Consider the following 55,716-nt stretch of genomic DNA (forward strand, 5'->3'; position numbering starts at 1 on the left):
CAGCTACGAGTTGCTCGTCCCCGACAACCGCGGGACCGGCACGTCGAGCGAACCGGACGGCCCGTACACGATCGCCGAGATGGCCGCCGATCTCGACGCGGTCCTCGCCGACGCCGGCGCTGATACAGCCCACCTCGTGGGCGCGGAGATGGGCGGGATGATCGCGCTCCAGTACGCACTGGCGTACGATCGGGCCGACTCGCTGACGCTGATGGCGACGCACCCGGGCGGCCCGGACGCGACGCCGACACCCGAGTCCGTTCGCGAGCAGCTGTTCGACGCCCCGGAGGGACTCGACGAGAGGGAGCGTATCCGGCGACGGCTCCGGCCGGCGTTCAGCGACGCCTACCGCGAGCGCTATCCGGACGTCGTCGACCAGATCGCCGAGTGGCGCGCACAGAGCGACGCGTCCGAGCAGGCCCGTGCCTGGCAGGCCGCAGCCGTCGACGCCTTCGACGTGAGCGACCGACTTGGGGAGATCGAACTGCCGGTGCTCGTGATGTCTCCCACGGGCGATCGGATCGTCCCGCCGGAGAACGGCGAACTGCTGGCCGACCGCCTTCCGAACGCCGACCTGCTGACCTTCCGGAACGCGCCACATCTGTTCTTCATCGAGGAAGCGATCCAGGTGAACGAACACCTCGCGGTATTCCTCGAGGACGTACGGACGTAGTTCGGTATTTCGAAAAGATGTCCGGGCGTAGACACGCCTTGAAGACGTCCGGCCGTAGACACGGGCCTCTGGACAGATGCGACGCCCCGTCTGATCCACTACGCGGAACACATTGACGAGACACAAACGTAGAAGCCCCTGGGGTTCGGAGAGCCACCGATGGCTGTCGCGACAGCACTCCGACAGGGAGTTCGATCGCATACGCTCGGGGTCGCCGTGGCGATTACAGCGGTCGGCTACGCGCTCGTGATGAACGCCTTCGAGGGGTTCGTCCCGCTGTTCCCCTCGATCGGCGAGTCGACCGTCCGACTGTTCAGCAGCGTCATCGTCGTGATCAACGCCGCGACGCTGACCGCGCTGCTCGTGGGCGTCTACTACATCCGACAGCGCCGGATCGACCGCCACCGGGCCGCGATGGTGACCGCCGTCGCGCTAGAGCTCGGCTTCCTGGTGCTGTATCTCTGGAAAGTCGGTGGCGGCGGCGAGCTGTACATCCAGGCCAGTGGCCTGTTTCGGACGGCGTATCTGCTGATCCTGGCGGTCCACCTGATCTGCTCGGCACTTGCGGTCCCGCTCGTGGTCTATGCCGTCCTGCTGGGGCTGACCCGTTCGCCCGCGGAACTCGCCGAGACCGCACACGCTCGGGTCGGCCGCATCGCCGTTGGGGTCTGGTCGGTCAGCCTCGCGCTCGGGATCGTCACCAGTGCCATGCTCCGGATCGCCGGGTCGGAACTCGAAACGGTCGGGATGATTCTCGCGCTCTGGTAGTGGCTGCTGTACGTTCCTTCCGACCAATCGCACGCCGTGTAGCGTTCGGACTAGCGGAGATGGTCCAGGAGGAGGTCGGCGACGCGGCCGGGATACTCGTGGGGGACCCAGTGAGTCGCTTCGGGGAACCGTTCGAGCCGGCCGTCCGGGCAATAGACGAGGCTTTCCGCGGCCATCTCGGGGACCAGCGCCTGATCGTTGTCGCCCCAGAGGATCAGTGTCGGGGCCTGGACCTGTTCGCGCGGGACAGCCTCTCTGTATCGGAAGAGGGCCCGATACCAGTTGATCATCGCCGTGAGAGCACCGTTTCTGTCCCATGCGCGCCGATACCGATCGAAATCCATCTCGCTGAACGTCTCCGGCAGGGACCCGCTTCGCATCGTCTCTGTCATGAACCGGTATTCGTTCCGTCGTGATAGCCGTTCCGGCAGCCACGGCACCTGGAAGTAGAACATGTACCAGCTTTTCCGCAACTGCGTTAGGTTCGACGTCAGGTGTGCTTCGAACACTCTCGGGTGCGGCACGTTGATGATGCCGAGTCGGTCGACGACCTCGGGATATCGGAGCGCGACGTCCCAGGCGACGGCAGCCCCCCAGTCGTGTCCGACCACGTGGGCGGTCTCGCGGTCCTCGGTCGCGACGAGGTCGACGACGTCCCGGGAGAGTTCGCTGATCCGGTACGACCGGACGCCGGCGGGCTTGTCGCTGCGGTTGTACCCGCGCTGGTCGGGGACGAGTACCCGATACCCGGCGTCGACGAACTGCTTGACGTACCCGCGCCACTCGTACCAGAACTCCGGGAACCCGTGCAGGAGCACGACCAGCGGATCGTCCGTATCGCCGGCAGCGACGGTGTGCAGCGTGAGGCCGTTCACCTCGCGAAACGTGTGTTCGGCCGACGGGGCCCCGAGAACGGACGTGTCCACGACAGGTCGCTCCGTCATCGTTCACGGAAACGACATCTGTGGACGGAATAAAAACTCGGTTCGCGGAAATCTGTGACTTCGGGTCGGCGCTATCGATCCAGGTCGAGACTCAGGTGCTCGACCGGCGGGCTGTCGACGTCGAGATCGTATCGCGGCGCGGCGAGCGCGACGAGCACGTCTGTCAGGAACGACTCCTCATCGAGCACGGCCGCCACGTCCGACCGGCCGGGGAGATCAGTCGAGCGGAACATCTCTTCGATCTCCGGGACCGAGGCGACGCCCTTCTCGTCGAGGTCCGCCACCGCGTCCTGGACCGCGAGCCAGGTCCGGACGGTCGTGACGAGGTAGTCTCGCGCGCGCCCTTCGGGATTCGGCACGTCGACGATCGTCGAGAGGTACTTCGCCGCGCTGCTGTCGGCGATGTCGACCTCGTCGTCGAGCCACTCCTGGACGTCTTCGCGGGTCACGTCGACGTCCAGTTCTTCGACGGCCTGTTCGCAGATCTCGGCCTCTTCAGCGGCGACCTCGTGGAAGACGTTCCCGACGACGACGGCGTCCGCACCCGCATCGAGGACGGCGCGGGCGTTCTCGCGGTCGTCGAGACCACCGCCGTACCACAGCCGCGACCACCGGCGACCGTCGTCGATGGCTTCGAGGATCGCCTCGGCTTCCTCGCCGCCGAACGTCCCGGAGTATTCGAGATAGATGAGTTCGCTCCCGAGATGGCGTTCGGCGGCCATCGCGCGCTGTTTGGCCGTCTTCGGATCGAGCAAGTCCTCGTCGGTGACGTTGCTCTCGCGGGCGGCTGCGCTGTCGGGATTCATAATGATGTACGCCTCGAAGACCGCTGCCTGTAGGAGCCAGGACGTTGCGAACGCCGCGAGTCGATCCTCGATGGTCTCGCCGGGCGAGATCGGGAGCTTCTCGGCGATCATCTCCGGTGCGAGGTCGGATTCGATGTACTCGACGCCCGCACCGAGCTGGCCGATCAACGCCTCGACGTCGCCGTTGAGTACCTCGGGGATAGCCAGAAACTCCGCCTTCGAATGGGTGTCAGTGGTGACCTGCTTGGGGCCGCTGGGCTCCTGGAACGCCGGCACCGGTCGGTCGGCGACGAGTTCGAGCGTCTCCTCGGTGTTCTGTCCGGTCACGTCCCGCGAGCCGCCAACCTCCAGCGCGCTCGTGTGCTGGAGATACAGCGGGAACAACAGCGGCACCTCCTTTTCGTCTTCGGGATCGATCTTGGTGATGTGTGTCCATGCGCTGGGCACCGGGTTCGTGTCTACGTCCAGCAGCGATCGACCAGCGATCCGTGCGAGCGTCGAATACCGCTCGACGCCCCGTGCGATGTCTTCGAGCCCCGTCATTACCCGTCCCGTGGGCGCGTTAGTATAAAAGCCTGGCAGATCGTCTTCCGAGAGACATCACTCTGTGCCCGGGAGAACGTGTGGGTCGCCCGATAAGTAGATGTATTCGGTCGCGATACCGGTCAGCGGCGACTCGGTCTCGGCGGCGTAAGCTCGGGCGAGATCGAGGTACTGCTCGGTCAGTTCCTGGACGCGACGGGCCGCCTCGCGGTCGTCGTCGGCCAGCAGGTATTCGGCCGTCACCGGCGTGAGCTGCCCGTCTTCCACGTCGGCCCCGTAGTCGTCGACGTCGTCGAGCCAGATCTGGGCGGCGACAATCGCCAGCACGATCGAGCGTTTGAACGCCGTCTCTACGGGCAGTCCCACAGCACGGTACATCTCGATCATCGCGTCGTAGATCACGCCAACCCGGGCGTACTGCGTCCAGAGATACGGCAGCTCGTCCTCCTCACCGGTGAACACGTCGGTGTCGGCGTCGAACGGCGCGTCGCGGTACTCCGATTTGATGGCCACGATCGCGTCGTCGTCGCCCTCGCGGGCGCGCTCGTAGAGGTCTCGGAAATGTGGGTCGTGATCCTGGTGCGTCTCGGAGAGTTCGACGGCCCACTCGTAGACCTCGGCGCAGTCGTCCGGGAGTTCCACCAGGTGGTCTTCCAGGTCGGCCTGGAGTGTCTCCTGGGCGATCCGTGCGACGCGGGCTCGCCCCTCGCGGTCGACGTCGAGCGAGACCTCGAAATCCTCGTATTCGGCGTCGTTGACGGCGTCGCGCATGTCACCGTCGAGCAACGCTTCGATCACGATCCGCGTCAGATACTCCGCCCGGTCGACCATCGCCCGGGGATCGGCGGGTTCGTCCGCCCACTCGGCCGGATCCGCCGGCGCGCGATAGCTATCGTCGCCGACAGCGTTTTCGACCCGGCTGGCCCAGGTACTGCCCGCGACCGGGTCGGTCCCGTCGGCGCGACGCTGGGCGCGCCGGTAGAGATAGCCCAGCGTCAACTCGGCGGGCAACAGCAGCTTGGTGTCGTACTCGAACGTCACCGATTCGACGTCGAACTCCCTTGCGAGTGCCGACTCGACGAGCGTGAACACGTCCTCGACCATCGCCTCGGTCCGGTCGTCGACCGTCGATTTCAGTCGCACGCTCGCGAGGTCGAACGCGCCGGTGTGGCTGTAGTAGCCGAAGACGGCTCGCACGGCCGTCGGCAGGGTCGAACGGCGGGCGAGCCAGCCCGAAGTCGCGCGAAGTGGTCCTGTCATAGGTGGGGCGATCGCGTTGGGGACACTCCTCCCGGCCCGATAAAGACGCTTGTCCTTTCGTCCAGTATGCCTAGACATGGACCAGCTGAGCGCGTTGCTCGCGAGCCGGGAGCGCGACGTGATCGTCGGCTGGACCGCCGTCGCCGTGCTCGCGCTGACGGCCGTCGAGACACTTCTCGACGGGGCGTTCAACTGGACGTTCATCGCGCTCGTCGTCGCTGTGGTGGTTTTGACTCCCGCCATCGTTTTCCGCGATCGACGGGCGATGCCGCCCTGGGAACTGATCGTGCTCGTGCTTGCGCCGATCCTCTGGCAAGCGCTGCTGGGCCAGACGTTCCGGACGGAGATTCCCGCGTACCTGGCCGTGGCTGCGCTCGCGCTGCTTGTCATCACCGAACTACATCAGTTCACGTCGGTCCGGATGAACCGCCCGTTCGCGATCGTGCTGGTCGTGCTGACGACGCTTGCGGTTGCCGGCGTGTGGAACGCCCTCCAGTGGGCCGCGGACGTGTTCTTCGAGACGACGTTCGTGCTCGACGGGCGCAGCCAGGACGCGATCAACGCCGACGTGATGTTCGAGTTCGTCTCCGCCGGCTGTGCCGGGATCGGCGCGGGCGTGCTGTTCGACCTGTTCGTTCGGTCGTGGGACGACGACCTGTCCGACCGAACGTACGTCCCACCGGACCCGAAAGGTGATCCGACGGCTGGAGACGATCTCGCATCCGGAACACGTGACGCGCCCGACTCGCGAACGTTGCGCGATCGGGTTTCGATCAGCCCGCGCCGACAGCGCCAGGCCAGCCGTGGTATGCAACTGCTGCTCGTCGTAATCCTGCTTGGAGGGCTGTACGCACGCGATCTGGCGGTGATTGCCAACGCAGCAGTCATGCTCGCGATCACGTTCGTCCCGGCAATCCTGCGGCGCGAATACGACCTCGCGATGGACGCCGGGCTGGTCCTCTGGATCACCGCCGCAGTGTCCCTGCACGCGCTGGGCTCGACCGGACTCTACTCTCAGATCCCGCTGTTCGACCGTTTCACACACGCGCTATCGGCCACGGTCGTCGCCGCTGGCGGCTACGCCGTCTTCCGGGCGATCCACGTCTACGTCGAGCGCGTCTATATCCCGCCGAAGCTGATGGCTGCGTTCATCCTGCTGTTCGTGTTCGCCGCCGGCGTCGTCTGGGAGATTCTCGAATTCGCACTCGATCGGAGCGCCGCTGCACTGGGGATCCAGGCCGTGCTCATCCAGTACGGGATCGACGATACGATCGGCGACCTCCTGTTCAACGCGCTCGGCGCGCTCGTCGTCACGATCTGGGGAACGGTCTACCTGACCGATCTCTCGGAGTCGGTCGCCGACCGGGCCGTGGCGTGGTTCGGAACGGACGGCCACCCGAAGTGATCGGTCTTCCTGACATAACTGGTATTGCCCTTCGGTACGCGCCAGAAACCATGAAGCGATGGCAGCGTCGGGCGGCACAGACCGTCGCCGCGGTCGCCGTGCTGGTCGTGCTCGCCTCGATCGTCTATCACTACACGCTGGTCGCCATCGAGGGGCGGGCACCCTCGTACTTTCAGTCAACCCAGGTCGTCGTCGAGATCTTCACCGGGACGGGCTTCGGATCGGACTCGCCCTGGGAGACTCCTTTTGCGAACCTGCTGGTCATCGTGCTCGATCTCTCGACGTTCCTGCTGCTGTTCGTCGTCCTGCCGTACGTCTTTCAGCCGATCCTGGAGGAGCGACTGACGCCGACGCCGCCCCGGACGACGGAGAGCACCGAGCACGTCGTCATCGCTGGCGATCAGACCGCCCAGACCGATCGACTGCTCGAGGAGTTCCGGGCCAGGGGCGTCCCGTACGTGCTCGTCGTGGCGGACGCAGACGTTGCACTCGACCGGGATGACAGCGGCGTCAGCGTCGTGCACGGCGATCCGACGACGGCGGACGCGCTCGATCGGGCGAACGTCGACGAGGCGAGAGCGGCGATCGTCAACACGGCCAGTGAGGACGTGGCCAACTGCGTCCTGGCGATTCGGGAACTGACGACAGACACGCAGGTCGTCGCGCAGGTCAGGGACCCGTCGCTGCGCAATCCCCTCCAGTACGCTGGCGCGGACACGATTCTCATGCCGCGTCGGCTGCTGGCCAACCGGCTGGCCGGCCGGGTCCGGTCACTGTTCGATCCCCGGATCAGCGACGTGCTGTCGATCTCTTCGGAGTTCGCTATCGTCGAGACGACGATCACCGAGGACAACCCGTTCTGTGGCTTGACGCTCGAAGCGGCCGGGCTCGACGACGAGTCCGACGTGACCGCGATCGGTCTCTGGGACGACGGCGAGTTCGTCGCTGCTCCACCGACCGACACAGTGCTCGAAGAGAACGCGTCGGTTCTAGTGGCTGGCCCGGAAGAGCGACTGAAGGACTTGGAGACGCGCCTGCCGGACGCCCCGTCGACCGACGGTCGAGTCGTCATCGCCGGGGCCGGGGAGGTCGGATCGACCGTCCGGAGGCGGCTCGAAGACGCCGGCATCGATTGCACGCTCGTCGATCTCGTCGATCGCGAGGGCATCGATGTCCAGGGGGACGCGACCGACGAGCGCGTGCTGCGCGAGGTAAATCTCGAAGACGCGTCCGTATACGTGGTCGCGATCGGCGACAACGCCGAGGCGATCCTCTCGATCCTGCTGGCTCGCAACCTGGCACGCGACATCGAGATCGTCGCGCGCGTCAACGACTCGGACGTCCAGTCGAAGGCACGCCGGGCCGGGGCGAACTACGTGCTCAGCCTGCCCGACATCAGCGCCCGGCTGATCGCGATGAACGTGCTCCGGGAGGACCTCCTCTCGTACGATCGGCAGGTCCAGATCCTCCGGATCGACGGGGATCGGCTCGCGGGCCTGACGCTTCGCGAGACGCCGATCAGCACGACCGACGCCGTCCTCGTCGCCGTCGAACGAGACGGACAGCTCCTGACCGACTTCGATCCCGACTTCGAGATCGACCCCGACGACCGGTTGCTGATCGCCGGCAGCGACGACGCGCTCGACGCGTTTGCGACGGCGATGCCGTGATGATCCCGGTCGGGAAGGCAACTGGCGAGAGTCGATCTGCGCATACGGTCGATCCGGAATTGACTTACAGCGACCGGACCGAAAGCCGCGTATGACCGATTCAGACGCCGCCATCGAGCAGTTCCTGGACGCCGTTGACGCCGCGTTCGAAGAGTACGACCAGGGATACGCCGACGCCGACGCGACGCTGCGGGTCGTCCGTACGCACGTCGACGACCTTCGGGACGCCGTCGACTCCTGACCGTGCCCGTCTGCGACGACCGTCGGGACGCTGTCGACTCCTGGACCCGCTGTTGTGCCCCGTCGTGGCGGCCACGCAGTCACGGATTCAGCCAGGCGAGCCAGCCGTTGGGGGTCGACGTCCCGGACCCGCGCGACCCCCGTCTGCCGTAGAGCACCACGCCGTCGTCGACTGTCGTGAGTCCGTTCGCCAGGACCGTTCCGTCGTCTCGCGAGTCCGGATAGTAGCCGGCCCATCGCATGGATCCGTCCGGCTCGGTCGCCGCCAGCCACGTGCGATCGCCGGTGTGGCCGACGAGTACCGGTCCCCCGGCGTCGACGACCCACCCGACGGAGAGGTTCTTCGGCCCGTCGCTGTAGTTGGGGTCGAACACGCGCGTCCACTTGATTTCTCCTTCCGGCCCCAGCGACAGGAGCACGAGATGGTTGTCACCCAGTCCGAAGTGCACCGTCCGGGCGACAGCGTAAGTTCCGGTCGATCCGGAGACGACGGACGCCACGCTGTAGGACTCGTCGTCGAACGTCACCGTTCGCCGCCAGGTTTCGGTCCCGTCGCCACCGTATCTGACGAACCACGTCTCGTCGTCTTTGTCGCCGCCAGCCAGGACACCGTCACTGACGGGTGTGACCGCACTGAATCGATAGTCGGTCCCCGTTTCCCCGACGGTTCGCTCCCAGGGAATCGTGCCGTCGAGATCGAACCGGCGACAGACCGCCGTCGAGTTCGAGTCGTCCCCGCCCCTGTGCACTCCCGCGGCTAGCAGCGAGTCGCCGTCGACAGTGACCGTCGAGTACGTGAGTCCGCTGTCGGCGTCGACTTCGAAGTCGGTCCCGGAGACACCCCGGAGCCACGAGGTCCACGATTCCTGCCACCATCCTTCGACGACGATCGTCGCCTCGCCGACCCGTTCCACGGACTGTACGTCGTTCGACGGGAGCGATTCGAGCGTCCGATCGGACGCCCGCTCTCCCCCCGGACCGATCGTCACGAGTTGGGGTGCTTCGAGAGCACCCTCCGATCGCTCGTACAGCAGCGCCGTCAGCCCGGTCGGCCGCTCGGCGACGTCGACAACCCCCTGCTCTCGCTCCGATTCGTCGGTCCGCTCGCGTTCGAACTGCGGCGGGTCGGCCGCGTCGTCGGGGACGGCCTCGAAACCCAGCGGTTCGGGAGCGGCGGAGGGGGACGCCGTCCCGCCGCCGGGACTGCCGAGACAGCCGGCCAGGAGCCCGCCCCCGGCAACTGTAAGGAACGCTCGTCTGGAGGGTGTGTGCATGCACATTAGTACCAACAATGCGAAAATAAATTTTGGGCCTATATGGGGCAGTTACGGTTCGAACCAGGCGAGCCAGGGCGTCTCCTCCTGATGGGTGCCGGTGCTGCCGTACAGCGAGAGTCGCCCGTCGGCCGCCGCGAGCCCGAGCGATCTGACGATCCGATCCCCGCGGGATTCGGGGTAGTAACCGGCCCACCGCATGGATCCGTCCGGCTCGGTCGCGGCCAGCCAGACCCGATCGCCGGTGTGGCCGACGAGTACCGGCCCGCCAGCGTCGACGAACTCGCCACCGTACAGCTCCATCGGTCCCTCCGTGTACTCCTCGAAGTTCGGATCGAAGACGCGCGCCCATTCGACGGATCCCTCGGCACCGAGCGAAAGCAACATCAGGTGGTTGTTGCCCTGTGCGAACTGGTTCGTCTGGGCTACCGCGTACGTGCCTGTCGGTCCGGCAGTGAGCTGTCTGACGATGTAGGCTTCTTTGCCGTGGGTGATCGTTCGTCGCCAGGATTCCTCGCCGTCGGCGTAGGAGACGAGCCATATATCGCCGCCGTTCGATCCGCCTGCAAGCACGCCCTCGGAAGTAGTCGTGACCGACCAGAACCGTCGATCCGTTCCCGCTTCCTCGTCGGTCTGCTCCCACGTAATCGACCCGCCAGGGCCGATTCGGTGACAGACGGCACCCAGATCACCCGAACTGCCCTCGTACCAGAGCGTCCCCGCTCCGAGGAGTGAGTCACCGTCGACGGTCACTCCGGCGTAGACGGTCCGCCAGTCGGCATCGAACGCGAACTCGGAGTCGACACCGCGGAACCACGACGCTTCCCGGTCGTCCTGTTCTCGTCGTCCGCCCACGACGAGTCGCTCTCCAGGCTGTTCCAGATGCCAGACCCTGTTCGACGGGACCGCGTCCAGCGTCCGAGAACCGACCACCTCTCCGTTCGGCGAGAGTTCCCTCAGTTCGGGCGTCTCGTAGCCGTCCTGCGAACGGCCGTACACGAGCGTCGTCCATCCACTCTGCCGGTCGACGACATCGATAATTCCCCGGGCGACGTCCGATTCGTAGACCCGTTCCCCCTGGAAGGAGGGCGGGTCGGCCACGTCGTTGGGGACGGCCTCGAAGCCCAGCGGATCGGGGCCCTCGAAAGGATACTCCGTCTCTGAGTCGCCCGATTCTCGTCGACCCGGAGCGGCCAGACACCCCGCAGAGAGGATGCTGCCGGCCGCCGCGACGAACGCGCGACGCGAGGACCGTGTCATAGTGTGATATATGTGCACATGTTTCTTAGTATCTATGGTGGTGGAGGGCCAGACTCGCAGTCACTACCAGAGCCAGCCATCCGGAAACACGCTTCTTAAACAGTCTCGACCGTTAAGACGGTCCAATGAGCCAGGAACGGACCGAGGGCGATCTCCGCAATACCGGCCTCTCTCTCAAACACGACCGCGAGTGGGACTACGAACTCGACCGCATCGTCTCGGAAGTCAAAGAGCGCGGCGCGACCTCTGTCGGGCTACAGTTCCCCGAGGGGCTCAAGCGCCGCGGCCCCGCCGTCGTCGACGACCTCCGGTCGGAGCTTCCAGACGACGTGAGCGTACTGCTGTCGGGGGAACACTGCTACGGTGCCTGTGATCTGGACACCGACCTCATGCGTCGGACGGACGTGTTCGTCCACTTCGGCCACTCCCCGATGAAAGAGTCCGAGAAGATCATCTACGTTCCGCTGTTCTCGAACGTGGACGTCTTCCCCATCATGGAGCAAGCGTTCGATGAGAAACTCGATCCGCCGGGAGAAGACGAGGACGTCGGTCTCGTGACGACCGCCCAGCACATGAACAAGTTCGACGAGATGCGCGAGTGGCTCGAAGATCGGGGGTACACGGTCCACACGCGCCGGGGCGACGAGCGCCTGACTCACGAGGGGCAGGTCCTGGGCTGTAACTACGCCAGCGCGGACGTCGACGCCGACCAGATCCTGTACGTCGGCGGCGGGAAGTTCCACCCGCTGGGACTGGCGATGGAACACCCCGAGAAGACGGTCGTCATCGCCGACCCGGTGAACAACTCGCTCGATCTGGCCGACTCCGAGCAGTTCATGAAACAGCGCTACGCAGCCGTTCACAGGGCGATGGACGCCGACACGTGGGGAGTCATCTTCTCGACGAAGATCGGGCAGGGCCGCTGGGAGACGGCACAGGAAATCGTCGAGAGCAACGACGACGCCTACATGATCACGATGGACGAGGTCACGCCCGACCGACTGACGAACTTCGGGCTCGACGCCTACGTCAACACGGCCTGCCCCCGGATCACGACCGACGACGGCCCGCAGTTCAAACAGCCGATCCTCACCCCTCAGGAGTACCGGATCGCCGTCGGCGACGAGTCTCTCGAAGACCTGGAGTTCGACACGTTCCACGGCACCTGGTAATACTTCCGGCGATACGCCCGGAACGATATTCGTCGGGGTGAATGGATATTGATCGTCCACATGACGCGAAACTGGGCAGTGCGAGCCGTGTGAGACGAGACCGAACGGTTCCAGCAGTATCCCGCTGTCTCATAGTGACCCCGTCCAATCTTTCACGCGATACTGTCGGCGATACCGGCGGCACCGGGAATCCGGGGGTTCTTGCCCTGAAAGGTCCGGACAAGCAGGTAGACCCAGGTGGCAACCGCGGCCACCCAGACGGTCAAGCTCGCGAGCGCGAGGGTCATCGACAGGAAGCCGAAAGCCAGCCCACCACGATCGCTCATGAACAGCCCGCTCTGGAAGAAACTGAGAACGAACGTGGCGATAGTGTATCCACCGAAAATTACGATACTCTGGCTGGCGTGGAACCGAACGTGGTCGTTGTCGGATTCGAGGAAATAGAAGACGATCCCGGTGAGCCAGCCTAACGCGTAGGCGAGAGCCGCTGCGACGTTCTCCTCGAGGCCCGTGCTCGTGACGTGATCTGGTTCGGAGGTCGCCTCGGGTCGGACAGCCGGTGTTGAATCCATGTGTCTCACTCCCACCTCGCGCGGATCTCGTTGTGCTCCAGCAGGACCGCAATGTCATCCAGCGTGACGTCGGAATTCGCGACATAGGGGAGCCAGCCGGTCGCGGTCGCGGTGGGGACAAGGACATTCTGCCAATCGTAGTAGCCCTGCTCCTGGGTGAAATCGACCATATACGCACTCTCGCCCTCTTCGGGCGGGTCACCGACGATTTCGAAATCCCGATCTGATAAGTAATTAAACAGAACATTCTTGCGTTCGAGCTGGATTCCTGCGGCCAACACGTCGATGTGATCGTGATTCGGCGGAGCTACGTCGACATTTGCCGTCGAGTTCTCCGCAGCCACCGTCAAAATGAGCCACTGGCTCGACCCCGCCGGGGTTGGTCGTATCGAATATTCACCCTCGTACGGGTTACCCGCACCCCCGTACTCGTGGATAGTTACATCGAGGGTATCTTGTAACGAGGCTTGCATGGAGACGTCGAGTCCATCGTAATACGAGATCGCTTCGCCGAGGGAGGCCTGTGGCGGTGCGACCGCGAGTTCCCATTCGGTGAGGATGTCGGAGAACTGATCCACATCAGCGACGGCGAAGGTAATGTCACCGGTGGCCGGCGGGATAATGTCGAAGGTCTTCGTCTCCGACTGACCGGTCGGGATGTCCCAGACGACGTTCGTTCCCTGGACGCGCGTCCAGCCGGGATCTATGTTTGTTTCCCACCAGATTTCAGAACTTGTCTGGATCGGTTCGTTTCCGGCTTCCATCGTGACGTCCAGGGAGTAATCGACACCCCATTCGAGTGCTGCCGTGGACGGTTCGACAGTGACGGAGAACTCTCCTTCCCCCGCCGTGTCGGTACCGTCACTGGTTTCTCGAGTGGTTCCGGTCTCCGTTGTCTGTACATCGGAATCGTTCGAGCCGCAACCGGCGAGAAACGTTAGCCCAGCTACTGTTCCGGTTGCGACGAAGGTTCTGCGTCTCATACATTCATACTATGATTTATCAGAGAATGGTTATTTAGTAGCTACCCGCAGGGAACCATGGAGAACGGTAATCTTACTACCAACCCTACAGGTACGATAAATCGCGGCGCAGGATACACCATCTGTATCGGTCACAATGGTACTGATAGAGACTGGGCAGGTCAATAGCGTCCGTATCAGATGGGCGCTCTCTGTCTCGCACGCCAGTGTCAAATGGTATGTATTCCGTTACGTGAGGCGGTACGAACTCACACGCCGGTCCCTAGTAGAGCTGATACCGTCGGCGGTGTCACTCTGGGATTCTCCGCCCCGTCGAGCGCTGTGATTCCCGGCAGAGATTACCACAGAGCATACGACAGAATTTTCAATGCACGGCGTGTATTGGAAGTGATGGTCACGAAGAGTGCGCTCGCCCAGCAGCTGGGCGTCGTCGCCGGGTTTGACGACCCGCGAGCGCCCTTAGAGCAGTATCGCACGCCGCCGGAAGTCGCCGCCAGTCTGATCCACACGGCGGATCTACAGGGCGACATCGAGGACCGGACGGTGATCGACCTCGGCTGTGGGACGGGGATGCTCGCGCTGGCGGCCGCGTTGCGCGGTCCGCGCCGAGTCGTGGGTCTGGATCTCGATCCGGCCCCGCTGGCGACGGCCCGGGAGAACGAGCGCCGCGTCGGGACGGCCAGTTCAGTCGAGTGGATCCGTGCCGACGCCACGCGCCCGCCGCTGTCGATCGAGGACGCGACGGTCGTGATGAACCCGCCCTTCGGCGCACAGGCCGGCAACGAGCACGCCGACCGCGCGTTTCTGGAGACGACCGCCGAGATCGCCGCCGTCTCCTATTCGATCCACAACCAGGGGAGCCGCGATTTCGTCGAGTCGTTCGCCGCGGACAACGGCGGGGAAGTCACCCACGCGTTCGCGGTCGAACTCGACCTGCCCCGGCAGTTCGACTTCCACGAGGCAGAGACCGAGACGATCGACGCCGAGGCGTTCCGGATCGAGTGGATCTCCTCGGACGGCCGATCTAGCCAGTCGTCCGACTAGTCTCGCCGGGTCGGCGGCACCTTCTTGTTCGCGACCCGGACGCGCGTGCCGTCGTAACTCGCGTAGAGGTTTCTGCCCTCGCGCTCGAACCGGATCTCGCCGACGGTCGTGTTCGCCCCCGACTCGGGGAGAGTCGCGACGCCGAGCGTTTCGTTGGCGCGGTCGACCACGACCTCGAAGTCCGTGCCGGCCGGCCGTAGCGTGATCGATCGGTTCGCGATGATCGCCTCGGCTGTCGCCGGGTCGGAAGCGAACGCCAGCCGGGCCGGTTCGTCCGGTGGGTGCAGCCGCACGCGATACGTCTCGCTGCCGCCGACCACCGACCAGCCCGTACGCGTGACGCCGACCGTCTCGCGCCAGCCGACGCCGCCGACGGTGACCCGCGCGTATCCGTTCGACGCCAGGCGTGATTTCGAGGCCGCGAGTTGCCAGACGTTGCGACGCTCGCTGTAGACGATCACGCCGCTGGAATCGACCGAGGTCACCTGCTGGAGACCCGGGATGTCGACCACCGAATACAGCTGGTTCGTGACGTTCTCGGAGTAGCCGACCTGATAGTCCCGCACCTCGACGGGGTCGTTCGGTAGCTCGGTCGATTCGACCGTCTGGAGGTGGGTCACGACGCCGACGAGCGAGAGCGAGAGCACGATCATCACGAGCACGCCGGCGGCGGCCTGTCCGCGGGACGGTGCCTCCTCGGCGAGCCGCTCCGGAATCCGGGATGGCCACGGAATCGACGGACGGGACGGCCAGATCGCCGCGCCGACGACGGCCGCCGCCAGCAGGAAGACGAAGGCCACGCCGACGCCACGAAAGAGGGCGTACCGGCCGTTGCCGAGCGGGGCGTACGCCAGCCACAGCCGCTGGACCAGTCCGAACAGCACTGCCGCGAACCAGATCCGGGCCGCTCGCGGCCGCTCCTCGCGCCGTCGCCACAGGACGATCCCGAGCAATACGCCGATCAGGAAGCCGAGCAGGTGTCCGGTCACCGAGATGTCGGCGAACCAGACGTCGACGTGTCGGACGCTGGGCGAGTACGTCGCCACCGGGCTCGTGAAGGCGCTGTAGAGGTCGCGCAGCACGTCAGTCAACAGGAGGCCGACGACGGTCGTCAGCGGCCGCACGACGAGCGCGAACCCTGCGAGCGCGTAGACGACGCCGGAGAAGCCGATGATCGGCCCCGGCACGAACGCCGAGGTCGCGATCCCGACGAGGACGACCGCGCCGACGAAACCCAGCGGGCGGACGTACGGGCTCTGCCGGGACGCGTACTCGATCTGGACGCCGCGGCCCGGTCGAAAGTGGCTGTAGCCGTACTCGGCAATCGAGCCGAACACGGCGAGCGCGATGAGGTTGCCGAGGAGATGCGAGAACCCCCCGTGGCTGAATGGGGCTGTGAGAACCCCCAGCGGGTACTCGTAGGACCAGGCGACGAACGCGTAGGTGACCGGCTGGCGCGGGTCGAAGATGTCGCCGCTATATGCGCCCTGGATGATGAGGAACATCCCGAGCAGGAACGATCCAGTCAGGATCGTTCCCCAGGGGACGCCCAAAAGCAGTCGGGAACGGAGCCGACGCGTCCACCTCCCGCCTGGGTCGGCCAGCCGATAAGCGACCAGCGCGGAGAGGACGCCAACAGTCACCAGCAGGAGTTGCGTCGGCCACGGCGGCGCGTCGAGAACCGCGTCAAGCCCCGTCTGCAGGACCGTCGTCTCTCCCGGCCATCCGAACATACGCGGGACCTGGGAGTGCTGTCCGCTTATATCCCCGTGTGTCGGCACGGCGGGCGGGTAGACAGCGAGGGGCCTGCTCTATCAGAACAGGCCGACGCCGACCGCGTAGGGCCACTCGACGCTACCGAGTGCCAGAAACGCCAGCGCACCGCCCAGGAGCGCGACGTTCTTCAGGAAATTCGTCATCTCGCTCTGCTGCTGGTCCTCGGGGACCGCCCAGAAGTCGTGCATCGTCGGCGTCGCGACGAGCAGGAACACGGCAATCGCGCCCGCCGCGACGACGGGGAACGCACCGATAGCGATCCCGAGTCCGCCAGCGAGGAGCTGGAACCCCGTCGCGGGAACGAGCACTCCCGCCGCCGGGATCCCCTTCGCCTGACTGTAGCCGATCATGTCCTCGGCGTTCGTCAGGTGGTTCAGGCCCATGAACGTGAGTATGACGCCAAAGAGGACGCGAGCGAGCAGGAACGCCTCACCTGAACCTGTCAGCTCGAGGATCATCAGGCGACACCTCCCGAGGGCCGTCGGTTGACCGTCGATCCGGTTAGCAGTTGCATCGAGATAGTTGGTTTCATTGCAATACCTGGTTCGTACCCGAACCTATTTATCGATTCCCGGACATAGACGCCACCAGGTAACCACGATGTCATCGGAACTCACTGCTACGGACGAACAGCCCGGGCCGTGTCCGGTCATCAGAACGATCGAACAGATCGGCTCCGAGTGGCGACTGGTCGTCCTGCACGAGCTGCAGAACGGCGAGCGTCGGTTCAACGAACTCAAGCGGGCGACAGACGCCAGCGCGCGGACGCTCTCGCGGGTGCTCGACGACCTCCAGGAGCAAGGGTTCGTCACGCGCCGCCTCGAGGAGGACGCGCCCGTCGCCTCGTACTACCGGCTGACGGAGAAAGGTGAGTCGCTGTGTCCGGTGTTCGACGCCATCGAGTCGTGGGGCGAGGAATGGCTCGCCGATACCGGGGCCTGATCGCCCGTCGACACGTCGGATCGTGTCGGAGGTTTTTCAACGCTCGGGACCGTGAACTCCCCTGATGGGAGTACGGCCACCTGCGAACGACGACCTGAGCGAACCGGAATCGGTCGAGTTCGGGATCGCCGCGCTCGACGGAACGCTCTCGGAGGCGGACTTCTCGTTCCCGGTCGACCGGGAGACCGTCGTCGCGGAACTGGGCGATCAGTCGGTTCCGTACGACGCTGCAGGGCGCACGGTGCAACTCGCGAACGCACTCGACGAAGTCGATCGCGATCGGTTCGAGTCGAAACAAGAGTTGCTCGACGAACTCTATCCCGTCTTCGAGGACCTCCGGAGTTCGCCGCGAGGGCTGCTCAGTCAGTTGCGGTCGCTCGTCCCGTTCTGATCCGCCCCGTCGTCACGGGCGCGTTCGCCCTCGCTCGCGACCCGTTCGATGAAATGGAGCTGTTCGCGGTGGAGCGTCACGATCATGTCCGAGAGCACGCCGAAGATCAGCAGTTGCACGCCGAAGATGATCGCGAGCGTCGCCAGGACGGCGATGACCTCGTGTGAGACGTTGCGCGTGAACCACTCGACGGCGACGTACGCGCCGAGAACGATCCCGGCGAGCACTGACAGGCCGCCGATACTCCCGAAATAGAACAGCGGGTTGTTGGTTTTCGCCATGCGATAGAGCGTCAACAGGATGATCGCTCCGTCGCGGAAGGGGTTGAGGTTCGTGTCGGCTTCCTCCGGTCGTCGCAGGTACGTTATCGGGACGACCTCTGTCGGGACGTTGTGTTTGACACACTCGACCGCCATTTCCGTCTCGATCCCGAACCCGTCGGCCGTCAGTGCGAACCGTCGAACTGACTCGGTCGTAAACGCCCGGTAGCCGCTGAGGATGTCGGCGAAGTCCCGCCCGTGGACGAACCGGAACGCGCTGTTGATCAGCCGGTTGCCGACCCTGTTGAGCCGGGACATCGCGCCCGCTTCCATGTCCGCGAACCGGTCCCCGATGACGTGTTCGGCCTCACCGTCGAGGAGCGGATCGAGCATCTCCGGTGCGTCCTCCGGGCGATAGGTCGCGTCGCCGTCGACCAGCAGGACGTACGGTTGCTCGATCAGCGAGATCGCTTCCCGGACTGCCTGTCCTTTACCCGAGCCGGTCTGCTGGCGCACCTCGGCGCCGTGTTCGCGGGCGATCTCGCGCGTTCCGTCGGTTGAGCCGCCGTCCATCACGAGAATGTGTTCGAAGCCTTGCTCGCGGAACCCGCCGACGACGTCGCCGATAGCCGCCGCTTCGTTGTAGGTCGGCACCAGCACACAGACGTCGCTCCACTCGCCCATCACTCTACTGTCCGCACAGACGTGCAAAAAGGTGTGTGATCTTGGCGGGACGCCGCGATCGATCAGTCGGCCCGCGGGAAATTGTTGATCGTCTCGCTCTCGAAGCCCTCCTCGTCGAACTCGTAGTCGGCTTCGAGGAATTCGACGAGCTGGCGGGTGTCCTCCATCGCGTTCTGCAGACAGGTCGAAGCGCCCGGAGAAGGCGTGATGTTGAAGATGATGCCGTGACCGCGGATCTTGGCCTCGCCCATGTCCAGCGATTTCGCGCTGGTGTCGACGATCTGGGGCCGGACGCCGCCGTAGCCTTTCGCGCGGTCGATGTCGTCGGCCTCGACGGTCGGGACGACCTTCTGGACGTGCGGCAGGAACGCCTCCTTGCCGACCTTCGGAACGTCATAGAAGAGGTTCTTGAGCACGAACGGGAACAGCACCCGGTCGGCGAGAATGTTCGCGTAGCTCAAAAAAGCCGCCGGGCTGAACCCGAACACGTCGAGGAAATCCGGGACCGTCGAGAGGCGACCGCGCTCCAGTGCCGGCACGAACTTCGCGGTCGGACCGAATCTGGTGATGTTCGGATCGTGGACGTCGGCGTCGCCGTGGACGGCCGCGAACGGCAGGCGCTTCATCTGGAGGGTGTAGACCTTCCCGTTCAGCAGCCCCTCCTCCGAAAGGAAGAAACTCCCCGCGACCGGGAGCAGTGCCATGTCGTCGCCGTAGCCCATCTCCTTGGCGATCTGCAGGCTGTGCGAGCCTGCGGCGACGACCGTCGCGTCGGACGTGTAGGTTCCGTCGTTGGTCTCGACGGTGAATCCCTCCATCGTCTCGTCGATGTTGGTCACCTTCGTGCCGGTGTAGACGTCGACGTTGCCTTCCTCGCGGGCCTGCTCGACGAACGACTTCGATATCTCGCCGTAGTCGACGGTGTAGCCGTCGGGCGTGTGCAGCGCGAGCAGCTCGGTGTCGGGCTCGCGCCCCTCGACGACCTTCGGTTCGAGTTCGGCGATCCGCTCGCGGCCGACCGCGTCCAGCTTCGGATACAGGTCGCCGAATCCCTCCTCTTCGTACCGGTACCTGAGTTTCTCGACTTCCTCGTCGCCGACGGCAAGCACCATCTTCGAGCGCTTGCTGTGCATCTCCCGGTCCGGGTCGTGGTCTTCGAGATAGCCCGCGACCATCTCGGCACCGCGCTTGACCGATTCTGCCTTCTCCAGCGTGTAGTTCGTCTCGATGTCCCCGAAGTGCAGCGTCTGGGAGTTGTTCGTGACGTGGGAGTTGATCGCCGCGATCTCGTCCTCCTTCTCGATCAGCGCGACGCGCTCTACGTCTGTGAACTTCGAGATCGTATACAGCAGCGATGCGCCGCTGATGCCCCCGCCGACGACGATGATATCGTATTCTTGTTCCATGGTATCATCCGAAGTGACTCGGTGAGTGCCCTTCGTTAGCACAGGGGACCCGAGCACACTAAACCGCTACTATCTATGTAGTACATTGGGATTACTGAAAGCAGCCAGATTGCCTACAACTGGTCGCGCTGCAGTCGCTGTCGTCGTCGTTCGAACTCCTCGTCGGAGAGTTCGCCGCGGGCGTATCGTTCCCGTAGTGCAGCGAGTGCACCGTCCGTGCCGGATCGAGGGTCGGCTTCGGTCGAGTTGTTCGGCCGCGCGTATCCGGTGACCAGCGCGACGATCGCGCCGATGACCACGATCCACAGCAGTGGCCCGAGCCCGAACCAGCCGACGCCGCCGACGCCACCGCCCATCGCGCCGCCTCCGTGCTGGGCGGCGGCGGGCATCGTCAGCGCCGCCAGGACCGCGACCGTGCCGGCGACGGCTCCGATTGCGCGACCGGTTCGCGAGCGGAGTGCTAGCTCAGTCAATGACATCCCCCCGGACCGCCGCGGTATCGCCACTCGGAATCGTCCGTACCGTCCGTTCGGGGTTCATCGGAGTGAAGCGGGCTGTTCCCGTAACCGTCACTCGGGTAGTCGGTTCCGTTCACGGTCGATGCATTCGGGTAGTACGTCCCGTTCTCAGAGCCGTCGCCCGGGTAGTACGTTCCGTTTGCGTATGCTCCGTGATAGTGCGCAGAACCGTTTACGTATGCGCCTCCGTGATAGTACGACGCGTTTGCGGGCCGTTCGTCACCCGCTCCGTACGCCCAGCTGTGATGTGGACCGTGATGTGGGCCGTACTGGCCGCCGTATCGGGTCTCGTTCGCGTAATTTCTGTCACCCGCGTAGCTGCCGTCGGCCGGACCGTAGTGGCCGCCACCGTGTGGCCCATGATGGCCATCACGCGCCGGGGCGTAGGGGCCGACGTCGTCCGGTGCGTCGCCGCCCCAGACGTTCGTGTTCACCCAGTCTGTCCAGCCGTCCGTCGTCTCGTTCGTCCCGTGTGCGCTGACGGCCGGGACGAGCAGTGCAACACCGATCAGTGCGACCACCAGGAGCAGCCAGCGGTCGGTTCCGTCTGTCATCGTGTGATCTCCTCACCCCTTCCTATGGGGGTTACTGGGTTATCCCCGTGGGTCTAAACGAACGCTGCAAACCGTCCGAGAACGTTTATACTTCGATTAGAACGTTTTTCATTGCCAAGATCGTTCGTGGCGGCAGTTCTCCGGTGATCAGCCTTCGAGCCGATCTCCGAGGTCGTCGCCCGGATAGACTCGGTAGGTTCGGCCCTGCTTCTCCCGATAGAGCAGGCCGCGTTTTTCGAGTTCGGACACGGTCTGGCTCACCTTGCTCTTCGAGAAGTTCGATCGGTCCCGGAGTGCGATCTGGGTGATTCCCGGCGACTCGACGACCGGCTCGAGGATCCGGCGCTCGTCGTCCGGCAACAGATCCAGGACCTGGCGGGCTAACTGGTCAGTCTGGTCAGTTTCGGCCCTCGATCCCTCGTCGGCGGATCCAGCCTGCTCCGACTGGTCCGCGGTCGCGCGCTGCCCTGTCTCGTCGGACTCGTTCTCCGCTTCGGATGTGCGTGCCGCCCCTTCGGACGTGCTCGTACTACTCCCGCCCCCTGCCGTCTCGTCGATACCGGTAGTCGGTCGTCCGCCCACGTCCGCCTGCACCGTGTTGGCGGCCGGAGCAGCCGTGTCCGTGCGTCCACTGGTCTCGCCCCGCATGATCGCATAGATGCCGATCAACAGCGCGACCGCGAGTACCGTTCCGACGGCGTAGACGGTCGGGTCTGTGCCACCCATCGTGGACGATCCGTCCATCATCGAGCCACTCATGTGAGTCGTCTGGCGTTGCTGGATCGCCTGCCAGGTGAGCACGCCACCGCCGACGAGAACCGTCGCGACTGCGACCGCGACGATCCTGTCCGACGTCTGCTGGTCCATGGGCGTGGCTACACGATTGGGACTTCTAACGCTGTCGGCTCGGCACCGGCCGGAGCGACCGGAGACTCCTCTCGTAGGTCCACTCTACGTTTGTGATACCGCCGGTGGTGTCACGTCGGTTCGTTCGGCAAAAAGCTGCGTGCCCGTGTCGCCACTACTCCGCGTCGCCGGTCTCGATCGGGGCGCGGATCGTGTTGCCCCACTCCGTCCAGGAGCCGTCGTAGTTCTCGACGTCGTCGAAGCCGAGCAACTCGTGGAGCACGTACCACTCGATCGACGAGCGCTCGCCGACTCTGCAGTAGGTGATGACCGACTGGTCCTCTTCGATGCCGACCTCTTTGTACAGTGCCCGGAGCTCGTCGGGGCTCTTGAACGTGCCGTCGTCGTTCAGAACTGACGTCGTCGGGACGTTCTTCGCGCCGGGGATGTGACCGCCGCGCTGGGCAGTTTCCTGGAGCCCTTCGGGCGCGATGACTTCGCCGGTGAATTCCTCGGGCGAACGGACGTCGACCAGCGGCACGCCGGAGTCGATCGCCTGCTCGACGTCGGATCGGTACGCGCGGATGTTCTCGAACGGCCCCCGTGCGTTGTACTCCTGGGGCGTGAACTCCGGAACCTCCGTGGTTAGCGGGTAGTCGTTTTCGACCCAGTAGGTCTTCCCGCCGTCGACGATGCGAACGTCCTTGTGGCCGTAGTACTTGTACTCCCAGTAGCCGAACAGCGCGAACCAGTTCGGGACGCGCCCGCCACCGTAGAGGACGACCGTCGAGTCCTCGGTGATCCCCGCTTCACCGTTCAGCTTCTCGAAGGACTCCTTGTCCAGGATGTCCCGCGCCACCGGATCGCTGAGGTCTTCTTCCCAGTGGAAGAAGGTCGCACCCGGGATGTGCCCCTCTTCGTAGGGGGTGTACTCCGAGTCCGCGGTGACCGTCGGGTTGTTGATCTCGACGAGTCGATACTCCGGATCGTCCGCCTGGAACTCCTCGAGATGGTCTTCGACCCAATCCGCCGTAACGAGCGTATCCGCACCGTGGTCTGTCATACACGACTTCCTATGGCCGCCCTCTGCATAAACATATCATTAGTGTGTAACTTTGCCGTCGTTCGTGACGGCGCTTTCGCGGTGATACCGGCATACCGGGCCGAACGGTGCGATTTTCCCGGGAATTACCTGTCTCCTCTCGTCGCCGGTCGGGGTGAAAATCGCCGAGACTGAACTGAGTTCCGTTCTGGCGCCACCAACATATCAAAGATAGTACTGTATTTTCCGAGCCTGAGACGAAGGTCCTCTTTCAGAGCTGTTCGACGAGTGCCTCGTCTTCGGGGAGCACTCTGACCGGCGTGTTCGCGCCGGCGAACGACAGCGCCTGTTCGAGCTTCGACTCTTTTTGGGCGTGGATGGTCAGCAGCTCCGTCCCCTTCTGGATCCGCTCGCCCACCCGGCAGTCGAGACAGACGCCCGCACGGATGTCTTTTGGTGCACCGGCTCGCCTTGCGAGCTCGTTGACGCGCCGATTGTCGACGTGTGTCACCATGCCGTCGCGGTCTGCAGTGTACGCCGCAACGTGCTGTCCGGGGACGAGGTCGTCGACGCTCACGTCCGGATCGCCGCGCTGTGTGTCGACGATCTCCCGGAACTTCTCGACCGCGCGGCCGTCAGCGAGTATCTCCCTCGCCGACGCTTCGACGCCGGTCGCGTCGAGCAACATCTGTGCGAGGCGCTCGCTTTTGATTCGGAGGTCGTCCGGTCCATCACCCTCCAGAACCGCGAGCACGTCGCGCGCTTCGAGGACCGGTCCGACGCCACGCCCGACCGGTTGTTCTCCCCGCGTGATTGCACAGTCAATTTCCATCCCGAGGCCTTGACCGACCCGGTTGAAGTCCCTGGCTATCTCCCGCGCCTCGGACAGGGTCTCGACCTTCGCGCCTTCTCCGTATGGGATGTCAATGACGACGTGCGTCGACCCGGCGCTTTTCTTCTTCGACAGGACCGACGCGACGATCTGCCCCTTCGGGTCGATCGAGAGCGGCGTCTCGGCACGGATGATCTTGTCGTCCACCGGCGAGAGGTCGACCGATCCACCCCAGACCATACAGCCGTTCGTCCGGTCGACGATCTCCCGGATCTCTTCGAGCGTGAACTCCACGTCACAGAATACTTCCAGCGTGTCCGCCGTCCCGGCGGCGGAGGTCACCGCTCGCGAGGAGGTCTTCGGGATCGGTACCCCTGCGGCAGCCACGATGGCGACGACGATCGGGGTCACCCGATTGCCCGCCACGCCGCCGATCGAGTGTTTGTCCCCAATCGGGGCTTGCTCCCACTCAAGCGTCTCGCCCACGTCGACCATACACGACGTCAGGCTCTGCATCTCTTCACGTGACAGCCCGTTCGCGAACACGCCCGAGACGAAAGCGCTCAACTCGACGTCGTTCAGCCGGTCGCGTTCGATGTCCTCGACGATCGTTCGCAACTCCTCGATTTCCAGTTCCTCGCCGACGAGTTTCTCCCTGAGGTGGACGACTGATTCCGGTTTGTCCGCGACCACGACGTCGACGGGCCCGGTGACGTGGCCGAGTGGTCGCGTGACGCCGAGGACCCCTCTCGATACCAACTCGTCGGTCACCTCGACGATTCCCGTCGTCGTCCCGCCGTCGAACTGGATCCGGACCCGGTCGAGCGGATGGACGCCGATCTCGGATGCGTCAGCCGAGTTGAGCAGCACGGTCGGCGTTCGCGTTCCGATGTCGATCGGCTCTGCCGTGAGTCGCATACCGTAGATAGGTGCGGCCGGCACATCAGGTTGTGTCCTCTCGCGGGAGAGTCTTGCACGGACGACGAAACCGGAAGTGGCATTCTTTGCCGGTGACTACGACGAACGGATACGATGAAAGTCTGCGTGCCGAGCCTCGGCGAGGGGGGCCTCGACGACGACGTGTCCCAGCACTTCGGACGAGCGCCGACGTATACGGTCTACGACACCGAGACCGACACCGTCGACGTCTACGAAAACGACAGCGACCACCGCGGTGGCAGTGGATCGCCGCCACAGACGGTCGTCGAGACGGGTGCCGACGCGCTCGTCTGTAGCCACCTCGGACAGCGGGCGATCGAGAAGTTCCACGCGATGGAATTTCCCGTCTACTGTGGCGCGGACGGAACAGTCCGGGACGCGATCGAGCGTTTTCAGGACGACGGCCTCGAGCGAGCACGGCCCGGCAGCGACAATTGTGGAGGTGGCCACGGGCACGGTGACGGCGGGCACGGCCATGATTACGCCCACGAGCACGGCCATGACCACGAGAACGGGCACGACCACGACCCTGGCCACGAACACGATCACAATCACGGGCACGACCCTGGCCACGACCACGATGGCAACGATCACGGGCACGACCCTGGCCACGACCACGATGGCAACGATCACGGGCACGACCCTGGCCACGACCACGATGGCAACGATCACGGCCACGAACATACTCGTGGAGGCGGTCGATGACGCGCGTGACAATTCTCTCGGACAACGAGGTCAGCGGGTCGCGGCCGAAAGGGCTGCGGGCCGAGTGGGGCTTTGCCGCCGACGTCGGTGGACTGCTGTTCGACACCGGGCAGACTGGAATCGCCGCCGACAATGCCGGCAAGCTGGGGCTGGGTCCCTACGAGACGATCGTGTTGAGCCACGGCCATTACGATCACACGAAGGGGCTTCCGGCGTTCGTCGACGACGTCGAGGAGATCTACGTCCACCCGGACGCGTTCGAGCCGAAGTATCACGGCGAGGAGTCCATCGGCCTGCCGTACACCCCGGCGTGGCTCGAATCACACGCGGCGATCAATACGCACCGCGACCCCGTCGAAGTGGTCGACGGGATCTACGCACTCGGCGAGGTACCACGCCGTTATCCCGACAGCGCGACCGGCGAACTTCGGGAGCCTGACGGAACTGCCCGACCCGATCCGGTCCACGACGATCAGTCGATCGTCGTCGATGGCGAGGACGGCCTCGGGCTGGTCCTGGGTTGCTGTCACGCTGGACTCCGGAACACGATCGCTCACGCCGAGGACGTCTTCGATCGTCCCGTCCGGACCGTCCTCGGAGGAACCCACCTCCGATCGCCCGACCCCGATGAGCTCGATGAGGCCGTCGCCTGGGTCGGCGAACGCGTCGACCGGATCGCGCCCACACATTGCACCGGTCACGACGCCCGCCGGAAACTCGAAGCCGCGTTCGGCGAGGACTACGAGCGCGTCGGCGTCGGTTCGACGGTCGAACTATGATCGTGTTTCGAATACCAATTTGGTACTAGCAAAAGGATTATGCTCGCCGACAACCAATCGACACGTGATGGCACCCAAACACGAAACCGGTGGCCGAACGGGCAAGGGACGTGGATGCGGGCACCGGCGCGGCGGTCGCGGCGACGTATCCGGGGGCAAACGCCGCGAGCGCCGGCGCGAGCGCGTTCGCGACGAGGACGGACAGTTCGTCGAGAAGGCCGACAGGCAAGCGGTCCTGAGCGTCTTCGACGCCGTCGCCGGGCCGGTCGTCACGACGACGGACGTCTCGGACGTGCTCGGCGTGAGTACCGAGTCGGCTCGCCAGAAACTCAACGGACTCGTCGAGCAGGGGGATCTCCGACGACGCAAGACTGGTCGCACGGTCGTCTACTGGCAAGTCGAATGAACGGACAGGAGGGACAATGAGCGAGTATCCGCCAGCGATCGACACGGAACTGCCGGTCAGCCCCGGCGAAGGCCGGTACCTCTGTGGGCTGTTGTACCGCACGTTGCTGGACGAGCCGCCGATCGGCAACGGCGAGCTCGCGGAGTATCTCGGCGTCAGCGGTGCCAGCGTCTCCGAGATGATCGACGCCTTCGACGAGGCCGGGCTGGTCGAGTACGAGCCGTATCGCGGCGCAACGTTAACCGGCGACGGCGAGCGACTCGCTCGGGAGATTCTCTGGCGACGCTGTGTCGTCAACCGGTTCTTCGATCGGATCGGCGGCATCGATCTGGCGGCCGAACAGGCGTACCAGATCGGCTGTCTGCTGGGGGAGGCGGACGTCGAAGCGCTCGCGCGGCAGGTTGACCAGCCCTGCCGAACCCGGTGTCTGGCCGACAATGCCGAAGACTGCGCGGAACTGGCGGTCTGATCGTCGGCCCGCACCCGTTTGTACGCTTCTCGCGTCTCCTCGTTCCGACCGTTTGCGGTACTGGTTGCTCCTCTCGTGTCGCCGCAGCATTGTATTGTGCGACAGTCCAGCTATTGCAATCTTACAGTCGTGTGCACCTATCCTCGATTCGTGTGTGCCCTCGATACAGTTGTGTACGCCTGGTCCCGGGCCACTTCCTTTTTATATACCGCCTTCCGTTTCAATTTCGGTATGTTCTTTTCGTTTCTTCGCTCCTAGACTCTCAGATCCGTGTCATAACATATATGGTGACAATATCATAACTGAGGAGAAGCGATGCCCGGCCATCCTATCATTCATATAGAATCATGCAATAGATACAAGTGGTTCCAGTTGGACCTTCGATCCATGCCAGATTTGAACGGGCATGAAACGCGCTCGGACGCTCGTCCGGGCGGTGTCGCTCACGCTCCGATCAACGTGTCCGATGACAGTATACCAGAGTCACAGGACTCGTGCGATTCAGGCCAGAGAGCGGTGGATCACTGATGGTGGGGACGCTCACGCTAGCAGCTCTGGCGGCGACCCCGATCGCGGCGGCGTTCGCGCTGCTACTGTGGCTTCGCTGGTCGGCAGCACGGGCGATGGGTGTCGGCTGGCTCATCGCGACGGTCCTCGGACTGGCGTACTGGCAGATGGACCCCACGTGGTTGGTTGCGTCCGCGATCTACGGCGCGCTCGGGGCCATCGACATCATCCTGATCGTGTTCGGTGCGATCTTGCTGATGAACTATCTGGACATCAGCGGCGCGATTTCGACGATCCGGTGGCACTTCAGCGGGATCGCGACCGACAAGCGGATCCAGTTGCTGTTGATCGGCCTCGGATTCATCACGATCATCGAGGGTGTCGCCGGGTTTGGCACGCCGGGTGCCCTCGCCGCACCGCTGTTGATCGGTCTGGGGTTTCCGCCGCTGGGCGCGGCCGTGTTCGCGCTGTTCTTCAACGCGCCGAACCCGCAGTTCGGTGCCGCGGGGACGCCGATTCTCGGCGGCGTCAACGCCGTCATCGATGAGGGAAAGCTCGCGGAAGCGGCCGACCCGATCACGCAGGCCGAGTTCCAGGCGCTGGTCTCGGGCTACTCCGGTGTAGTCACCGGACTGACCTTCGCATTCTGGGGCGTGCTGGGGATCTTCCTGCTTGTGTACTGGTTCGGCAGCGAGCACGAGCGATCCATCCGCGGGGCGGCCCGCGCGACCGTGCCGGTTGCGCCGTTCGCGGTGGTGCTCGGCGTGGTTGCGGGGCTGACCCAGTGGTCGATCGCGTGGTTCGTCGGGACCGAACTCCCGTCGATTGTCGCCGGGTTCGTCGTGTTCGGGCTCGGACTCGCCATGGCCGATCGGGGGATCCTCGTCCCCGGGGAGACCTGGACGTTCCCGGAACGGGAATCCTGGTCAGACCTGTGGCTCGGTGGTCTGACGCTCGATAGCATCTCCGGAGACGAGCCAAAGAAGGAAATGCCCGTGCTGCTGGCCTGGGCACCGTACCTGCTCGTGGGTGTGGTACTGCTGGTCACGCGCTGGCCAACGCTGGATCTCGTCCCCGTGCTCCAGGAGTTCTCGGTCAGTATCCCGGTCGTGCTAGGCTACAGCGAGCTCGGATGGGAACTGCAGTACCTCTACTTGCCCGGCACGATGCCGTTCATTCCCGTTGCGATCCTGACGGGGCTGATCTACCGGATGAACGGCTCGGATACGGCGGAAGCCTGGCGCGAGTCGACCCGGCAGATCGCGCCGGCGGCACTGACGCTGGTGATCGTCGTCTCGTTGACCCAGATCATGATCCAGTCTGGCGAAGCGGCATACGTGAACGCCTCTCTCGGCATGATGGGCGCGCTCTCGCAAGCCGTCGCCTTCGGTGCCGGCGGGGCACTGCCGGCGGTCGCCCCCTGGATCGGCGCGCTCGGCGGGTTCGTCACGGGATCGAACACCGTCTCGGACATCCTGTTCGCCGCGCTGCAGTACGACGCCGCCGGCGAGGTCGGCATCTCCCGGTCGATCGTCGTCGCGCTCCAGAACGTCGGCGGCGGCATCGGGAACATGATCTCCGTCCAGAATATCGCCGCGATCTGTGGCGTGGTCGGGATCACCGGTCGCGAAGGCGACATCCTCCGCAAGACGGTCGTCCCCACGATCCTCTTTGCGCTGTTTGCCGGCGCTGTCGGAATGGTGCTGGTGTACGTCGTCGCTCCCGGGGCGTTCTAACTCGAACAGATAACCTCATCCAACACAATGTCACAGAAAACACATTCCGATGGCGTCGCGGATCCGGTCGTCGATTCCCGCGCCAATTACGATTATCAGAGTACAGCGGTCGACCAGGAACGTCTCGTCGCGGACCTTCGGGCCCGCGTCGACGGTGACGTCCGATTCGACACCTATAGCCGACAGCTGTTCGCGACGGACGCGAGCGCCTACGAGCAACTGCCGATCGGCGTCGTCTCGCCGACTTCGACGGCGGACGTCGTCGCGGTCGTGGAGTATTGCGCCAGCGAAGGGATCCCGATACTCCCGCGTGGCGGCGGGACGAGTCTCGCCGGCCAGGCGGTCAACGAAGCCGTCGTCCTGGATTTCAAACACTACATGGACGAGTTGCTCGAGGTCGATCCCGACGCGGCGACGGCGCGTGCCCAGCCGGGTGTCACGATCGCCCATCTCGATCAGGCGCTCGCACCGCACGACCTCAAGTTCGCCCCTGATCCGGCGTGGGGCGACAAGAGCGTTCTCGGCGGTGCGATCGGGAACAACACCACCGGAGCACACTCGCTGAAGTACGGCAAGACCGACGCCTACATCGAGGAATGTGAGGTCGTACTCGCCGACGGCACCAGAACGACGCTCGGGTGGACCGACGTCGACTCGCTCTCGGATCGTGCACGGGAGGCCGAACAGGACGGCTCTCCGATCGAGGCCCGGCTGTACGCCGAGGTCGAGCGGATCCTTACCGAGGACGCCGAGGAAATCGAGCAGCGCTACCCCGACCTGAAGCGCAACGTCTCGGGGTACAACCTCGACATGCTGATCGAAAACGCTCGTGATCGAGGCGAAGTCAACCTCGCACGGCTGCTGGCCGGCAGCGAGGGGACGCTCGCGATCGTCACCGAGGCGACCGTCTCGCTGGAACCGATTCCGAACGAGACGGCGGTCGTCCTGTTGACCTACGACGGTGTGATCCCGGCGATGCGCGACGTCGCTCCGATTCTCGAACACGATCCGTCCGCCGTTGAGGTGATGGACGACGTCTTCCTGGATCTGGCGCGGGACACGTCCGAGTTCTCGAACCTCGTCGCGACGCTGCCCGACGGGACCGATTCGACGCTGCTGGTCGAGTTTTACGCCGACACGGCCGAGCAAGCCAGAGAGAAGGTCGCCGACCTGCTCGCCGACCGGCTTCCCGGCCACGACGGGGCGGCCGACCAGCCTCCTGACGCCGGTGGCTCGGACGACGTCTACGCCAGCGACGCGCTGGAAGCCTACGACGACGAGCGACAGGCGAAGTTCTGGAAGATGCGAAAGGCCGGACTGCCGATCCTGCTCTCGCGTACGACCGACGAGAAACACTGGCCGTTCGTCGAGGACACGGCAGTCCCGCCCGAGAACCTGCCGGAGTACGTCGCCGGCATGCGGGAGATCTTCGACGAGCACGACACCTTCGCCGCGTACTACGCCCACGCCGGCCCCGGCGTGTTGCACATCCGGCCCCTGCTGAACCTCAAAGCGGACGACGGTGTCGAAACGATGCGGGAGATGGCCGATCAGATCACCGATCTGGTCATCGAACACGGCGGATCGGTCTCCGGCGAACACGGCGACGGACGGGCCCGCACGAAGTGGAACCGGAAACTCTACGGCGAGGAGCTCTGGGAGACGTTCCGGGACCTCAAGTCGGCGTTCGACCCCGATTGGTTGCTCAATCCCGGGAACGTCTGCGGGGACTTCGACCCCGGCGAGAACCTCCGGTACGACGCCTCTTACACCTTCGACGCCGACTTCGAACCCGTCCTGAACTGGGAGAACGACAACGGCTTCCAGGGGATGGTTGAACTCTGTCACGGCTGTGGCGGGTGTACCGGCCACCAGGACACCACCGGCGGCGTGATGTGTCCGACGTATCGCGCGGCCGACGAGGAGATCACGAGCACGCGCGGGCGGGCGAACATGCTCCGGTCGGCGATGAACGGGAACCTGCCCGAGGATCCCTTCGACGACGAATTCGTCCACGAGGTGATGGGTCTCTGTATCGGCTGCAAGGGCTGCAAGAACGACTGCCCCAGCGGCGTCGACATGGCCAAGCTCAAAGCCGAAGTCGTCCACGAGTACCACCAGCGCGAGGGGACGAGTCTGCGCGACAAGCTGTTCGCGAACGTCGAAACGGTCCTCTGGCTCGGGAGCACCTTCGCACCGCTCTCCAACTGGGCGATGCAGGTTCCCGGCAGCGGACTGGTGATGGAGAAGGTCCTGGGGATCGCCCAGGAGCGTGATCTCCCGTCGTTCCATCGGACGACGTTCAGAGACTGGATTGACGACCGAGGCGGGACACGCGTACCCAGGGCCAGCGCGGCGCGGAAGGCGCTGCTGATAGCCGACCCGTACACGAACTACAGCCACCCCTACGTCGGAAAGGCGGCCGTCCGCGTCCTCGAAGCCGCCAATATCCACGTCGAAGTTCCCGAGGAAGTGTCCGACAGTGGTCGGCCGGCCTTCTCGAAGAGCATGCTCGATCATGCTCGGGCAACCGCCGAGGAGAACGTCCGGGCGCTGGAACCGTACGTCGACGACGGCTGGGATATCGTCACCGTCGAGCCGTCCGATGCCGTGATGTATCAGTCGGACTACCTGGATCTGGTGCCGTCCGACGCGGCGGCGCGGGTCGCGGCCAACACCTACGGCGTCACGGAGTACATCGACATCCACGAACTCGATCGCAACGTCGACTTCGATCCGCCCGAGGGGTCGCTGTCCTATCACGGCCACTGCCAGCAGAAGGCGACGAAGAAAGACCACCACGCGGCGGCCGTCCTGCGACGGGCCGGCTACGAGGTCGACGCCGTCGACTCGGCGTGCTGTGGCATGGCCGGCTCGTTCGGGTACGAGGCCGAACACGTCTCGATGAGCAAGTCGATCGGGTCGATACTGTTCGACCAGCTCGACGATTCGCCGGCAGACCAGCCCGTCGCGCCCGGTGCGTCGTGTCGATCCCAGCTCGAAGACTACGAAGGTGAGCCGCCACACCCGATCGAAAAAGTCGCCGACGCGCTCTAGCGACCGGCGAGAAACCGCCGAACGCTGTTTCCCGGACTGTACCCGACACCCGACCGCGACTCGACGGCGAACCCGCGTCGATCGCCGAGGGACTCGAGTGCGGCCGAGAGTGCCTCGACGTCGACGGGTGCATGAATCCGATACCCGTAGGGCGGGCCGTTACTCATGTCGACCGCGAGCTTCGGTCGTGCCAGTCGACTGTCGTACGTCCGCACCCGCTCGATCGACTCGTAGTGGACGACGTGGGTCCGCTCGGCCAGTTCGAACAGCCCTGCTGGCCCGTCCTCTCGATACCGTTCGCGGGCCCGGTCGCCGGCGTCAGGGAGTCTGCCGCGTGCCAGTCCGAACAGCGGCGTCAGGTACGCGTGTTCGACGATGTGCAAGCGGTCGTCGGCGAACAGCAAGTCACAGGCGCGAAGCGGGAACGAGCCGGCGACAGCGAGATGGACGTGTACATGTACGGCCGATCCCGGTCGAAGTGCCTCCGGGGAGTGTGTCATGATCAGTGGAGTGGTCCTTGCGCCTGTTCGGAACCGGGAACGGTGTCTTTCGACGCGAGCTTCGCCCGTGCGGACCGCACCACGACGAACCCGACCACGAAAGCTGCGACGGCAAACAGCGCCAGCCCGCCGGGCTCGCTCGCGAGGACGCCCGCGTCAGTTTCGACCCACGGCAATCCGGCAGCGGACGCCCACGTGCCGAGTAGCAGGACGCTGAAGTACCCGAAAAGCGCCGTCGCCCACCACAGCATGGCGAGCCGCGTCCAGCTGGGCTGGGTGTGCTCTGGCAGTCGTTCCGTGTTCATGATCGCGAGCAGGGCCGTGTAGGGCCACATCATCAGTCCCGAGGCCGCCGCCCCGACTACGAGCAACTCGAAGGGATGATCGAACGCGAACGGCACCGGGAGCGCCAGGACGGCGATCCCGCCGCCAGTGAAGACGGTCAATAGCGCCCAGAACAGCCGCGGCAGGCTCCATCCGGCCGAACGACCGTGCAGCTCGTAGACGATGTCGGCGCTGTTGCGAACGAACGATTCGACGATGCCGTACTCGGTCGTCAACAGCGCGGTGAAAAGCGCCACGTACAGGAGAACCCCCGGAAGGGCGCCCACCTGTGGGGCGACGACGTCCGTCCACATGGCGATCCCGCTTTCGGCCGTGCCGGCCGCGTATTCGGCGGCGATCGCCATGAGCATCGTCGCGACGGCGACCAGCCCGAGGACGAACGTCAGCAGATGCTCGAGCTGGACGAGCCGCCACCAGCCCCGCCACCGGCGCATGTTCGTCGGCGTCGGCGGAAACGTGAATCCGCCGCGTCGCACCGGCTCCGGATCGTCGCCGACGATGGGGTTCTTGATCCGGCCCTGGTAGCGACCCATTCCGTACCCTTTCTCGCGAACCCAGAGACTCTGTGACAGGTTGAGATATCCACCCGCGCCCGCGAAGGCGATGCCACCGAGCAGCAGGGCGATGTCGCCTCCGGGCGGGAGCTGGCCGACGCTGTCGACCGTGGTGGGGATCGCCGCGAGTTCGGAGATCGACCCCAGAAGAACGAACAACAGGATCGCGATCAGCAACGCGGCCGAAACCAGGACCGCCTGGATCCGCTCGACGACGTTGTACATCACGGGCGTCACCTGGTAGGTGAGCCAGACGACAACGAGCAACGCGATCCCGAGGACGCGCCAGCTCGCCAGGCCGATCCCGTCGAGGCCGACCGTCGTCTCTTCGATCCCGAGACCGATCGTGCCGATCCGGGCGGCCCCGGCCGCCCAGCCGGGCCAGCCGAGGCTCGCGAACCCGAGCACGAGCAAGACCAGCGGCCACACCCTGCCCAGCCGCTCGAATCCGCGGAAGATCGACTCGCCCGTCGCGACGGTCCAGCGCTGGATCTCGGTGTTGAGAAAGAACTGCGTGAAAACGCCGAGGAAGAACAGCCAGTAGAGATCCCAGCCGTGCGTCGCGACGAGCAGGGGCCAGAACAGCGTTTCACCGCTCCCGAGCGACGCTCCCAGCAGGATCGCACTCGGGCCGAGGACGTGTGACAGCCGGGGCACGCGCGGCAGATCGAGCAGCCGGAACCCCTCGTCGTCACCACGAGCGGGTTGCGTCGCGTCTTCGCGCGCGATGTCCAGATTGTCGTACGCCGTCGGCATGTAGGAGCTGCCGTGGTACGTTCGGCCCTCTGAACCCGACAGGTACACGTCGTCGCGGACAGGCATATCATCGTCCGACATGTCGTAGTCTCGTCCCTCGGAGCCGAGTTGTCGGTAGGGAAAGCACGATGAGTATAAAACCGTTACCCACCGAGGAAATGCCAGATGTGGCCGCGCTCTTCGGGCGGGTCGACGCCGGGCAGTTCCGCCAGCGCCGGCTGCAGCGCGTTCCACCATCCCCCTGCAGTCTCGAACTCCGCCGGATGGTCGGGATAGACGTCGGTGAGAAAGTCGGATTTCTTCGCCTCCGGATGTTCGCGGAGATACTGGTACGCGGCAACGAGTGCCTGCTGGCGTGCCTCGAGCGTCGTACCCGTCCCCGGAAGATCGACCTGCGTCACCAGTTCTTCGATCCGTGGCCCTACAGGCCCGTCGTCAGGCTGCTCTTCGATCGGGATCCACCAGACGCGACTCCGGGAGCCGACTTTTCGCGTCCGGAGCACGCCCCGATCGACGAGTTCGTTGAGCTTGTTGTGTGCGGTCCGGCGGGAACAACCGACGGCCTCCATGATGTCGTCCGCGGTCAGCGGACGGGCCTGGTCTTCACGTTGCTCGAATACCTCGAGGACATCGCTCAGCGGGATCCGCCCACGGTCTGTGGCCTCGAGTCGTTCCCGCTCGGGAACCATATACGAATGTCCTCTCAGAAGACGCAAAAGCGTTTCCCCGTCACGATCCCGGCCGATCGGTCGGGTGGTCGTCGTCCTCCCCGAACAGTCCACACTCGGATACTGACTCGACCGCAAACGCCTCGATGGCGTCCCGACAATCGGTATAGACTTGATCCACGCGTGCCTCCATGCGCCGGGCGACATCCTGCGGATCGACGGCGTCGTAGACGGTGCGCTGGCAGGTGCTGTCTCTGATGATCGTGGACTCGACCAGATCGTGAGTCTCAGCGTATCGACGATTCGGTAGGCCGTCGTCAGTGCACAGTCGAGTTCCGCTGCGAGCTGCTGGACGCTCATCGACTCGTCGCTCTCACAGAGACGCGCGTAGGCAGTCCGCTCGGAACCGCTGAGCCCGAACACGATCGCCAGCGCCTGTTCCGGCTCCGGCTCGACGACGGCTATCCGCTTTCCGACGACCGGATCGCGACGAGCATGGAACTGATGCGCGAGAGCCTGTTCGATCAACTCGAAGATCAACAGCGCGTCGCGTCAGCCGACCAGTAGCGCCGGCAACGTCTCGTCTCCGAGGGCCTGATCCCGATGCTGAAAGAACTGTGGGCGGGCTGGCGATTCCGGATCGATCGCCACTGTAAAACGTGACGCTCCCGTTTCGCTTATCGATGGAAGTCACGCTGTTGGGAACCGGGGACACGACGGGAACGCCAACCGTCGGGTGTGACTGTGACACCTGCGAACGTGCCCGCTCGCTCGGGGTCGAGCGCACTCGCTTCTCGGTGCACGTCGAGTCGGCGGCCGGTCAGTCGCTACTCATCGACTTCAGCCCGGATTTCCGATACCAGTTTCTTCGAGCCGACGTCGACCCGCCGGACGCCGCCATCGTCACGCACGTTCACTTCGACCACCTCGACGGACTGGGGAACGTCTACCGGCTTGCCGATGACCTGCCGGTGTACGCGGCCGACGAGACCGACCCGACGACCGGCGAGAGCGTCGCACAGACGGTCCGGAACCGCTATGACTACCTCGATGCCGTCTCGGTCGAGCCGACGGCCCCCTTCGAGCCGTTCGAGACGGTGGGGCTGGAGGTGACGCTCGTTCCCGTCGATCACCCACCGCTTCTGTGTTACGGGCTGCTCGTCGAAGACCCCGAGACGGGTGGACGGCTCGCGCTTTCGGGCGATACCAGCTACGCCATCCCCGACCGGTCGCTGGACCTGCTTGCTGGGGCCGACCTCCTCCTGGCAGACGGGATCGTCCCTGCCGAGAACTGCGAGTACCACCCGCTCGGCGGCCGCCATCACGACGAGTCGGGCGTCCCGCGAACCTTCGGCGACAAGCACATGACTATCGAAGGCGCTCGCCAGCTCGGGGATCGGCTCGACGCCGAGCAGACTCGACTGGTCCACCTCTCGCATTACATCCCGGCCGATCGGGCCTTCGCAGACGACATGGCCGTCGACGGAGAGCGTTTCGACCTCTAGTCTTCTCGCGAGTCGTCGCTTCGAAGCTCGGACAACCGGGCACCTGGAGAGAACCACTGGCCGGGCAGCATGCCTGAGATGTCCCGCCCGAGAAACGTCGGCTGGGGAGCCACCGTCGACTCGGGGTAGTGTTCCGCTTCGAGTCGTTCGACCAGTTCGTCGTCTCGGAGTGCCATGAGGCCGCGCCACAGTCCCAGGAACATCAGTGTCGGCAGGACGGAGAGACCGAGCGTGAACGCCAGCCTGAGGACGGCCTCCATACGGAGGGGTACGGACCGGAAGAGGTAATCGGTATTGGTCTGTGCTATCGCTTGCCGCGATCTGGGAGCGCGCCGACGGGGAACGTCATACTATCGGCTATTCTTCGAAGCTGTCTTCGAACCAGAAGGTACCGTTTCGCTGGACGACCTCGCCGTCGAGTTCGATGTAGCTGTCCTCGCTCATGTCGAGGATCATGTCGACGTGGACGGCTGACTCGTTCTGGACGTTACCCTCGCCGACGGTCTCGGGGTAGGCCCGGCCGACCGCCATGTGGACGGTGTCGCCCATCTTCTCGTCGAAGAGGATGTTGCGGGTGAAGCGATCGATGTCGCGGTTCATCCCGATACCGAGTTCGCCCAGGTATCGTGCGCCCTCGTCGGTCTCCAGGACGTCTGTCAGCAGTTCCTCGTTCTTCTCGGCGCTGTGCTCGACGACCTCGCCGTCTTCGAAGACCAGTCGCGCGCCGTCGATCTCCCGGCCCTGGTGGTAGATCGGGATGTCGAAGTACGCTTCACCGTCGACGCTGTCCTTGACGGGCGCGGTGAACACCTCCCCGCCGGGGAGGTTGTTCTCCCCGTGGTCGTTCAGCGTCTCGTTGCCGGCGACGGACATCGTGACGTCGGTCGTCTCGCCCGAGACGATCCGGACCTCCTCGGCGTCGGTCAGTCGGTCTGCCATCTCCTGCTGGTGCTCCCGGACCGACTCCCAGTCCTTGACGATGGCGTCGTAGACGAAGTTCTCGTACTCCTCGGTGGCCATCTCGGCCTGCTGAGCGTTGGCGGCCGCCGGATACAGCGTCAGGTTCCAGGTCTTGTTCAGGCGGGTCTCCCGGACCGGCTCGTAGGCCTTCTCGTAGGCCGACTGGGTCGCCGTGTCGACGTCGCCCAGTTCTGTCTCGTTGTCGCCGCCCTTGATCGCGATGTAGGCGTCCATCGCCTCGTAGAGTGCGTGGGTGTGCTCGGGCGCTTCGAACTCCCCGTCGTAGTGTTTGAGATACGCCCGCCGGAAGCGCTTGCCGAGTCGCTCCTGGACCACGAGCGGGTGGCCACCGACCTCGGCGACAGCCTCGACGATGGCCGTGACGAGGTCCTCCGCGACCGGATGGGCGTCGATGACGACGTGATCGCCCTCGCTGCAGTCGATCGAGTGGTTGACGATGATCTCGGCGTGTTCGCGAATGCGCGGATCCATACACGCCTGCTCGGAGCGGCAGGGGCTAACCGTTTTCGACCGCCGGCCGACGTGGGTACTGTCGCGGTCGGATAGTCAACCTCTTGGATCGGAGGGTACCTACCGACGGACATGGACCTCGAGATACGGACCGTCGACGCGCCCGACGAGGACGATCCGATCTATCAGGACGCGCTCTCGGTTCGCACGGACGTGTTCGTCGAGGAGCAGGACGTCCCGGCCGACCTCGAAGTCGACGAACACGAATCGGCGGCGACTCATTTCGTCGCCTACGACGACGGCATGCCGATCGGAGCGGCGCGACTCCGCGAACCCGAGGAATCGACGGGCAAGGTCGAGCGATTCGCGGTGCAGGCGGACTATCGGGAACGGGGCGTCGGGACCGCGCTCATGGAGCGACTCGAGGCGGTCGCTCGCGGGCGCGGGATCGAACGGCTGCGCCTGCACTCCCAGGTTCGGGCTGCACCCTTCTACGCCCGGTTCGGCTACGAGCGCGTTGGCAAGCAGTTCGAGGAGGCCGGGATTCCCCACGTCGAGATGCGAAAGTCGATCGAACCGCCGAGCGACTTTTGACTGTCGCCGCCCCATAGTTACGTCATGGACCCCGTCGAACCGCCGAGCGGAGAGATCGACTCGGAGTTCGAGGCCCTCGAAGCTGCCGCTGCGGCGGGCCGGCCGCTGTTCCGGGGCACGCATCACTACGATAGCGCGACCGTCGAACGCACCTATTACGTCGAAGACGGTGTTCTCAACGTCGAAACGGTCTATCTCGACGGCGGGACGGAAATAGTGACTGTCACAGAAAGCTGGTTGCTCGAGGACGATCACCTCCGACACACGGGCGAGCCACTGGCACAGTTCTGCCGCAGACACCACTTCGAGGAGCCGGCGACGGACGTTCGGTACTGTCTGGACGAGTCGGCAGCCGAGGACGATCCGTTCCCCGATCCGGAGATCGAATCGACGTTCCAGCCTGCGACGACAGTCTCTGTTGAGGAGGGTGCCGCCCTCCGCTACGAAGGGATCCACCGGGCTGGCGAGGCACGCGTCGAGCGGTCGTTTTTCGTCAACGACACCGACGCGTGCATCCGTGTCCGGACGACCTACTTCTGGGACGACGAACGGCTCGGCAGCCTCGACCGGACGCGAGACCTCCTCGAAGACGGCGAGTTCGTCGCCACGACCGGGGAGCCGGTCGAAGCGTTCTGCCGCCGGACACACCTGGTCGATCCCGAAAGCGACGTTCGCTACTGTGCGCGCCTGGGGACCAACAGCATGGGGTCGCCGGAGGCCGGTGACGAAAGACAGCCGGAAGGTACGGATCGCTGGTAGTGACCGGCTCGCCGCATCGCCAAACGGTCGACCGCGCGGCTAGCCGGCGGCTCACAGAGAAACGAGCGGCTACTACTCGCCCCAGTCCTCTTCGAGTTCCGGGGCGGTCTCCAGTTCGAGGGGATCGACCGCGACGACCTCCAGCTCCGCACCGCAGGTCGAGCAGTCGACGATCTCACCGATCTCGACGTCGTCGTGCAGCGCCACGTCGGCACCGCATTCGGGGCAAGTTGCCATAGCACTCGACCAATCGGATCGAACCACTATCAAACGGTCGAAGTTCGACCGGCAAACAGGCTTTTGTGACTGGTCGTCGCCGTTAGGATATGGCGCTCGCGCTCGACGCACTCCTGATCGCGGTCGGACTCGTGCTGGCGACGACGGGGATATTCATCTATCGCAAGGCGCTGTACGGCTTCGGCGGACTGCTCGGGGCGGCCGGCGGCGCGCTGCTCGGCACGAACCTCGCCGGGGACTGGTTGCTCGTCCTCGGCGCGGGTGTCGTCGGTGCCGTCGTCGGGATCTGGCTCATGCTCTCGGCCTACCGGATGGCGATCCTCGCGGCCGGGGCAGTTAGCGGGCTTGCGGTCGGCCTGTACGCCTCCGGTGGATCGTTCGCCAGCCCGGCGACGATCGCGGATCCGCTGGTGCTCGTGGGCCTGCTCGCCGGGGCGGTCGTGGGGTGGCTGCTCCGGAAAGTCATCGTGCTCGTCGTCTCCGCGGCCTGGGGCGCAGCGCTCGTCTCAATCGCTCTTTCGCCCCCGATCGCAGACGTGACGAACGTCACCGAGGTCGTCGACGCGTTCGTTTCGCCGTGGCTGTACGGCGTGTTCGTCGCCGGGATCGCCGTCCAGGTCGGTCTGTACGGCTATCTCGCGCACTCCGGCGACAGCGACGACCCGGCCCCCGGGCCCCTCGCTCGATTGCGGTAGCACCCGAGCACTCGAAAAGCCCTTTTTCGCTTGACTGCGTAGCATTAGGTATGGCCGACACAGTCTCACGCGCGGGCGGCCCGAAACAGGTATTGCAGATGGGTATCATGGGGTACGTTATCGCGCTCGGCGTCGCGCTGTTGTTGCTCCCGCTGCTCCCGATCTTCATCGCACTCAAGCTCATCGACGTGCTGCGACGCCCGCGGTCGCCGGAACCCGCCTAGGGAGCAAGAGGCGTTTCGGCCCGGACGTTTATATACTGATCCGGCACACTCCGGGCTGTGACCGACGCTACAGGCGTCATACTGGCAGCCGGCAGTGCCTGGGAGGAGGAGTGAGTCGTGGCCCATCACGCGCTGGTCGCCTACGAGCGTCCGGACGGCCGGTACGACGTGCACACCTCGCGACTGGGCGGGCTGGACTGCCGACTCGCCCGGACGATCAGTCCGTCGGATCCGTATGCCGGCGGGGACGTCGATCCGACCCCGAACGTCGTCGCGCGCCCGTTCGAGCACGTGCTCACGATGGTCGATCCTGTCCGCCACGAGGCCGTCTACCGCGTCGGCGTCGAGTACGACGTCGAGACGTACCTGCCGCTGTGGTTCGGACTCGCCCACTATTTCGATACGTGTTCGGCAGAGAACGACGACCGGGGGCTGCTCGTCGCCGTCGACGGCCCCGACGAGGCGGCCGAACTCCGGCAGTGGTTCCGGGCGGCGAAAGGCGTCCTCGCGACGGGAATCGAAGCGGGCACGCTCGGCGTCGCCGAGGCGCACACGATACTCGATCGTGCGGTTCGAGAGTGGGCCAGTGAGGTCTACGAGCCCCGGGGGCTGGGCGGGGACGGAACCGAGTCGTGGCGGACGGACGAGCAGTGACCCGGGACGCCACGAACGGACGAGTATTAGTGGCCGGATCGAGTACGGACGGGCGTGACATCCGACGTTCGCGCCCGGACCGACCCTTCGATAGAGACGGCACGGTCGATCGTCGAGACGGGCCTCGAGGGCGGTGCCGTCGTGACGGTCTTCGGCGAATGCACGGTCGAGTACGACGGCCGGGCCGCGAGCACGCTCGGTCCGGGCGACCGCCACGTCATGTGCAAGCCCGACGGGACCGTCCTCGTCCACACCGACGAGGGCCACCAGCCGGTGAACTGGCAACCGCCGGGGTGCACCCACGAGGTGGTCGTCGCCGAGGACACGTTCACGCTCGAAAGTCGGCGGGACAACCCGGACGAGTTTCTCGCGGTGACGTTCGAGAGTGTCGGTCACGTCGCAGCCTTCGACGTGACCGATCCCGAGGAGCTGTCGCTGTCCGGCACCGAAGAGGACCTCCGCCAGCGGATCCTCGAGAACCCGTCGCTGATCGAGCCCGGATTCACGCCGCTGGCGACCGAGCGGGAGACCCCCGCCGGCGCCGTCGACGTCTACGGCGAAGACGACGACGGCCAGGCCGTCGTCCTGGAGCTGAAGCGTCGTCGCGTCGGCCCGGATGCCGTGGGCCAGCTGGCGCGTTACGTCGAGGCCCTGCAGCGGGATCTCCACGCCGAGACCGGCGTCCGTGGAATCCTCGTTGCGCCGTCGGTCACCGACCGCGCCCGGTCGCTGCTGGCCGAGCGCGGCCTGGAGTTCGTTGCGCTGGAACCATGACAGTTCGCTCCGCCCACCGATTACAACCGACCGGTGGCGACGAGATGTTCCATGCGGGCCGCTATCGTCGCCACTGCCTTCGAGACCGTTCCGAGCTCCGACGGCCGGACGCGCGTGAACGGGATTTCGTAGCTGACGTGTCGCCCGTCGATCCGTAATCGTCCGGGGATCGAGACGTCCAGTAGTGCCGACTGCACCTCGGCGTCGAACACCGACGCGAGGTTCGACCCGGCGGTGACCTCGAAGACGAACTGCTCGTCGAGCGCGTCGGTCCCGGTCCTGATCCCCCGTTCGGTCCCCCCGCTCCCGACGTAGGTGAGCGTGACGTCGATCGGTGCTGTGACGCCACCGGCTGTCGCTTCGACGCGGATGCCCTGCTGGCGGACGAGGCCGCGACCCACCGGCTCGGCTGTGATCACGTTCCCTTTCAGCGACCGTTGCAGGGGCGGACGACGATCGTCCTCGTGCTGTGGTTCGAACGGCGTCTCGTCGATCAGTCGCCGCCAGGCGCGTCGCTCGCGCCGCCGGACGACCAGCACGCCCGCCAGCCACACGCCCGCGAACGCGGCGATTGCAGCCGGCCGATCCGCGTACGCGGCGAGTTCATTCTCGAATTCGGTGATCGCGACCCAGCCTCCGCCGGCGATCAGCACCGTCCACACGAGCAGACGGTGGCGTTCGCCGAGATACCGTCGCAAGCGGGTCATTCCCGGCTAGTTCGACGCGTGTCACCAAAAGTGTCAGCCCCGAAACGCCAGTCGGGACTCACTCCTCGATTTCGGACTGCAACTCCGCGAGCAACTGTAGCGCCTCCAGCGGTGTCGTCTCGGCGATCGACACCTCGCGCAGACGGTCGCGGATCGCGTCGGTCTCCCCCGCTGAGTCCAGGGTCTCGTTGCTCGCACTCTTCGACTCTCGATCGCTCCCTGGGGCGGACCCACTCCCGTTCGTCCGTGTCGGGACGCCGTCGTCCGCCGAGGCGGTCGTCTCGCCTGCGAGCACGTCGGCCGCTCGCTGGACGACCGTCTCGGGGACGCCGGCGACGCCGGCGACCTCGACGCCGTAGGACGCCTCGGCCGCGCCGGGGGCGATCTCGTGCTCGAAGACGACCTCGCCGTCCTCGCGGCTGGTTCTGAAGTGGCGGTTGAACACGCCGGGCAGTTCGTCTGCGACGTCGGTGAGTTCGTGGTGGTGGGTCGCAAAGAGCGTCGTCGCGCCGACCTCGTCGTGGACGAACTCCGTCACCGCGCGGGCGATCGCCAGCCCGTCGGTCGTCGACGTGCCGCGGCCGACCTCGTCGAGCAGGACCAGCGAGTCCGCTGTGGCGTGTTCGAGAATCTCGGCGAGTTCGGTCATCTCGATCATGAACGTGGATCGTCCGCCTGCGATGTCGTCGCTGGCTCCGACGCGGGTGAAGACCCGATCGACGATGCGCAACCGCGCCCGCTCGGCGGGCACGAAGCTCCCGGCCTGGGCGAGCAGCGCAGTGAGCGCGATCTGGCGCATGTAGGTGGACTTGCCGCTCATGTTGGGTCCGGTGACGATCATCACGCGATGCTCCCGATCGAGGGCCGCTCCGTTCGGGACGAACGCGTCTTCAGTCCGCTCGACGACCGGATGGCGGCCGGCCTCGATCTCGATGCCTTCGGCGGCGATCTCCGGGCGGGTGTAGTCGAACTCCGCGGCGACAGTCGCAAAGGAGACCAGCACGTCGAGCTGTGCCAGCGCGTCCGCCAGCTCCTGGACGCGCTCGGACTCGGCGGCGACAGTCTCGCGCACCTCGACGAACAGCTCGTATTCGCGGTCGTCGGCCCGCTGTTCGGCGCTGATGATCTCGTCTTCGCGCTCTTTCAACTCGGGCGTGTAGTAGCGCTCGCTGTTTTTCAGCGTCTGACGGCGCTGATAGTCCTCCGGTACCCGGTCGAGATTGGCGTCGGTCACCTCGATGTAGTAGCCGTGGACGGCGTTGTGACCGACCTTCAGCGAATCGATACCGGTCCGTTCGCGTTCCTGTTCCTCCAGATCTTCGACCCAGGCCTTGCCGGAGCGTTCGGTCTCGCGCAACTCGTCGAGCGTCCCGTCGTATCCCGGAGCGATGACGCCACCTTCTGTGAGCTCTGGCGGCGGATCGTCGGCGATCGCCTCCGCGATGAGCGACCGGATCTCGGGCAGGTCGTCCAGGTGGTCGTGAACCGACTGGAGTTTCGTGCTGTCGCTGTCAGCGATCGCGTCCCGTATCTCGGGGACGACGTCAAGCGTCGAGCCCAGCGAGTTGAGATCGCGAGCGTTCGCCCGCCCGCGCGAGACCCGCGATATCAGCCGTTCGAGGTCGTAGACCTCGCGCAGACGATCGTGGAGCCGTTCCCGGGTCCGGACCGCGCCGACGAGTTCTTCGACTGCCTCGTGTCGGGCTTCGATCCGATCGCGCTCGATCAGCGGCCGACGCAGCCAGTCGGTCAACTCCCGGCGCCCCATCGCACACGCCGTCTCGTCGACCGCGTCGATCAGCGCCAGCCCCTCCGAACTCCGGACCGAACGGCGGTCGAACACTTCGAGACTCTCCAGCGCGACGGCGTCGAGCACCATGTACTCGCGAGGATCGTATCGCGTGAGGTGATTGAGGTACTCCAGCCGACCATCCTCACCCACGCCAGCCCCGCCGCGGGTGTACTCGGCGTAGGCGAGCAACGCTCCGCAGGCTCGCACCTCAGCGTCGCTCGCGAGCAGCCGCTCCGGCGGGCCGAAGTACTCCCCGACCCGTTCGCGTGCCTGCTCTGCCGTGAAGGCACGCTCGTCGTAGGGCGTGACCATGCAGTCGAACGGATCGGTCGGCGCGTCGGGGCCCACGATCGCCTCCGAGGGATCGAAGCGGCCGAGTTCGTCAGCGACGGTCGCGAGCGAGTCGCTGCCGGTCGCGTAGGCGTCGCCGGTCGAGACGTCCAGGATCGCCAGCCCGTAGCGACTGCCCTCGCAAGCCAGCGCGGCGACGTAGTTGTTCGCGGCCCCGCCCAGCAGTTCGTCCTCGGTGAGCGTGCCGGGCGTGATGATGCGAGTCACCGCTCGTTCGACGACGCCACTGACCTCGTCGGGGTCTTCGACCTGGTCGGCGATGGCGACGCGATACCCTGCGTCGAGCAACGTCTCGACGTAACTCTCGGCGTTGTCGATGGGGATTCCGGCCATCGCGTACTCGCCGGTAGAGTCCTCACGCTTCGTGAGCGTGATCTCGCAGAGTCGGGCGACGCGCTCGGCCGCCTCGCAGAAGGCCTCGTAGAAGTCACCGACCTGAAAGAGTACGAGCGCGTCGTCGTACTGGCGGGTCAACTCGAAGTACTGGGCCATCATCGGCGTCAGTTCGTCGGCCCGCCCGGCCATCTTCTCCGGTGCTCCGAGTGCCGCGTCCATGCCGAAAGCGAAGGCGCTCGCAGCCCATAGGCTTCTCGAAACCGACCGGACTGATCACCGCGATAGCGTTCGACGTTACTGGTTCTCGATGACTTCGCTTGCGATGTTCCGTCCGCGCGGCTGCAGCGAGACTTCCCGTCGCGTCCGCACTTCCTGGAGCAACCCCATCTCGACGAGTTCGTCGTAGATCGCTTCGACTTGCTCGACGTCCATCCCGACGAAATCGGGGATCTTGAACGGAGAGACGCCCGAATAAAGCGCCATCAACACCTCGTGTTCGGCCTGGCTGATGTCCGCGTCCGGTTCGTGCTCCTGGCGGACGAGCCCGGCGAGGATTGTCACGATCCGCCCGGGGCCCGTGACGTGCGTCTGGACGACAGTATCCTCGATGAGGTGTTCAATCTCGGCGACGCGGCGTTGGTTGTCGTTGACCGTCTGATCGGTCAACTCGACCGTCCCGACGTCGTCGCGCTCGATTTCGACGAATCGTCCGGAGGCGACCGCCAGATCGACCGATCCGTTGCCGAGCTTGAGTCGAGCCTTCTCCCAGCCGGTGTCCTGCACCACTCCGCCTTCGACAGCCGGATGCTTGACGTAAACGACGCGCTGGTCCAGTATCGCCCCGTATAGTTTCTCTTCGAATGACTCTTGATCCTGTGGGGCGACCAGATAGACGTCCGAACCGATCTGGATCGAGAGGTAACTCGACACCTGCGCGATCGCCTCGTTGACGTCTCCGCGACTCTTGATGCTAGAAACCTTTCCGAGCGGGATCGTCTGCTTGCTCTCGTTCGTCAGGATGAGCAGGCGCTTGTTCGACAACAGCAAGCGACACGACTGCCACTCGACGTCGCTGGCCTTGCGGCCGTCCGAGACGACCTGCATGAACCTGCCCTGCACGTCCGCGAGTTTCTGTTCGCCCTCGCCCATCGTCTCTCGATACTGCTAGGTTGGCCGGCCGTGCTAATAATCGTTGGTCTCCTATGTTGCCAGTGTTCGGTCACAGCACGTCGCCGGCCTGGCCGCCGAGTTTCGACAGCGCCGAGAAGGCACGCTTGCGAATCTGTTCGTCTTCGGTCTTGTCGATGATCGACTCCAGGGCGTCCCGTGAGCGTTGTCCGCCGACTTTGCCCAGCGTGAAGATTGCCTGAGCCCGCACGTCGCTGCCTCGGTCGTCGTCCTCGACGACTTCCAGAAGTCTGTCCTCGACGGTCTCGCCGTCGAACTCTGCGAGGCTCGTCGCCGCGAACTGCGAGGTCATCTGATCGTCGTCGTCGAGACAGTCGATCAGCGCCTCGATCACACGCTCGTGTTCGCCGTCGGTGACCCGACCCAGCAGCCAGGCCGTGTTGCGTCGCTGTGCGGTCTGGGTGCTCTCCTCGAGGATCTCGACCAGCGGGACGACGACCGTCGCGTCCTCGGTGGCGCTGAGTTCGTCGACGATCGATTCCCGGATCTCGTGGCTGCGCTGGCGGGGGACGTTCGAGAGCAACTCGATCAGCGAGTAGACTGCCGTCCGTCGGACGGCCGCCGACTCGTCGGAAAGGGCCTCGACCAGGTGTTCGACTGGCCGGCCGTTGTCGAAGTTACCGAACGCACCGACGGCGATGCGGCGAACGCGCTCGTCCGGGTCGTCGTACATCTCCAGCAGCGCCTGCAGCGCCTGCCGGTTGGCGATCTTTCCGAGCGCGTCGGCCGCCTCCCGCCGGACTGCCGGGCTCCGGTCCTCGAGTAGCCCTTCGAGCGCGTCGGTCGCGCGCGGATCGCCGATCGACCCCGCTGCACGGGCGGCTCGTGCGCGCACCCGGTAGTCTTCGTCGTCGAACGTCTCGATCAGCTGCCCGAGCGTATCGCTTTCGCCGAACTGTGCGAGCCCGTTGGCCGCGGCCATGCGCAGTTCCGGGACGTCGCTGTCCAGCGCCCGGGTGAACGCTTTCGCTTTCATCCAGTCCGCCCCTTCATCGAGGTCGACGCCGGCCATGCTGGCGATTAGCTGTTCGATCGCGTCGCCGCCCAGCTCTTCGAGCGAGTCGATCGCGGCGGCCGTCACGGCGTCGGCGTCGCCGGTTTCGGCGGCCTCGACCAGCGCGTTCACGACGTCCCGGCGATCGTCGTGATCGTCGAATCCACCGAGCATATCGGCCGCACGCTCGCGGATCTCCAGGTTGTCACTCTCCCGGAGCAGACGGATCAGTTCCTGCGCGTCGCCGTCGCGTTCGAGCTGGTAGAGAGACATTTCACCCTTTCCGGTAGATCCGATACTGCTTGTCTGCCGGTTCGAACGTCTCTCGCATCTCCGTGGGGATCGTCTCGGTCATGCCAATCATGAGATACCCGCTGTCCCGGAGCGATCCCTCGATCGTCTCGAAGATCGGGACCTTGTAGGACGAATCGATGTAGATCAGCAGGTTCCGGCACAGAATCAGGTCGAACGTGCCTTTCGGCTCGCCGCGGATCAGATCGTGTTGCTCGAAACTGACCATCTCCTTGACGTGCTCGCGGACCTCGAAGGTATTCCCGTCCCGATCGATGTACGGGTCCAGTTTCGAGAGGGGCTCGAGCTCCTCGGCGATGTCGGTCGTTTTCGAGGTCTCGTAGACGCCGCTTCGAGCCGTCCTGAGAATATCGCGGTTGATGTCGGTCCCGAGGACGTCGACCCGCCCGGCGTCGATCTCGGGGTCGTCGAGTGCCAGCATCGCGACCGAGTACGGTTCGCGTCCGTCCGCACTGGGAGCACTCCAGACGTCGACCTGGCGGTGTTCGTCGGTCAGTTCCCGCAGGATCGTCCGTAACCCTTCCCATGCCTCCGGGTTCCGGAAGAAGCCGGTGACGTTGATCGACAGCGAATCGAGCAGCGCCTCGCGTTCGCCGTCGTCGCGTTCGAGCAACCGGCGGTACGCCCGATAGCTGTCCGTGTCGGTCCGGCGCATCCGGGCGGTGATTCGCCTATCCATGTAGGCGTCGTTGTAGAATCCCGACTCGAAGTCGAGCTTCTCCCCGATGTATTCGAGCAACTGTTCGAATCCGCTCTCCGAGCCCGATCTACGCGTCATCGTCGCCACCTCCAGGTTGACATTCGAACCATCTTACAGCGTCACCACGTCGAGGATGTGCACGATGTTCCCGTCGCCTAGCACTGCCGTCCCGGAGAGACCGGGCGTTCCCGAGAGGATCCCCTCTAGGGGTTTGACGACGACTTCCTCCTGGCTCTCGACGGAATCGCAGTGCAGGGCGATCCGACGTTCGGACTCGCGGATCCGAACGAGCATCCCGTCGCCGTTTTTCGTCTCTCCGGGCACGTCGAACGTCTTCGCGATGTCGACGACCGGGTAGATCTCGTCGTTGTGCTTGATCACTTCGGTTCCGTTGATCGTCTGGGCTTTCGTCGCCCGGGTGATCTCGTCGACGTTCTTGATCGGGACGCCGTACTGTTCGTCGCCGACCTGGACGAACAACACCTTCACGATCGCCATCGTCACCGGCAGACGTAGCGAAACGGTCGTCCCTTCTCCCGGCGTGGACTCGACGTTGACGCTGCCGTCGAGTTTCGTGACTGTCTCGTGGACGACGTCCATGCCGACGCCGCGACCGCTCGTGTCGGTGACTTCGTCCGCCGTCGAAAAGCCGGGGTGGAAGATCAGATCGTAGAGATCCGAGTCGGTCATCGCTTCGATCTCTTCCGGTGATCGAACCCCCTGGTCGAGCGCCTGGTCTTTGATCGCATCGACGTCGAGTCCGGACCCGTCGTCCGCAACCTCGATGATGACGTGATCGCGCTCCCGGGAGGCCGACAGTGTGACCTCGCCCGTTCGGGACTTGCCGAGCCGCTCGCGTTCCTCCGGCGGTTCGATCCCGTGGTCGACCGCGTTCCGCAGGATGTGCATCAGCGGATCGGAGATCTCTGTGAGGATCGTCCGATCGAGCTCGATGTCTTCGCCCTCGATGGTGAAATCGATCTCCTTGCCCAGATCCCGCGAGAGGTCCCGAACCAGCCGCGGGAACTTCCCGACGACCTTTTTCAGCGGGATCAACCGCATGTCCATGACCGTGTTCTGGAGGTTCGCCGTGATCTTGTCGAGTTCGTTGAGGTTCTCCGAGGCGGAATCGAGCCGTTCCTGCTCGACCGCGCGCCGGAGCTTGATCCGGCTCGTCACTAGCTGTTCGACCAGTCCGTGCAGTTCGTCGAGCTGATCGACGTCGACCCGAACGGACTTGATCTCCTCGACCGATCCGGCTTCACCGTCCGACGCGTCCGCCGTATCGGCCGTGGCCGAACTCGCGCTCCCTGTCCCGGCAGATGCTCCACTGCCGGTACTCGAAGCCGCCCCACTGTCGGTCTCTGTCGACGACGCCCCGTCGTCGACTCCCGCCGCCCGTGCTTCGAGGGCGTCGGTCACGTCGGTCACCGTTGCGTCTTCGACCTTGCTCGCGGCGCTCAGCGTCGCCTCGACCGCCGAGCGGTGCGCGCCCGCGAGGAACACGTCGAAGGCGTCCTCGAAGTCACCGTCTTCGATCGCGTCGCGGGACGGATCGGTGGCCAGGATCGCCAGTGCGTCCTCGATCGACTCGAGGGTCAGCATCGCGTCGACACCCGGCATCTGTGCGTCACCGGCCGACACCGACGCGTGGTAGACCGGTCCGTCGACGTCCGGCAGTTCGATCCCGGAGAGCAACTCCTCGGGATCCCGACTCGGTTCGCCCGTCTGTTTGTCGGTCGCCTCGCTCACGCCATCAGCGGAGTCATCCATAACTCCGCGAATGTCCGCGACGATCGCGTCGGTGTCGACCGTCGATTCGCCAGTCTCGTCGATCTCGTGGACGATCGCTTCGATCTGGTCGACGCCGGCGAAGATGAGATCCATGATCTCCGGCGTGACTTCGAGGTGGTCGTCACGCATCTCATCAAGGAGGTCCTCGATGGCGTGAGCGAGGTCGGAGGCGTCGTCGAAGCCCATCGCGCCGAAGTTGCCCTTCAGCGTATGTGCAGTCCGGAAGATCGCCTCCATCGCCTCGGTGTTTTCAGGGTCCGATTCGAGATCGAGCAGCGAGTTGTTCAACTCGGTGATCGCTTCCTCGCTTTCGCGGATGAACGCGTCGAGATACTGATCGTCCATGTTAGTGAACCTCCTGTGGTACCGCATCGAGAATGGCCGCCGGGATCGACTCGATCGACGTGATCGTATCGACACAGCCAGTTTCGATCGCCCGCTTTGGCATCCCGAACACTGCCGAACTAGCTTCGTCCTGTGCGATCGTTCGAGCGCCTCGCTCTTTGAGCGCACGGATACCGTCCGCACCGTCCTCGCCCATCCCGGTAAGGATGACACCGATCAACCGATCGTCGACCGTTTCGGCGGCAGATTTCATCGTCACGTCGACGGCGGGACGAACGCTGTTGACCGGCGGATCGTCGGTCAGTGACACGCGGAGTCGGCCGTGACTGTAGTTCGCGACTTCCATGTGCTGGTCGCCGGCGGCCACGAGCGCTTCGCCGCTGCCGATACGGGCCCCGTCTTGCGCCTCGGAGACGTCGTATTCACTTCGGGCGTCCAGCCGTTCGGCGAACCGACCGGTGAACCCGCCGGGCATGTGCTGGACGATCAGCACGCGCAGCGACGCCGTGAGCGGCAGCGACGACATGACCTCTTCGACCACTGTCGGCCCGCCGGTCGAGGAGCCGATGACGAGTGTTGGCCGTCCGCCATATCGCTCTGGCGCAGCGTCCGGACGTTCCGTCCCGGCACCTGAACTCGTGGTTTCGGCGGCGGTGTCGCCGGCTCTCGGTTCGGCCTGTGCGACTGAATGGACGATATCGACCAGCTGATCTTTCAGCCGAGACATCTCCATCGAGACCTCACCGCCGGGTTTGGTGAAGAAATCGACTGCCCCCTTCTGGAGCGCCTCGAACGTGACGTCGGCGTCCTCGTCGGTATGCGCGCTCAACATCAGGATCGGTGTTGGATGCTGGGCCATGATCCGCCCGACGGCCTCGATCCCGTCCATCTCCGGCATCTCGACGTCCATCGTGACGACGTCGGGGTCGTGCTCGCGGACGGCTTGGACGGCTTCATGACCGTTTTTTGCCTGCGCGACCACGTCGATCCCGCCCTCCGAGAGAATATCGGAGATGACGCTTCGCATGAAATGCGAGTCGTCGGCGACAACAGCCCGCGGCGATGATCGTGGCATAGGTCTTTTACCTGTGAAACATGTGGACACGACGTAAATCGCCCGGTCGTCTGTCCACGTTGGCCTCATCTATCCCGAGCGACAAAATAAAGACACCGCCCTGGTATTCAATCTTGATAGCACAGGAGACACGCTTAAGGGATTTTGTCGGGAGGGTTCAGATATCGACCGCCGGAAACGAGTCGGCCGTGCCGTACACAAAGACCATGTCAGACGCAACGAATCAGGTCCTCGAATTTCAGCTCGGGGACGAGACCTACTGCGTGAGTATCGATTACGTGACGGAAATCGTCGACGTCGGGGAGCTGACGTCGGTCCCGAACGCCCCACCCCACGTAGAGGGCGTCATGGATCTTCGTGGGCGAACGACATCGATCATCAATCCCAAAACCGTCTTCGACATCGACGGTGGCGAACCGTCCCGCATTATCGTCTTCGACCCGGAGATCGCGGACGACGAACAGGGGGCGGTCGGATGGCTCGTCGACGAAGTTCACCAGGTGAGCCAGGTCGACCCCGAGAACGTCGATCGATCGCCGACGACCGACGACGTCGATTCGGTCCGAGGCGTCGTCAAGCGCGACGGCGGATTCGTCATCTGGGTCAATCCGGACGCGATCCGGACCGCGTGATACTGCCGGCGATCCTTTCTCGAACCCATTCGGCCCCCCGTCGTGCCGAATATCTCTCTGAATGTGTAGCTGTATGCCCTTACGAACGTGTCGCCAGCACGATGAGAACGCGAAACTGCGCGCGCGGTGATCTCTCCTCAGAGAGCACGCCTCCGTCGGTGGTGGCGTCGGAGGAACCGACGTACGACGACCACTCTGTGTGTCGAGGCATGAATAAGACTTTTTTGCTTCCCCGCCAGAGATACATCCAACAGAGCGTCGCGTGACGCGACGGGACCACAATGATCGAACTCACAAAAACCGGCATCGACGGCCTGGACGAAATCTTGAACGGCGGCATCGTGAAGGACTCGACGACGCTCGTCAGCGGCAACCCTGGGGCAGGAAAGAGCATCCTCGGACTGCAATACATTTATAATGGCGTAGATATGTTCGATGAGAAGGGGATCTATCTCTCTTTCGAGGAGAACCAGCAAGACCTCCGCGAAGCCGCCGAGTCGATCGGGTTCGACAAGTGGCCGGAATTCGTCGAGAGAGGAGACATTCTCATCTACGACAAGAAGCAACTGCTCGGGGAGAACGATTTTTCTTCATCACTCGATATGCTGCTCGAAGACTTCAGAGACAGCGAATACGAGCGACTCGTGTTGGATTCGCTCGCAATGTTCAATCTCTTTTTCGACGACGAGCGCGAACGTCGCACGTATCTTCTGAAGTTCTCTGACATCCTGAAGGAGAACGGACTGACGACTCTGATGACCAACGAACAGGGGGCCGTCTTCCCGAAAAGCGACATCGGGCTGGAAAACTACCTGACCGACGGAAATATCTACCTGCTACAGACGCCGACCGAATCGGGCGTCAAACGGTACGTCTGGGTCGCGAAGATGCGAAAGCAGGACATCAAAACGGACATCTTCCCGATGGAGATATCCTGGGGTGGGATCACCGTCCACCAAAACGCCAGCGAGTTTTCGATGATGAACCGGGGCGATTCCCCTATCGAGTGACACTCCCGAGATCTGACTGTGTCGGGCCTGCACCCCGTAATATCACGACTGAAAAGCCCCTACTGTAAGAAATTCTAGTGGATGGTAGAGGCGGTAGATTTATTGTCTACAGAATTCAAAACTTGATAACGATGGCTTCGGTCGATCTTCTCCGGACACTGGGGAACAAATACAGTGCGGAGATCCTCGACGCGGCGGACGAGCCACAGTCAGCACAGGACCTCAGCGACGAACTCGATATTCCGATCGCGACCTGTTATCGGCGGATCGACGAGCTGACCGAACACGGATTGCTCGAATTACACGACAGTATCCTTTCGGAAGATCGTCGACGGATCAAGGTCTATCGGCGCAACGTCGAGTCGGTGACTGTCGATTTCGACCAATCGATGGGTATCTCTGTCGAAGAGCGATCGGAAGTGACGAACAAACTCGACGAAGCCTGGCGGACGCTCTCTGAGGGGTAGTCACGCGCGCCCACGGGCACAGTTATCAGCCGCGATATTTTCAAGGGTGGGATTTAATAGACGACGTGGACGAGTACCGGGTAGGATGATCGAGTTCCTCTATGCCGTCCTGACACTGGTCTTCGTCGTCGCGGGTCTGACGATGGTCGGGATGGCGATGCGTGCGTACGTACAGACGTCTCGGCGGGCAATGTTGCATCTGTCGCTCGGGTTCGCGCTGGCCGTGGCGGGCGCGGCGGCGACCATGATCAGTGCGTTCCTGACAGACTTTGGGATGTCGTCCGCTACTAATCCCCAGTCGCTGTTGCTGGTCAACAGCGGCCTGACGACGTTCGGGTATCTGTTTGTGATCTACAGTCTCGTGACGTACCAGGCCTGATTGGTCGCAGCTCGGAGCTGCCTGTTTCGAACAGTCTGCCGGCCGTTTTCAGTACTGACAAAGGGATATGCGGGTTATGAATACATCTTTTCAGACATGATAATGAGGGGAGTAGGGTTAAGTTGGATAACATACCAGTTTCGGACAGAGCCTGGATACCAGGCGTGATCCAAACAATGTTCGACCGAATCGACGACAGACGAGATCGCGACCGGGGGCAGGTCGGGATCGGGACGCTCATCGTGTTCATCGCGATGGTGCTGGTGGCGGCGATCGCCGCCGGCGTCCTGATCAACACCGCCGGCTTCCTGCAAAGTACTGCCGAGCAGACTGGTGAAGAGAGTCAACAACAGGTCACTGACCGCATGGAGGTGAGTGCTGTTGCGGGCGAGGTTGTTGAAGTATACACTGATGATGTCGCTACTACGACAAAATCTACCACTGCGGCTACCGCAGATGTCGCTCCAGGTGAGACTGTCAGTATCTCTGGTGGTCTCGCTACAGACGATGTTGTAGTAGGGATCGATACGCTCCAAGATAGCGTCTCCAATGATGTCTCCGACCAATTTAGTATCGTAGACCGCTCTGGAGATAATGCCCAGCTCCGTAACGATGGGAGTGAGACCGTTACCCTGGACACCACCAGTGATGCTGTCGTAGTCAACGTGGTTGACTCACCCGGTACTGCGGAGACTCGAGACACGATCGGCGTGTTGGAGATAACGGTGTCGAAAGCACCGGGCGCGAGTAACATCGACCTGTCGGAAGCAACCATCCAGCAGACTGACGACACCGGTACTTTCGACCTCGTCTACGAGGGCGTCTTCACGGCCGGGGCACAGGACGGTGCCTTCGACGTGGCGGCACTCAAAGACGAGGACGGGTCGCTACCGGTGATCAATTCTGTCGACGACCGCCTGATCATCGAACTCGACATGGGGACTAACACGCTCGGGAGTCCGGCCAACGTCTACGGCGAGGAACTTGCGGAAGGGTCCAGCGCCCGGATTCAGATCAATACCCAGCAGGGTGCCTCGACCACCGAACGCATCGTCGTCCCGCAGTCGCTGAGTGGCGAGGAAGCCGTCGCGCTGTAACGACTATCAACTAATTCAATACGAAATCAATCAAAACAATGTTCAAGACAGACAATTCGAACCCAGATCGCGATCGCGGGCAGGTCGGGATCGGGACGCTCATCGTGTTCATCGCGATGGTGCTGGTGGCGGCGATCGCCGCCGGCGTCCTGATCAACACGGCCGGCTTCCTGCAAAGCAGTGCCGAACAGACTGGCGAAGAGAGCCAACAACAAGTCACTGATCGCATGGAGGTGAGTGCTGTTGCCGGTGAAGTTGTTGAAGTGTATGCTGACAGTGTTTCGACGAGCACGATAGACCTGAGTAGCGCCACAAGTACGAGTGTTGGCCCAGGGGAGACTGTTGATATCAGCAGTGACGTCTCCAACCCAGTCGTGG

The 55,716-nt window shown here is 64.3% G+C and carries 57 protein-coding genes (2 of these 57 running past the window's edge); 28 read left to right on the forward strand and 29 right to left on the reverse strand.

What is annotated here, in order from left to right; genetic code table 11:
* Together OB916_RS03260 and OB916_RS03265 are read left to right on the forward strand one after the other, a co-directional pair.
* Positions 1-673, forward strand: the 3' portion of a protein-coding gene (locus OB916_RS03260; protein ID WP_315907853.1) for an alpha/beta fold hydrolase. The gene continues 137 nt to the left of window position 1, outside the view; only the last 673 of its 810 coding nucleotides appear in the window; its start codon lies beyond the left edge, outside the window; it ends in the stop codon at positions 671-673.
* 159 nt (positions 674-832) lie between these two features.
* Complete coding sequence (locus tag OB916_RS03265) at positions 833-1,441, forward strand: DUF420 domain-containing protein (RefSeq protein WP_315907854.1); 609 nt, start codon at positions 833-835, stop codon at positions 1,439-1,441.
* Positions 1,442-1,491: 50 nt separating this feature from the next.
* Here OB916_RS03265 and OB916_RS03270 read toward each other — a convergent pair whose 3' ends face one another.
* From OB916_RS03270 to OB916_RS03280, 3 genes are all read right to left on the reverse strand, one after another.
* Complete coding sequence (locus OB916_RS03270) at positions 1,492-2,385, reverse strand: alpha/beta fold hydrolase (protein WP_315907855.1); 894 nt, start codon at positions 2,383-2,385, stop codon at positions 1,492-1,494.
* A 71-nt stretch (positions 2,386-2,456) separates the two neighbouring features.
* The gene (locus OB916_RS03275; RefSeq protein ID WP_315907856.1) at positions 2,457-3,734 is read right to left on the reverse strand and encodes a geranylgeranylglyceryl/heptaprenylglyceryl phosphate synthase; all 1,278 of its coding nucleotides are present in this window, start codon (positions 3,732-3,734) and stop codon (positions 2,457-2,459) included.
* A gap of 57 nt (positions 3,735-3,791) precedes the next feature.
* Positions 3,792-4,994 carry a hypothetical protein gene (locus OB916_RS03280; RefSeq protein WP_315907857.1) on the reverse strand — a complete coding sequence of 401 codons (1,203 nt, stop codon included), beginning with the start codon at positions 4,992-4,994 and terminating at the stop codon, positions 3,792-3,794.
* Between the two features lie 76 nt (positions 4,995-5,070).
* Between OB916_RS03280 and OB916_RS03285 the strand changes: the two genes are divergently transcribed.
* The 3 genes from OB916_RS03285 to OB916_RS03295 all read left to right on the forward strand — a co-directional run bounded on the left by OB916_RS03285 (position 5,071) and on the right by OB916_RS03295 (position 8,310).
* The gene (locus tag OB916_RS03285; RefSeq protein WP_315907858.1) at positions 5,071-6,399 is read left to right on the forward strand and encodes a hypothetical protein; all 1,329 of its coding nucleotides are present in this window, start codon (positions 5,071-5,073) and stop codon (positions 6,397-6,399) included.
* A 50-nt stretch (positions 6,400-6,449) separates the two neighbouring features.
* On the forward strand, positions 6,450-8,069 hold the full coding sequence (locus OB916_RS03290; RefSeq protein WP_315907859.1) for a potassium channel family protein: 1,620 nt from the start codon (positions 6,450-6,452) through the stop codon (positions 8,067-8,069).
* Between the two features lie 91 nt (positions 8,070-8,160).
* Complete coding sequence (locus OB916_RS03295) at positions 8,161-8,310, forward strand: hypothetical protein (RefSeq protein WP_315907860.1); 150 nt, start codon at positions 8,161-8,163, stop codon at positions 8,308-8,310.
* A gap of 79 nt (positions 8,311-8,389) precedes the next feature.
* On the opposite strand, the gene OB916_RS03300 is transcribed toward OB916_RS03295, so the two are convergent.
* Positions 8,390-9,583, reverse strand: coding sequence for a hypothetical protein (locus tag OB916_RS03300; RefSeq protein WP_315907861.1), 1,194 nt, complete (start codon positions 9,581-9,583; stop codon positions 8,390-8,392).
* A gap of 51 nt (positions 9,584-9,634) precedes the next feature.
* Entirely contained in the window at positions 9,635-10,843 is a 1,209-nt protein-coding gene (locus OB916_RS03305; protein WP_315907862.1) for a hypothetical protein, read from the reverse strand.
* 125 nt (positions 10,844-10,968) lie between these two features.
* On the opposite strand from OB916_RS03305, the gene dph2 reads away from it, so the two are divergent.
* Positions 10,969-12,015: a diphthamide biosynthesis enzyme Dph2 gene (dph2, locus tag OB916_RS03310; protein WP_315907863.1), complete on the forward strand. Its 1,047-nt coding sequence runs from the start codon at positions 10,969-10,971 to the stop codon at positions 12,013-12,015.
* A gap of 152 nt (positions 12,016-12,167) precedes the next feature.
* Here the strand turns inward: dph2 and OB916_RS03315 are convergent, their stop codons facing one another.
* On the reverse strand, positions 12,168-12,587 hold the full coding sequence (locus OB916_RS03315; RefSeq protein WP_315907864.1) for a DUF4870 domain-containing protein: 420 nt from the start codon (positions 12,585-12,587) through the stop codon (positions 12,168-12,170).
* Positions 12,588-12,592: 5 nt separating this feature from the next.
* Positions 12,593-13,570: a hypothetical protein gene (locus OB916_RS03320; RefSeq protein WP_315907865.1), complete on the reverse strand. Its 978-nt coding sequence runs from the start codon at positions 13,568-13,570 to the stop codon at positions 12,593-12,595.
* Positions 13,571-13,960: 390 nt separating this feature from the next.
* Here OB916_RS03320 and OB916_RS03325 point away from each other — a divergent pair, with 390 nt between their 5' ends.
* On the forward strand, positions 13,961-14,614 hold the full coding sequence (locus OB916_RS03325) for an METTL5 family protein (protein WP_315907866.1): 654 nt from the start codon (positions 13,961-13,963) through the stop codon (positions 14,612-14,614).
* Here the strand turns inward: OB916_RS03325 and OB916_RS03330 are convergent.
* Both OB916_RS03330 and OB916_RS03335 read right to left on the reverse strand, forming a co-directional pair.
* On the reverse strand, positions 14,611-16,347 hold the full coding sequence (locus OB916_RS03330; protein WP_315907867.1) for a rhomboid family intramembrane serine protease: 1,737 nt from the start codon (positions 16,345-16,347) through the stop codon (positions 14,611-14,613). The two genes, OB916_RS03325 and OB916_RS03330, sit on opposite strands and share 4 nt — an antisense overlap.
* Before the next feature lie 81 nt (positions 16,348-16,428).
* Positions 16,429-16,848, reverse strand: a complete 420-nt coding sequence (locus OB916_RS03335) for a DoxX family protein (protein WP_315907868.1) — start codon at positions 16,846-16,848, stop codon at positions 16,429-16,431.
* A gap of 142 nt (positions 16,849-16,990) precedes the next feature.
* Between OB916_RS03335 and OB916_RS03340 the strand changes: the two genes are divergently transcribed.
* Both OB916_RS03340 and OB916_RS03345 read left to right on the forward strand, forming a co-directional pair.
* Complete coding sequence (locus tag OB916_RS03340; protein WP_315907869.1) at positions 16,991-17,332, forward strand: winged helix-turn-helix transcriptional regulator; 342 nt, start codon at positions 16,991-16,993, stop codon at positions 17,330-17,332.
* Positions 17,333-17,396: 64 nt separating this feature from the next.
* Positions 17,397-17,723 carry a DUF5789 family protein gene (locus OB916_RS03345; RefSeq protein WP_315907870.1) on the forward strand — a complete coding sequence of 109 codons (327 nt, stop codon included), beginning with the start codon at positions 17,397-17,399 and terminating at the stop codon, positions 17,721-17,723.
* Here the strand turns inward: OB916_RS03345 and aglJ are convergent.
* The 7 genes from aglJ to OB916_RS03380 all read right to left on the reverse strand — a co-directional run bounded on the left by aglJ (position 17,696) and on the right by OB916_RS03380 (position 24,783).
* Positions 17,696-18,667 carry an S-layer glycoprotein N-glycosyltransferase AglJ gene (gene aglJ / locus OB916_RS03350; RefSeq protein WP_315907871.1) on the reverse strand — a complete coding sequence of 324 codons (972 nt, stop codon included), beginning with the start codon at positions 18,665-18,667 and terminating at the stop codon, positions 17,696-17,698. The genes OB916_RS03345 and aglJ overlap by 28 nt on opposite strands.
* A 62-nt stretch (positions 18,668-18,729) precedes the next feature.
* On the reverse strand, positions 18,730-20,073 hold the full coding sequence (locus tag OB916_RS03355; RefSeq protein WP_315907872.1) for an FAD-dependent oxidoreductase: 1,344 nt from the start codon (positions 20,071-20,073) through the stop codon (positions 18,730-18,732).
* A gap of 113 nt (positions 20,074-20,186) precedes the next feature.
* Positions 20,187-20,552, reverse strand: a complete 366-nt coding sequence (locus OB916_RS03360; RefSeq protein WP_315907873.1) for an SHOCT domain-containing protein — start codon at positions 20,550-20,552, stop codon at positions 20,187-20,189.
* Positions 20,543-21,145, reverse strand: coding sequence for a hypothetical protein (locus OB916_RS03365; RefSeq protein ID WP_315907874.1), 603 nt, complete (start codon positions 21,143-21,145; stop codon positions 20,543-20,545). The genes OB916_RS03360 and OB916_RS03365 overlap by 10 nt, the downstream gene beginning before the upstream one ends.
* Before the next feature lie 147 nt (positions 21,146-21,292).
* Positions 21,293-22,012 (reverse strand): helix-turn-helix transcriptional regulator, encoded by a 720-nt coding sequence (locus tag OB916_RS03370; RefSeq protein ID WP_315907875.1) that lies wholly within the window; start codon positions 22,010-22,012, stop codon positions 21,293-21,295.
* A 154-nt stretch (positions 22,013-22,166) separates the two neighbouring features.
* Positions 22,167-23,054 carry a sulfurtransferase gene (locus tag OB916_RS03375; protein WP_315907876.1) on the reverse strand — a complete coding sequence of 296 codons (888 nt, stop codon included), beginning with the start codon at positions 23,052-23,054 and terminating at the stop codon, positions 22,167-22,169.
* A gap of 250 nt (positions 23,055-23,304) precedes the next feature.
* Positions 23,305-24,783 (reverse strand): AMP phosphorylase, encoded by a 1,479-nt coding sequence (locus tag OB916_RS03380; protein WP_315907877.1) that lies wholly within the window; start codon positions 24,781-24,783, stop codon positions 23,305-23,307.
* 114 nt (positions 24,784-24,897) lie between these two features.
* Between OB916_RS03380 and OB916_RS03385 the strand changes: the two genes are divergently transcribed.
* From OB916_RS03385 to OB916_RS03410, 6 genes are all read left to right on the forward strand, one after another.
* Positions 24,898-25,509, forward strand: coding sequence for a NifB/NifX family molybdenum-iron cluster-binding protein (locus OB916_RS03385; RefSeq protein ID WP_315907878.1), 612 nt, complete (start codon positions 24,898-24,900; stop codon positions 25,507-25,509).
* Positions 25,506-26,288 (forward strand): MBL fold metallo-hydrolase, encoded by a 783-nt coding sequence (locus OB916_RS03390; protein WP_315907879.1) that lies wholly within the window; start codon positions 25,506-25,508, stop codon positions 26,286-26,288. Before OB916_RS03385 ends, OB916_RS03390 begins: the two co-directional genes overlap by 4 nt.
* 67 nt (positions 26,289-26,355) lie before the next feature.
* Positions 26,356-26,694: a hypothetical protein gene (locus OB916_RS03395; protein WP_315907880.1), complete on the forward strand. Its 339-nt coding sequence runs from the start codon at positions 26,356-26,358 to the stop codon at positions 26,692-26,694.
* Positions 26,695-26,710: 16 nt separating this feature from the next.
* Complete coding sequence (locus OB916_RS03400; RefSeq protein WP_315907881.1) at positions 26,711-27,163, forward strand: metal-dependent transcriptional regulator; 453 nt, start codon at positions 26,711-26,713, stop codon at positions 27,161-27,163.
* Positions 27,164-27,690: 527 nt separating this feature from the next.
* Positions 27,691-29,406: an L-lactate permease gene (locus tag OB916_RS03405; protein WP_315907882.1), complete on the forward strand. Its 1,716-nt coding sequence runs from the start codon at positions 27,691-27,693 to the stop codon at positions 29,404-29,406.
* 27 nt (positions 29,407-29,433) lie between these two features.
* Positions 29,434-32,463, forward strand: a complete 3,030-nt coding sequence (locus tag OB916_RS03410; RefSeq protein WP_315907883.1) for an FAD-binding and (Fe-S)-binding domain-containing protein — start codon at positions 29,434-29,436, stop codon at positions 32,461-32,463.
* Here OB916_RS03410 and OB916_RS03415 read toward each other — a convergent pair.
* The 3 genes from OB916_RS03415 to OB916_RS03425 all read right to left on the reverse strand — a co-directional run bounded on the left by OB916_RS03415 (position 32,460) and on the right by OB916_RS03425 (position 35,307).
* Entirely contained in the window at positions 32,460-32,963 is a 504-nt protein-coding gene (locus OB916_RS03415) for a hypothetical protein (RefSeq protein WP_315907884.1), read from the reverse strand. The genes OB916_RS03410 and OB916_RS03415 overlap by 4 nt on opposite strands.
* A 2-nt stretch (positions 32,964-32,965) precedes the next feature.
* Entirely contained in the window at positions 32,966-34,699 is a 1,734-nt protein-coding gene (locus OB916_RS03420) for an Nramp family divalent metal transporter (protein WP_315907885.1), read from the reverse strand.
* Positions 34,700-34,761: 62 nt separating this feature from the next.
* The gene (locus tag OB916_RS03425) at positions 34,762-35,307 is read right to left on the reverse strand and encodes an ArsR family transcriptional regulator (protein WP_315907886.1); all 546 of its coding nucleotides are present in this window, start codon (positions 35,305-35,307) and stop codon (positions 34,762-34,764) included.
* A 662-nt stretch (positions 35,308-35,969) separates the two neighbouring features.
* Between OB916_RS03425 and OB916_RS03430 the strand changes: the two genes are divergently transcribed.
* On the forward strand, positions 35,970-36,791 hold the full coding sequence (locus tag OB916_RS03430; protein WP_315907887.1) for an MBL fold metallo-hydrolase: 822 nt from the start codon (positions 35,970-35,972) through the stop codon (positions 36,789-36,791).
* On the opposite strand, the gene OB916_RS03435 is transcribed toward OB916_RS03430, so the two are convergent.
* Together OB916_RS03435 and OB916_RS03440 are read right to left on the reverse strand one after the other, a co-directional pair.
* The gene (locus OB916_RS03435) at positions 36,788-37,051 is read right to left on the reverse strand and encodes a hypothetical protein (protein ID WP_315907888.1); all 264 of its coding nucleotides are present in this window, start codon (positions 37,049-37,051) and stop codon (positions 36,788-36,790) included. The two genes, OB916_RS03430 and OB916_RS03435, sit on opposite strands and share 4 nt — an antisense overlap.
* Before the next feature lie 97 nt (positions 37,052-37,148).
* The gene (locus tag OB916_RS03440) at positions 37,149-38,243 is read right to left on the reverse strand and encodes an aminopeptidase (protein ID WP_315907889.1); all 1,095 of its coding nucleotides are present in this window, start codon (positions 38,241-38,243) and stop codon (positions 37,149-37,151) included.
* A gap of 111 nt (positions 38,244-38,354) precedes the next feature.
* Between OB916_RS03440 and OB916_RS03445 the strand changes: the two genes are divergently transcribed.
* Positions 38,355-38,816, forward strand: a complete 462-nt coding sequence (locus tag OB916_RS03445) for a GNAT family N-acetyltransferase (RefSeq protein WP_315907890.1) — start codon at positions 38,355-38,357, stop codon at positions 38,814-38,816.
* 24 nt (positions 38,817-38,840) lie between these two features.
* Positions 38,841-39,575: a hypothetical protein gene (locus OB916_RS03450; protein WP_315907891.1), complete on the forward strand. Its 735-nt coding sequence runs from the start codon at positions 38,841-38,843 to the stop codon at positions 39,573-39,575.
* Between the two features lie 72 nt (positions 39,576-39,647).
* Here the strand turns inward: OB916_RS03450 and lysW are convergent, their stop codons facing one another.
* Entirely contained in the window at positions 39,648-39,812 is a 165-nt protein-coding gene (gene lysW / locus OB916_RS03455; RefSeq protein WP_315907892.1) for a lysine biosynthesis protein LysW, read from the reverse strand.
* A gap of 89 nt (positions 39,813-39,901) precedes the next feature.
* Here lysW and OB916_RS03460 point away from each other — a divergent pair, with 89 nt between their 5' ends.
* From OB916_RS03460 to nucS, 4 genes are all read left to right on the forward strand, one after another.
* On the forward strand, positions 39,902-40,507 hold the full coding sequence (locus OB916_RS03460; protein WP_315907893.1) for a hypothetical protein: 606 nt from the start codon (positions 39,902-39,904) through the stop codon (positions 40,505-40,507).
* 50 nt (positions 40,508-40,557) lie between these two features.
* The gene (locus OB916_RS03465; protein ID WP_315907894.1) at positions 40,558-40,731 is read left to right on the forward strand and encodes a hypothetical protein; all 174 of its coding nucleotides are present in this window, start codon (positions 40,558-40,560) and stop codon (positions 40,729-40,731) included.
* 117 nt (positions 40,732-40,848) lie between these two features.
* A complete protein-coding gene (locus OB916_RS03470; protein WP_315907895.1) occupies positions 40,849-41,385 on the forward strand; it encodes a DUF6735 family protein in 537 nt (178 codons plus the stop codon).
* A 54-nt stretch (positions 41,386-41,439) separates the two neighbouring features.
* Positions 41,440-42,159 carry an endonuclease NucS gene (nucS, locus tag OB916_RS03475; protein WP_315907896.1) on the forward strand — a complete coding sequence of 240 codons (720 nt, stop codon included), beginning with the start codon at positions 41,440-41,442 and terminating at the stop codon, positions 42,157-42,159.
* 20 nt (positions 42,160-42,179) lie between these two features.
* On the opposite strand, the gene OB916_RS03480 is transcribed toward nucS, so the two are convergent.
* The 7 genes from OB916_RS03480 to OB916_RS03510 all read right to left on the reverse strand — a co-directional run bounded on the left by OB916_RS03480 (position 42,180) and on the right by OB916_RS03510 (position 51,753).
* Positions 42,180-42,866, reverse strand: a complete 687-nt coding sequence (locus OB916_RS03480; protein WP_315907897.1) for a hypothetical protein — start codon at positions 42,864-42,866, stop codon at positions 42,180-42,182.
* Between the two features lie 58 nt (positions 42,867-42,924).
* Positions 42,925-45,564, reverse strand: coding sequence for a DNA mismatch repair protein MutS (mutS, locus tag OB916_RS03485; protein WP_315907898.1), 2,640 nt, complete (start codon positions 45,562-45,564; stop codon positions 42,925-42,927).
* A gap of 75 nt (positions 45,565-45,639) precedes the next feature.
* Positions 45,640-46,494, reverse strand: coding sequence for a CheF family chemotaxis protein (locus tag OB916_RS03490; protein WP_315907899.1), 855 nt, complete (start codon positions 46,492-46,494; stop codon positions 45,640-45,642).
* Between the two features lie 70 nt (positions 46,495-46,564).
* Positions 46,565-47,800 (reverse strand): HEAT repeat domain-containing protein, encoded by a 1,236-nt coding sequence (locus tag OB916_RS03495; RefSeq protein ID WP_315907900.1) that lies wholly within the window; start codon positions 47,798-47,800, stop codon positions 46,565-46,567.
* 1 nt (position 47,801) lies between these two features.
* On the reverse strand, positions 47,802-48,617 hold the full coding sequence (locus OB916_RS03500) for a CheR family methyltransferase (RefSeq protein WP_315907901.1): 816 nt from the start codon (positions 48,615-48,617) through the stop codon (positions 47,802-47,804).
* A gap of 33 nt (positions 48,618-48,650) precedes the next feature.
* Positions 48,651-50,678 carry a chemotaxis protein CheA gene (gene cheA, locus OB916_RS03505; RefSeq protein WP_315907902.1) on the reverse strand — a complete coding sequence of 676 codons (2,028 nt, stop codon included), beginning with the start codon at positions 50,676-50,678 and terminating at the stop codon, positions 48,651-48,653.
* A 1-nt stretch (position 50,679) separates the two neighbouring features.
* Positions 50,680-51,753: a protein-glutamate methylesterase/protein-glutamine glutaminase gene (locus OB916_RS03510; protein ID WP_315907903.1), complete on the reverse strand. Its 1,074-nt coding sequence runs from the start codon at positions 51,751-51,753 to the stop codon at positions 50,680-50,682.
* Positions 51,754-51,959: 206 nt separating this feature from the next.
* Here OB916_RS03510 and OB916_RS03515 point away from each other — a divergent pair, with 206 nt between their 5' ends.
* The 6 genes from OB916_RS03515 to OB916_RS16985 all read left to right on the forward strand — a co-directional run.
* Entirely contained in the window at positions 51,960-52,385 is a 426-nt protein-coding gene (locus tag OB916_RS03515) for a chemotaxis protein CheW (protein WP_315907904.1), read from the forward strand.
* 281 nt (positions 52,386-52,666) lie between these two features.
* A complete protein-coding gene (locus OB916_RS03520; RefSeq protein ID WP_315907905.1) occupies positions 52,667-53,395 on the forward strand; it encodes an RAD55 family ATPase in 729 nt (242 codons plus the stop codon).
* Positions 53,396-53,526: 131 nt separating this feature from the next.
* On the forward strand, positions 53,527-53,862 hold the full coding sequence (locus OB916_RS03525; RefSeq protein ID WP_315907906.1) for a winged helix-turn-helix domain-containing protein: 336 nt from the start codon (positions 53,527-53,529) through the stop codon (positions 53,860-53,862).
* An 85-nt stretch (positions 53,863-53,947) separates the two neighbouring features.
* Complete coding sequence (locus tag OB916_RS03530; RefSeq protein ID WP_315907907.1) at positions 53,948-54,241, forward strand: DUF7521 family protein; 294 nt, start codon at positions 53,948-53,950, stop codon at positions 54,239-54,241.
* Between the two features lie 176 nt (positions 54,242-54,417).
* Entirely contained in the window at positions 54,418-55,338 is a 921-nt protein-coding gene (locus OB916_RS03535; protein ID WP_315907908.1) for an archaellin/type IV pilin N-terminal domain-containing protein, read from the forward strand.
* 38 nt (positions 55,339-55,376) lie between these two features.
* Positions 55,377-55,716, forward strand: the beginning of a protein-coding gene (locus OB916_RS16985) for an archaellin/type IV pilin N-terminal domain-containing protein (protein ID WP_390884012.1). 578 nt of this gene lie beyond the right edge of the window; 340 of the gene's 918 nt are visible here — the first part of the coding sequence; it begins with the start codon at positions 55,377-55,379; the stop codon falls past the right edge of the window.

Source organism: Halapricum hydrolyticum (genome assembly GCF_025517535.1).
GTDB classification, from domain to species: domain Archaea; phylum Halobacteriota; class Halobacteria; order Halobacteriales; family Haloarculaceae; genus Halapricum; species Halapricum hydrolyticum.

What these genes read in the sequence shown, in the direction of transcription:
- OB916_RS03320 (WP_315907865.1), bottom strand. Translation starts at nt 13,570, where the DNA reads ATGAGACGCAGAACCTTCGTCGCAACCGGAACAGTAGCTGGGCTAACG.
- mutS (WP_315907898.1), bottom strand. Translation starts at nt 45,564, where the DNA reads ATGGACGCGGCACTCGGAGCACCGGAGAAGATGGCCGGGCGGGCCGAC.
- OB916_RS03415 (WP_315907884.1), bottom strand. Translation starts at nt 32,963, where the DNA reads ATGACACACTCCCCGGAGGCACTTCGACCGGGATCGGCCGTACATGTA.
- OB916_RS03335 (WP_315907868.1), bottom strand. Translation starts at nt 16,848, where the DNA reads ATGATCCTCGAGCTGACAGGTTCAGGTGAGGCGTTCCTGCTCGCTCGC.
- OB916_RS03400 (WP_315907881.1), top strand. Translation starts at nt 26,711, where the DNA reads ATGAGCGAGTATCCGCCAGCGATCGACACGGAACTGCCGGTCAGCCCC.
- OB916_RS03265 (WP_315907854.1), top strand. Translation starts at nt 833, where the DNA reads ATGGCTGTCGCGACAGCACTCCGACAGGGAGTTCGATCGCATACGCTC.
- OB916_RS03405 (WP_315907882.1), top strand. Translation starts at nt 27,691, where the DNA reads ATGGTGGGGACGCTCACGCTAGCAGCTCTGGCGGCGACCCCGATCGCG.
- OB916_RS03290 (WP_315907859.1), top strand. Translation starts at nt 6,450, where the DNA reads ATGAAGCGATGGCAGCGTCGGGCGGCACAGACCGTCGCCGCGGTCGCC.
- OB916_RS03385 (WP_315907878.1), top strand. Translation starts at nt 24,898, where the DNA reads ATGAAAGTCTGCGTGCCGAGCCTCGGCGAGGGGGGCCTCGACGACGAC.
- OB916_RS03515 (WP_315907904.1), top strand. Translation starts at nt 51,960, where the DNA reads ATGTCAGACGCAACGAATCAGGTCCTCGAATTTCAGCTCGGGGACGAG.
- OB916_RS03330 (WP_315907867.1), bottom strand. Translation starts at nt 16,347, where the DNA reads ATGTTCGGATGGCCGGGAGAGACGACGGTCCTGCAGACGGGGCTTGAC.
- OB916_RS03340 (WP_315907869.1), top strand. Translation starts at nt 16,991, where the DNA reads ATGTCATCGGAACTCACTGCTACGGACGAACAGCCCGGGCCGTGTCCG.
- OB916_RS03500 (WP_315907901.1), bottom strand. Translation starts at nt 48,617, where the DNA reads ATGACGCGTAGATCGGGCTCGGAGAGCGGATTCGAACAGTTGCTCGAA.
- OB916_RS03380 (WP_315907877.1), bottom strand. Translation starts at nt 24,783, where the DNA reads ATGCGACTCACGGCAGAGCCGATCGACATCGGAACGCGAACGCCGACC.
- OB916_RS03450 (WP_315907891.1), top strand. Translation starts at nt 38,841, where the DNA reads ATGGACCCCGTCGAACCGCCGAGCGGAGAGATCGACTCGGAGTTCGAG.
- OB916_RS03375 (WP_315907876.1), bottom strand. Translation starts at nt 23,054, where the DNA reads ATGACAGACCACGGTGCGGATACGCTCGTTACGGCGGATTGGGTCGAA.
- OB916_RS03435 (WP_315907888.1), bottom strand. Translation starts at nt 37,051, where the DNA reads ATGGAGGCCGTCCTCAGGCTGGCGTTCACGCTCGGTCTCTCCGTCCTG.
- OB916_RS03280 (WP_315907857.1), bottom strand. Translation starts at nt 4,994, where the DNA reads ATGACAGGACCACTTCGCGCGACTTCGGGCTGGCTCGCCCGCCGTTCG.
- OB916_RS03285 (WP_315907858.1), top strand. Translation starts at nt 5,071, where the DNA reads ATGGACCAGCTGAGCGCGTTGCTCGCGAGCCGGGAGCGCGACGTGATC.
- OB916_RS03520 (WP_315907905.1), top strand. Translation starts at nt 52,667, where the DNA reads ATGATCGAACTCACAAAAACCGGCATCGACGGCCTGGACGAAATCTTG.
- OB916_RS03425 (WP_315907886.1), bottom strand. Translation starts at nt 35,307, where the DNA reads ATGGTTCCCGAGCGGGAACGACTCGAGGCCACAGACCGTGGGCGGATC.
- cheA (WP_315907902.1), bottom strand. Translation starts at nt 50,678, where the DNA reads ATGGACGATCAGTATCTCGACGCGTTCATCCGCGAAAGCGAGGAAGCG.
- OB916_RS03270 (WP_315907855.1), bottom strand. Translation starts at nt 2,385, where the DNA reads ATGACGGAGCGACCTGTCGTGGACACGTCCGTTCTCGGGGCCCCGTCG.
- OB916_RS03420 (WP_315907885.1), bottom strand. Translation starts at nt 34,699, where the DNA reads ATGTCGGACGATGATATGCCTGTCCGCGACGACGTGTACCTGTCGGGT.
- OB916_RS03325 (WP_315907866.1), top strand. Translation starts at nt 13,961, where the DNA reads ATGGTCACGAAGAGTGCGCTCGCCCAGCAGCTGGGCGTCGTCGCCGGG.
- OB916_RS03410 (WP_315907883.1), top strand. Translation starts at nt 29,434, where the DNA reads ATGTCACAGAAAACACATTCCGATGGCGTCGCGGATCCGGTCGTCGAT.
- dph2 (WP_315907863.1), top strand. Translation starts at nt 10,969, where the DNA reads ATGAGCCAGGAACGGACCGAGGGCGATCTCCGCAATACCGGCCTCTCT.
- OB916_RS03510 (WP_315907903.1), bottom strand. Translation starts at nt 51,753, where the DNA reads ATGCCACGATCATCGCCGCGGGCTGTTGTCGCCGACGACTCGCATTTC.
- OB916_RS03395 (WP_315907880.1), top strand. Translation starts at nt 26,356, where the DNA reads ATGGCACCCAAACACGAAACCGGTGGCCGAACGGGCAAGGGACGTGGA.
- OB916_RS03530 (WP_315907907.1), top strand. Translation starts at nt 53,948, where the DNA reads ATGATCGAGTTCCTCTATGCCGTCCTGACACTGGTCTTCGTCGTCGCG.
- OB916_RS03360 (WP_315907873.1), bottom strand. Translation starts at nt 20,552, where the DNA reads ATGTCATTGACTGAGCTAGCACTCCGCTCGCGAACCGGTCGCGCAATC.
- OB916_RS03535 (WP_315907908.1), top strand. Translation starts at nt 54,418, where the DNA reads ATGTTCGACCGAATCGACGACAGACGAGATCGCGACCGGGGGCAGGTC.
- OB916_RS03345 (WP_315907870.1), top strand. Translation starts at nt 17,397, where the DNA reads ATGGGAGTACGGCCACCTGCGAACGACGACCTGAGCGAACCGGAATCG.
- OB916_RS03370 (WP_315907875.1), bottom strand. Translation starts at nt 22,012, where the DNA reads ATGGACCAGCAGACGTCGGACAGGATCGTCGCGGTCGCAGTCGCGACG.
- OB916_RS03355 (WP_315907872.1), bottom strand. Translation starts at nt 20,073, where the DNA reads ATGGAACAAGAATACGATATCATCGTCGTCGGCGGGGGCATCAGCGGC.
- OB916_RS03315 (WP_315907864.1), bottom strand. Translation starts at nt 12,587, where the DNA reads ATGGATTCAACACCGGCTGTCCGACCCGAGGCGACCTCCGAACCAGAT.
- OB916_RS03305 (WP_315907862.1), bottom strand. Translation starts at nt 10,843, where the DNA reads ATGACACGGTCCTCGCGTCGCGCGTTCGTCGCGGCGGCCGGCAGCATC.
- OB916_RS03365 (WP_315907874.1), bottom strand. Translation starts at nt 21,145, where the DNA reads ATGACAGACGGAACCGACCGCTGGCTGCTCCTGGTGGTCGCACTGATC.
- OB916_RS03295 (WP_315907860.1), top strand. Translation starts at nt 8,161, where the DNA reads ATGACCGATTCAGACGCCGCCATCGAGCAGTTCCTGGACGCCGTTGAC.
- OB916_RS03275 (WP_315907856.1), bottom strand. Translation starts at nt 3,734, where the DNA reads ATGACGGGGCTCGAAGACATCGCACGGGGCGTCGAGCGGTATTCGACG.
- OB916_RS03525 (WP_315907906.1), top strand. Translation starts at nt 53,527, where the DNA reads ATGGCTTCGGTCGATCTTCTCCGGACACTGGGGAACAAATACAGTGCG.
- OB916_RS03495 (WP_315907900.1), bottom strand. Translation starts at nt 47,800, where the DNA reads ATGTCTCTCTACCAGCTCGAACGCGACGGCGACGCGCAGGAACTGATC.
- OB916_RS03300 (WP_315907861.1), bottom strand. Translation starts at nt 9,583, where the DNA reads ATGCACACACCCTCCAGACGAGCGTTCCTTACAGTTGCCGGGGGCGGG.
- lysW (WP_315907892.1), bottom strand. Translation starts at nt 39,812, where the DNA reads ATGGCAACTTGCCCCGAATGCGGTGCCGACGTGGCGCTGCACGACGAC.
- OB916_RS03390 (WP_315907879.1), top strand. Translation starts at nt 25,506, where the DNA reads ATGACGCGCGTGACAATTCTCTCGGACAACGAGGTCAGCGGGTCGCGG.
- OB916_RS03440 (WP_315907889.1), bottom strand. Translation starts at nt 38,243, where the DNA reads ATGGATCCGCGCATTCGCGAACACGCCGAGATCATCGTCAACCACTCG.
- aglJ (WP_315907871.1), bottom strand. Translation starts at nt 18,667, where the DNA reads ATGGGCGAGTGGAGCGACGTCTGTGTGCTGGTGCCGACCTACAACGAA.
- OB916_RS03430 (WP_315907887.1), top strand. Translation starts at nt 35,970, where the DNA reads ATGGAAGTCACGCTGTTGGGAACCGGGGACACGACGGGAACGCCAACC.
- OB916_RS03490 (WP_315907899.1), bottom strand. Translation starts at nt 46,494, where the DNA reads ATGGGCGAGGGCGAACAGAAACTCGCGGACGTGCAGGGCAGGTTCATG.
- OB916_RS03480 (WP_315907897.1), bottom strand. Translation starts at nt 42,866, where the DNA reads ATGACCCGCTTGCGACGGTATCTCGGCGAACGCCACCGTCTGCTCGTG.
- OB916_RS03465 (WP_315907894.1), top strand. Translation starts at nt 40,558, where the DNA reads ATGGCCGACACAGTCTCACGCGCGGGCGGCCCGAAACAGGTATTGCAG.
- OB916_RS03460 (WP_315907893.1), top strand. Translation starts at nt 39,902, where the DNA reads ATGGCGCTCGCGCTCGACGCACTCCTGATCGCGGTCGGACTCGTGCTG.
- OB916_RS03445 (WP_315907890.1), top strand. Translation starts at nt 38,355, where the DNA reads ATGGACCTCGAGATACGGACCGTCGACGCGCCCGACGAGGACGATCCG.